This is a genomic window from Ruegeria sp. AB10, from assembly GCF_056542745.1.
On the sequence record NZ_JBQGAI010000004.1, the window covers coordinates 288357 to 346027 of the forward strand.

General features: G+C 59.4%; 45 protein-coding genes and 2 tRNA genes (2 of these 47 cut by a window edge). 19 read left to right on the top strand and 28 right to left on the bottom strand.

Annotated features, from left to right (window positions below; genetic code table 11):
* From ACR0NT_RS10830 to ACR0NT_RS10850, 5 genes are all read left to right on the top strand, one after another.
* On the top strand, nucleotides 1-1241 hold the 3' portion of the coding sequence (locus tag ACR0NT_RS10830; protein WP_170673861.1) for a beta-galactosidase. Its footprint begins 724 nt before the window's first position; only the last 1241 of its 1965 coding nucleotides appear in the window; the start codon falls outside the window, past its left edge; its stop codon occupies nucleotides 1239-1241.
* A gap of 148 nt (nucleotides 1242-1389) precedes the next feature.
* Nucleotides 1390-2514 carry an extracellular solute-binding protein gene (locus tag ACR0NT_RS10835; protein WP_170673858.1) on the top strand — a complete coding sequence of 375 codons (1125 nt, stop codon included), beginning with the start codon at nucleotides 1390-1392 and terminating at the stop codon, nucleotides 2512-2514.
* Nucleotides 2515-2632: 118 nt separating this feature from the next.
* Entirely contained in the window at nucleotides 2633-3745 is a 1113-nt protein-coding gene (locus ACR0NT_RS10840) for an ABC transporter ATP-binding protein (protein ID WP_170673855.1), read from the top strand.
* A 12-nt stretch (nucleotides 3746-3757) separates the two neighbouring features.
* Complete coding sequence (locus tag ACR0NT_RS10845; RefSeq protein ID WP_170446634.1) at nucleotides 3758-4678, top strand: ABC transporter permease; 921 nt, start codon at nucleotides 3758-3760, stop codon at nucleotides 4676-4678.
* Nucleotides 4675-5982 carry an ABC transporter permease gene (locus tag ACR0NT_RS10850; protein ID WP_170446632.1) on the top strand — a complete coding sequence of 436 codons (1308 nt, stop codon included), beginning with the start codon at nucleotides 4675-4677 and terminating at the stop codon, nucleotides 5980-5982. Before ACR0NT_RS10845 ends, ACR0NT_RS10850 begins: the two co-directional genes overlap by 4 nt.
* Nucleotides 5983-6018: 36 nt before the next feature.
* On the opposite strand, the gene ACR0NT_RS10855 is transcribed toward ACR0NT_RS10850, so the two are convergent.
* The 10 genes from ACR0NT_RS10855 to ACR0NT_RS10900 form a co-directional block, all read right to left on the bottom strand.
* A complete protein-coding gene (locus tag ACR0NT_RS10855) occupies nucleotides 6019-7926 on the bottom strand; it encodes a beta-galactosidase (RefSeq protein WP_170673851.1) in 1908 nt (635 codons plus the stop codon).
* Nucleotides 7923-8783: an SMP-30/gluconolactonase/LRE family protein gene (locus ACR0NT_RS10860; RefSeq protein WP_170446628.1), complete on the bottom strand. Its 861-nt coding sequence runs from the start codon at nucleotides 8781-8783 to the stop codon at nucleotides 7923-7925. Before ACR0NT_RS10860 ends, ACR0NT_RS10855 begins: the two co-directional genes overlap by 4 nt.
* Nucleotides 8780-9385, bottom strand: a complete 606-nt coding sequence (locus ACR0NT_RS10865) for a 2-dehydro-3-deoxy-6-phosphogalactonate aldolase (RefSeq protein ID WP_170446626.1) — start codon at nucleotides 9383-9385, stop codon at nucleotides 8780-8782. Before ACR0NT_RS10865 ends, ACR0NT_RS10860 begins: the two co-directional genes overlap by 4 nt.
* On the bottom strand, nucleotides 9382-10275 hold the full coding sequence (locus ACR0NT_RS10870; RefSeq protein WP_170673848.1) for a 2-dehydro-3-deoxygalactonokinase: 894 nt from the start codon (nucleotides 10273-10275) through the stop codon (nucleotides 9382-9384). The genes ACR0NT_RS10865 and ACR0NT_RS10870 overlap by 4 nt, the downstream gene beginning before the upstream one ends.
* A gap of 4 nt (nucleotides 10276-10279) precedes the next feature.
* Complete coding sequence (locus tag ACR0NT_RS10875) at nucleotides 10280-11047, bottom strand: SDR family oxidoreductase (protein WP_170673845.1); 768 nt, start codon at nucleotides 11045-11047, stop codon at nucleotides 10280-10282.
* Nucleotides 11047-12753 (bottom strand): IlvD/Edd family dehydratase, encoded by a 1707-nt coding sequence (locus ACR0NT_RS10880; protein ID WP_170673842.1) that lies wholly within the window; start codon nucleotides 12751-12753, stop codon nucleotides 11047-11049. Before ACR0NT_RS10880 ends, ACR0NT_RS10875 begins: the two co-directional genes overlap by 1 nt.
* Before the next feature lie 58 nt (nucleotides 12754-12811).
* On the bottom strand, nucleotides 12812-14152 hold the full coding sequence (gene melA / locus ACR0NT_RS10885) for an alpha-glucosidase/alpha-galactosidase (protein WP_170673839.1): 1341 nt from the start codon (nucleotides 14150-14152) through the stop codon (nucleotides 12812-12814).
* A gap of 23 nt (nucleotides 14153-14175) precedes the next feature.
* The gene (locus ACR0NT_RS10890) at nucleotides 14176-15024 is read right to left on the bottom strand and encodes a carbohydrate ABC transporter permease (RefSeq protein WP_170673836.1); all 849 of its coding nucleotides are present in this window, start codon (nucleotides 15022-15024) and stop codon (nucleotides 14176-14178) included.
* A gap of 1 nt (nucleotide 15025) precedes the next feature.
* Complete coding sequence (locus ACR0NT_RS10895) at nucleotides 15026-15949, bottom strand: carbohydrate ABC transporter permease (protein WP_170446614.1); 924 nt, start codon at nucleotides 15947-15949, stop codon at nucleotides 15026-15028.
* A 97-nt stretch (nucleotides 15950-16046) separates the two neighbouring features.
* Nucleotides 16047-17306 carry an extracellular solute-binding protein gene (locus ACR0NT_RS10900; protein ID WP_170446612.1) on the bottom strand — a complete coding sequence of 420 codons (1260 nt, stop codon included), beginning with the start codon at nucleotides 17304-17306 and terminating at the stop codon, nucleotides 16047-16049.
* A 149-nt stretch (nucleotides 17307-17455) separates the two neighbouring features.
* Here ACR0NT_RS10900 and ACR0NT_RS10905 point away from each other — a divergent pair, with 149 nt between their 5' ends.
* From ACR0NT_RS10905 to ACR0NT_RS10935, 7 genes are all read left to right on the top strand, one after another.
* Complete coding sequence (locus ACR0NT_RS10905; RefSeq protein ID WP_170446610.1) at nucleotides 17456-18262, top strand: IclR family transcriptional regulator; 807 nt, start codon at nucleotides 17456-17458, stop codon at nucleotides 18260-18262.
* Nucleotides 18259-19317 (top strand): sn-glycerol-3-phosphate ABC transporter ATP-binding protein UgpC, encoded by a 1059-nt coding sequence (locus ACR0NT_RS10910; RefSeq protein ID WP_170446608.1) that lies wholly within the window; start codon nucleotides 18259-18261, stop codon nucleotides 19315-19317. The genes ACR0NT_RS10905 and ACR0NT_RS10910 overlap by 4 nt, the downstream gene beginning before the upstream one ends.
* Nucleotides 19318-19475: 158 nt before the next feature.
* A complete protein-coding gene (locus tag ACR0NT_RS10915) occupies nucleotides 19476-20435 on the top strand; it encodes a dihydrodipicolinate synthase family protein (RefSeq protein ID WP_170446606.1) in 960 nt (319 codons plus the stop codon).
* On the top strand, nucleotides 20426-21358 hold the full coding sequence (locus ACR0NT_RS10920) for a 4-hydroxyproline epimerase (RefSeq protein WP_170446604.1): 933 nt from the start codon (nucleotides 20426-20428) through the stop codon (nucleotides 21356-21358). Before ACR0NT_RS10915 ends, ACR0NT_RS10920 begins: the two co-directional genes overlap by 10 nt.
* A complete protein-coding gene (locus ACR0NT_RS10925; RefSeq protein ID WP_170673833.1) occupies nucleotides 21355-22593 on the top strand; it encodes an NAD(P)/FAD-dependent oxidoreductase in 1239 nt (412 codons plus the stop codon). The genes ACR0NT_RS10920 and ACR0NT_RS10925 overlap by 4 nt, the downstream gene beginning before the upstream one ends.
* 9 nt (nucleotides 22594-22602) lie before the next feature.
* Nucleotides 22603-23628, top strand: a complete 1026-nt coding sequence (locus tag ACR0NT_RS10930; protein WP_170446600.1) for a trans-3-hydroxy-L-proline dehydratase — start codon at nucleotides 22603-22605, stop codon at nucleotides 23626-23628.
* Between the two features lie 689 nt (nucleotides 23629-24317).
* A complete protein-coding gene (locus ACR0NT_RS10935) occupies nucleotides 24318-26531 on the top strand; it encodes an NADP-dependent isocitrate dehydrogenase (protein ID WP_170446598.1) in 2214 nt (737 codons plus the stop codon).
* A gap of 293 nt (nucleotides 26532-26824) precedes the next feature.
* Here ACR0NT_RS10935 and ACR0NT_RS10940 read toward each other — a convergent pair whose 3' ends face one another.
* From ACR0NT_RS10940 to ACR0NT_RS10995, 12 genes are all read right to left on the bottom strand, one after another.
* On the bottom strand, nucleotides 26825-27934 hold the full coding sequence (locus ACR0NT_RS10940) for a transporter substrate-binding domain-containing protein (RefSeq protein WP_170673830.1): 1110 nt from the start codon (nucleotides 27932-27934) through the stop codon (nucleotides 26825-26827).
* Nucleotides 27935-27978: 44 nt separating this feature from the next.
* Nucleotides 27979-29241, bottom strand: coding sequence for a transporter substrate-binding domain-containing protein (locus ACR0NT_RS10945; RefSeq protein WP_170446594.1), 1263 nt, complete (start codon nucleotides 29239-29241; stop codon nucleotides 27979-27981).
* 22 nt (nucleotides 29242-29263) lie between these two features.
* Nucleotides 29264-30049: a PP2C family protein-serine/threonine phosphatase gene (locus tag ACR0NT_RS10950; RefSeq protein WP_170673827.1), complete on the bottom strand. Its 786-nt coding sequence runs from the start codon at nucleotides 30047-30049 to the stop codon at nucleotides 29264-29266.
* Nucleotides 30050-30052: 3 nt separating this feature from the next.
* A complete protein-coding gene (locus ACR0NT_RS10955; RefSeq protein ID WP_480443062.1) occupies nucleotides 30053-31069 on the bottom strand; it encodes an FHA domain-containing protein in 1017 nt (338 codons plus the stop codon).
* A gap of 180 nt (nucleotides 31070-31249) precedes the next feature.
* Nucleotides 31250-33376 carry a serine/threonine protein kinase gene (locus tag ACR0NT_RS10960; RefSeq protein ID WP_170673824.1) on the bottom strand — a complete coding sequence of 709 codons (2127 nt, stop codon included), beginning with the start codon at nucleotides 33374-33376 and terminating at the stop codon, nucleotides 31250-31252.
* 339 nt (nucleotides 33377-33715) lie between these two features.
* The gene (locus tag ACR0NT_RS10965; protein ID WP_170446588.1) at nucleotides 33716-35002 is read right to left on the bottom strand and encodes a dynamin family protein; all 1287 of its coding nucleotides are present in this window, start codon (nucleotides 35000-35002) and stop codon (nucleotides 33716-33718) included.
* Nucleotides 34999-37041 carry a dynamin family protein gene (locus ACR0NT_RS10970; protein ID WP_170446586.1) on the bottom strand — a complete coding sequence of 681 codons (2043 nt, stop codon included), beginning with the start codon at nucleotides 37039-37041 and terminating at the stop codon, nucleotides 34999-35001. Before ACR0NT_RS10970 ends, ACR0NT_RS10965 begins: the two co-directional genes overlap by 4 nt.
* A gap of 67 nt (nucleotides 37042-37108) precedes the next feature.
* Nucleotides 37109-37978 (bottom strand): hypothetical protein, encoded by an 870-nt coding sequence (locus tag ACR0NT_RS10975; protein ID WP_170673822.1) that lies wholly within the window; start codon nucleotides 37976-37978, stop codon nucleotides 37109-37111.
* 23 nt (nucleotides 37979-38001) lie between these two features.
* The gene (locus ACR0NT_RS10980; protein ID WP_170673819.1) at nucleotides 38002-38403 is read right to left on the bottom strand and encodes a hypothetical protein; all 402 of its coding nucleotides are present in this window, start codon (nucleotides 38401-38403) and stop codon (nucleotides 38002-38004) included.
* Nucleotides 38404-38425: 22 nt separating this feature from the next.
* Nucleotides 38426-40156 carry a dynamin family protein gene (locus tag ACR0NT_RS10985; protein ID WP_170673816.1) on the bottom strand — a complete coding sequence of 577 codons (1731 nt, stop codon included), beginning with the start codon at nucleotides 40154-40156 and terminating at the stop codon, nucleotides 38426-38428.
* A gap of 8 nt (nucleotides 40157-40164) precedes the next feature.
* On the bottom strand, nucleotides 40165-42174 hold the full coding sequence (locus ACR0NT_RS10990; protein WP_170673813.1) for a dynamin family protein: 2010 nt from the start codon (nucleotides 42172-42174) through the stop codon (nucleotides 40165-40167).
* A 2-nt stretch (nucleotides 42175-42176) separates the two neighbouring features.
* Nucleotides 42177-42584 carry a hypothetical protein gene (locus ACR0NT_RS10995; RefSeq protein ID WP_480443092.1) on the bottom strand — a complete coding sequence of 136 codons (408 nt, stop codon included), beginning with the start codon at nucleotides 42582-42584 and terminating at the stop codon, nucleotides 42177-42179.
* A gap of 742 nt (nucleotides 42585-43326) precedes the next feature.
* Between ACR0NT_RS10995 and ACR0NT_RS11000 the strand changes: the two genes are divergently transcribed.
* Nucleotides 43327-43411: transfer RNA gene (locus ACR0NT_RS11000), tRNA-Leu, on the top strand.
* Nucleotides 43412-43601: 190 nt separating this feature from the next.
* Nucleotides 43602-43799, top strand: coding sequence for a hypothetical protein (locus tag ACR0NT_RS11005; protein WP_170446574.1), 198 nt, complete (start codon nucleotides 43602-43604; stop codon nucleotides 43797-43799).
* 47 nt (nucleotides 43800-43846) lie between these two features.
* Here ACR0NT_RS11005 and ACR0NT_RS11010 read toward each other — a convergent pair whose 3' ends face one another.
* Nucleotides 43847-44950, bottom strand: coding sequence for a Hint domain-containing protein (locus ACR0NT_RS11010; RefSeq protein WP_170446572.1), 1104 nt, complete (start codon nucleotides 44948-44950; stop codon nucleotides 43847-43849).
* Between the two features lie 171 nt (nucleotides 44951-45121).
* On the bottom strand, nucleotides 45122-45853 hold the full coding sequence (gene betI, locus ACR0NT_RS11015) for a transcriptional regulator BetI (protein ID WP_480443065.1): 732 nt from the start codon (nucleotides 45851-45853) through the stop codon (nucleotides 45122-45124).
* A gap of 96 nt (nucleotides 45854-45949) precedes the next feature.
* On the opposite strand from betI, the gene ACR0NT_RS11020 reads away from it, so the two are divergent.
* From ACR0NT_RS11020 to ACR0NT_RS11030, 3 genes are read left to right on the top strand one after another with little or no spacing between them, the layout of a single operon-like run.
* Nucleotides 45950-46885 carry an ABC transporter substrate-binding protein gene (locus ACR0NT_RS11020; protein WP_170446570.1) on the top strand — a complete coding sequence of 312 codons (936 nt, stop codon included), beginning with the start codon at nucleotides 45950-45952 and terminating at the stop codon, nucleotides 46883-46885.
* Between the two features lie 59 nt (nucleotides 46886-46944).
* The gene (locus ACR0NT_RS11025; RefSeq protein ID WP_170673810.1) at nucleotides 46945-48024 is read left to right on the top strand and encodes a betaine/proline/choline family ABC transporter ATP-binding protein; all 1080 of its coding nucleotides are present in this window, start codon (nucleotides 46945-46947) and stop codon (nucleotides 48022-48024) included.
* Nucleotides 48025-48028: 4 nt separating this feature from the next.
* Complete coding sequence (locus ACR0NT_RS11030) at nucleotides 48029-50092, top strand: ABC transporter permease subunit (RefSeq protein ID WP_170446566.1); 2064 nt, start codon at nucleotides 48029-48031, stop codon at nucleotides 50090-50092.
* A 420-nt stretch (nucleotides 50093-50512) separates the two neighbouring features.
* On the opposite strand, the gene ACR0NT_RS11035 is transcribed toward ACR0NT_RS11030, so the two are convergent.
* Nucleotides 50513-52885 carry a 1-deoxy-D-xylulose-5-phosphate synthase N-terminal domain-containing protein gene (locus ACR0NT_RS11035; RefSeq protein ID WP_170673807.1) on the bottom strand — a complete coding sequence of 791 codons (2373 nt, stop codon included), beginning with the start codon at nucleotides 52883-52885 and terminating at the stop codon, nucleotides 50513-50515.
* A 14-nt stretch (nucleotides 52886-52899) separates the two neighbouring features.
* Nucleotides 52900-54099 carry a methionine gamma-lyase gene (locus ACR0NT_RS11040; RefSeq protein ID WP_170446561.1) on the bottom strand — a complete coding sequence of 400 codons (1200 nt, stop codon included), beginning with the start codon at nucleotides 54097-54099 and terminating at the stop codon, nucleotides 52900-52902.
* 115 nt (nucleotides 54100-54214) lie between these two features.
* Here ACR0NT_RS11040 and ACR0NT_RS11045 point away from each other — a divergent pair, with 115 nt between their 5' ends.
* Nucleotides 54215-54670 carry an Lrp/AsnC family transcriptional regulator gene (locus ACR0NT_RS11045; RefSeq protein WP_170446559.1) on the top strand — a complete coding sequence of 152 codons (456 nt, stop codon included), beginning with the start codon at nucleotides 54215-54217 and terminating at the stop codon, nucleotides 54668-54670.
* Nucleotides 54671-55057: 387 nt separating this feature from the next.
* On the opposite strand, the gene ACR0NT_RS11050 is transcribed toward ACR0NT_RS11045, so the two are convergent.
* Nucleotides 55058-55134: transfer RNA gene (locus ACR0NT_RS11050), tRNA-Pro, on the bottom strand.
* 99 nt (nucleotides 55135-55233) lie between these two features.
* On the bottom strand, nucleotides 55234-56349 hold the full coding sequence (locus ACR0NT_RS11055; RefSeq protein ID WP_170673804.1) for a THUMP domain-containing protein: 1116 nt from the start codon (nucleotides 56347-56349) through the stop codon (nucleotides 55234-55236).
* A gap of 288 nt (nucleotides 56350-56637) precedes the next feature.
* Between ACR0NT_RS11055 and ACR0NT_RS11060 the strand changes: the two genes are divergently transcribed.
* Nucleotides 56638-57671: the 5' portion of a Na(+)-translocating NADH-quinone reductase subunit A gene (locus ACR0NT_RS11060; RefSeq protein WP_170673802.1), read on the top strand. Its footprint extends 310 nt past the window's final position; the window shows 1034 of its 1344 coding nt (coding positions 1-1034); the start codon lies at nucleotides 56638-56640; the stop codon falls past the right edge of the window.

The window sequence follows — 57671 nt, forward strand, 5'->3', positions numbered from 1 at the left end:
TCACCCATAACTTCATGGCTGGCAGCTGGGAGTTTGACCACCACGCCGTGGCTGCTGACCTGGATATCGTGGGTTTCGACAGCTATCCGCTGGGCAATCTGCTGGGCTCGACCCTGTCTGATGAGGAGAAACACAGGTACCTGCGCACGGGCGCGCCGGACTATCAGGGGTTTCACTGCGATCTCTACCGGTCGCAGGGCAGGGGCCGGATGTGGGTTCTGGAACAGCAACCCGGCCCGGTGGATTGGGCAGAGAAAAACCCATCCCCTGCGGATGGCATGGTTCGGCTGTGGACATGGGCCGCCTATGCGCATGGGGCGCAGGCCGTGATGTTTTTCCGCTGGCGGCAGGCCAAGTTCGCGCAAGAACAGTTTCACACCGCCCTGTTGCGCTCGGATGGCAGCCTTGATCAGGCGGCGCTGGAACTTGCGCAGGTGGTTCAGGACCGGGCGGCATTGCCTCCGGCGGCGCGCCAACGGGCGTCGGTGGCCATCCTGCTGGATTACACGTCCATCTGGGCTGCGGATATCCTGCCACATGATGATGCGTTCCCGAATGCTCACGTATTCCGTGAATGGTATTCCGGGCTGCGGTCCCTTAGTGTCGATCTGGATTTTGTCGGGCCAGAGGATGACCTGACCGGCTATGCGCTGATCGTTTTACCACAAAGCATGATTGTCTCGCCGGACCTTGCGAAACGGCTGCGGGACAGTCAGGCAAAGCTGGTGATCGGGGCTCGCGCGGCCAGCAAGACCGCCGACATGCACACGCCGCATAACCTTGCCCCCGGAGATCTTGCCGATCTGGCCGGCGTCCGGGTTCTGAGGGTCGAATCATTGCCCGATCTGGCCCGGGAATCGGTGCGTCTGCAGGACGGCACCCAGCATGAATTCACCGGTTGGCGCGAAATCATCGAGACCAAACATCCGGTAACAGCCCGTTTTTCCAGCGTTTACCGCGATGGCAGCCCGGCGATGGTGCAGTCGGATCGGGCGATGTACCTGGCAATGATTCCGCGCGGGCCATTGTTGCAGGCTGTTCTGGCCGAGGCGCTGAACTGGGCGGGTATCCCCGCAACGGAAGACAACCGGGATATGCGCGTTACGCGCCGGGGTGAGTTGTTTTTCGCCTTCAATTTCAGCGCAACGCTGCAGGTTTTGTCCAGTCCTGAAGATCGTCAATATCTGGTTGGTGGTTCTGAAGTCCCGGCCTATGGTGTCTCAGTCTGGACAGAAACGTGACCTGATCCCGGTTCTGACGGGCGTGATCGCAAACTGGACCTATTAAAACTGGCAACTGTCACTTTTGGACTGACAGCTCTGCATCGAAGGTCTAACCTGCAATTACAAAACAAAAAGAATACAAAGTCCAACAATGGGAGAAACGAAAATGGCTGAACGGAAAACGCTTTCCAGACGCTCTGTCCTGAAAGGCGCAGGTGCTGCGGCGCTGGCGGCACCGCTTTACAGCAAAACTGCGCTGGCGTCTTCGGGTGAAATCAACATTCTGATGTGGTCGGACTACCTGCCGCCCAGCTTCATTCAGGAGTTCGAGACCCTGACCGGGATCAAGGTGAACTATACCGGTATCGGATCGAACGAAGAAATCATCAACAAGATGAAAGCGACCAAGGGTCAAGGTTTCGACATCGTGTCGCCGACCAACAACCGCTCGTTGCAGTGGGAGCCGCTGGAACTGCTGCAACCCTTCGACATGAACAAGGTTCCGATCGATCTGGTGAACCCGGCGATGGCTGCAATCGGTACGGATGCATGGAACTTCGGTGACAGCGGCGTGCACTGGCTGCCCCATATCTGGGGCACCGAGGGTATCGCCTATCGCACCGACCTGTGGCTGCCCGAGGGCGACGCACCGTCTTATGGCGATGTCTGGTCCGAGGAAAACGCTGGCAAGACCATGGGCCGCGCGCATTCGATGATGCTGGGTGCGGGCCTCTATATGGAACGCGCCGGAGAGATGGAGCCGGGCTCGGTCTGGGCTGCGTATGGCGATGAAGAGACCATGCGCAAGGTCTGGGGTCAGATCACCGATTGGTGTATCGAACGCAAGAACCGGATCAAGCTGATCTGGAACGACGCCGACACCCAGAAAAACGGCCTGCTGAATGAAGGCGTTGTCGTTGGCCAGACGTGGGACGGCCCGCCGCTGGCGCTGAAATCGGCGGGTGAGCCGGTGCACTATCAGGCCCCGATCGAGGGTGCGATGGCGTGGGTCGACGGTATGGCAATGCCGACAGGCGCGGCCAATATCGATCAGGTCTATGCCTTCATCGATTTTGCCTTTCAGGCGAAACCGGCCGGTGTGGCGATTGACAGCCACGGGTACAACTCGCCGGTTCTGGGTGCCGATCAGTATTCCGGTGACACCTACAAAAAGAACTTTGCCGAGGCCTATCCGGGTGACTCGCTGGCGAACCTCAACCCGTGGCCGGCCGAAGCGCCATGGTATGCGGAAACCCGTACCGAGTTCGTCAACAAGTTCAAAAGCGCCTGATTGCTTTGAAACGCTGCCCTCCGCCACAGTGCGGGGGGTCATCCATCCGCGCGCCGTTCCGGCGTGACGGACCCTATTTTGGTGCGGTCGGCAGCCGTGCCTGACGGAGATACCAAAAATGAGTGCAGGGGTCGGTGTAGATCTTGAAAACCTGTGGATCCGTTTCGGTGACTTTGTCGCCGTGCGGGACGCCAATGTGAACATCAACGGGGGCGATTTCTTTTCGTTCCTGGGCCCCTCGGGCTGCGGTAAGACGACGATCCTGCGCGCGGTGTCGGGCTTTCTGGACCCAAGCGAGGGCCGGGTTCTGATCGGCGGCAACGACATGCAGGGCATCGGCCCGAACAAGCGTCCGACCGCTCTGATCTTTCAGAACCTGGCGCTGTTCCCGCTGATGAAAGTGTGGGAGAACATCACGTTCTCCATGGAAATCAAAGGCGCCAGCGCCGCTGAACGCCGTAAGCGTGCGGACGAGTTGCTGGACATGATCGCTCTGCCCGGACAGGGCGACAAGCTGCCCAGTGAGCTGTCGGGCGGTCAGCGTCAGCGTGTTGCCATTGCGCGTGCTTTGTGCGCCGAGCCGGATGTGCTGTTGTTGGACGAGCCGCTGTCCGCACTGGACCTCAAGCTGCGTCAGCACATGCGGACCGAGCTGCGGGAAATTCAGCAGCGGGTTGGCATCACCTTCATCTACATCACCCACGACCAGGGCGAAGCCCTGACCATGTCGGACAACATCGCCGTCATGCGAGCCGGAGTGATTGACCAGATTGCGGACGGCAAAACCATCTACAATGACCCGAATACGGCCTTTGCGGCCTCATTCGTGGGCGAAAACAACGTGTTCCGCGGCAGGATCAAGCAGGTCATGGGCGGTGAGGCGTTGATCGAGACCAACCGCTCGGGCGATCTGGTTGCGCGGATTTCGACCGCCAATCAGGGCAAGATGAAAGTGGGCGACGACGCCATGATGTTCATCCGCCCCGAAGCCCTGGCCATCGCGCCCGATGGGGCCTCTGGCGACCACTTTGTCACCGCACGGGTGAACCACGAGGAATTCGAAGGCAACGTCTTCAACATCTTCACTGAAGGCGAGGGCGGTAAAGAGATCAAGGTGTCGATCCCGAACCATGGCCAGTCCTTCAAGGATCACACCGGTCAGAACATCACGCTGGAATACGAGACCCACAACGCGGTTCTGGTTCCGGCGGGTGAACTGGCCGCGGAATAAGGGGACGAACACATGCCCCGCTTTCTGAAAGAGTTTTTCAACCGCAACGGCACCGGCATGGGGCTGGCGATATTGGGTCTGGTCCTGTTCTGGACCATCGGCCTGATCATCCTGCCGCAGCTGTCGATGCTGGATTTCTCATTCCGTCCGAACCTGCCACCGCCTGAGATCGGCGGGCCAAAGGACGTCTACACGCTGGAGAACTATAAATACCTGATTTATGGCCCCGAAGGCGGCAGTCAGGACTATAACGCGGTCGATCTGCGGGTGTTTTTCCGCACGCTGCTCGCGGCGGTCTGCGTGACGATTTTCAACCTGATCCTCTGCTATCCGATCGCCTATTATCTGGGTCAGTCCAAGGGCAGCCATATCCGCATCTTTGCGATCATGCTGATCATCCCCTACTGGATCAACGAAATCCTGCGGGCCTTCGCGCTGCGGATCATCTTTGGTGAGACCGGCGTGCTGAACACCCTGTTCATGGGTTTGGGCATCTGGGACACACCGTTTGACTTCATCCGCAATGACATCGCGCTCTATGCGGGTCTGGGCTATGCCTACATCCTGCTGATGATCTTCCCGATCTATAACGTGATCGAAAGCCTGGACGGCAACCAGATCGAGGCCGCACGTGATCTGGGAGCGCCCTGGTGGCGAATTCACTGGCGGGTGGTTATTCCTTACGCCAAGCCGGGCATCAGCTCGGGCTGTACCATGGTCTTCATGCTATCCGCAGGTGCGTTGGCTGCACCGCAGATTCTGGGCGGGCCGTCCAGCTTGTGGTTCACGCAGCTGATCTATCAGCAGTTCAATGACAACAATGACTGGCCGCAGGGGGCCGCCTACGCCATCGTGCTGCTGGTGACCTGTATCCTGTTCGTGCTGGCGATGATGCGCCTGTTCAAGGTGAACATGGGGGATATCGGGAAATGAACAATTCCTTCCTTCGTGTAAGCATCTGGGTCTATCTGGTCATCTTCTTCCTGTACCTGTTGGGTCCGCTGGTGATCATGTCGGTCACGGCGTTCAACTCTTCGGCTTTCCCGAGGATGACGCCGTGGGAATGCCTGACCTTTCAATGGTTTGGTGAGCTGTTTCAGGATCAGCGTATTCTGAACGGCATCAAGAACTCGCTGATCATTGGTGCCGGGACGGTTGTGTTGTCGGTGGCGATGGGTTTGGCGGGCGCGCTGATGCTGACGCAGATCTGGCCCAAGCTGCGCGCGACATACTATACGGTGATCATCGCGCCGATCCTGATCCCGGGCGTGGTACTGGGTATCTCGACGCTGGTGTTCTGGGACCGGATCAACCGGATGCTGGGGCTGGGCGCGGATAGCTTCCTGTCGAACGGGATTTTCCTGACGGTGATCGGCCAATCCACCTTTATCGCCAGCTATTGCATGTTGGTGCTGGTGGCGCGGCTACAGCGGTATGATATCGCCCTGACCGAGGCGGCGCTGGATCTGGGTGCGACCCATGCGCAAGCATTCCGCAAAATCCTGCTGCCCTTTATGCGCCCGGCGATTGCGTCGGCGGCGGTGCTGGCGTTCCTCGCCTCGTTCGAGAACTACAACACTACCACCTTCACTTTTGGTGAGTATCCGACGCTGACCATCGAACTGGCGCAAAAGGTGCGGTACGGCATCACGCCCTCGATCTCGGCCTTGGCCTTCATCATCGTGGCGCTGACCGTGTTCTTTGCCTTGCTGAACGAGGCCAAGCTGAAACGGCAGGAACTGGTTGCCGCCGCGCGCCGGAATGCCACGGTCGAGGAACTGGCGGGCAAGATCAAACTGCCCAGCTTTTTCTCGGGCAACATGGCCGCGGTTCTGGTGGTTGTATTCGCTGTGGCCACGATCACCGTGATCGGCACTGCGACGGCTTACAACCCGGCGCAATGTATCGCCGACGTGCGAGAGCAAAAGCAACTGGAAGCTCAGCAGCGTATCGATGAACTGCGCAGGCAGCGCGAAGAACAGCGCAGACAGCGTGAGGAAGAACGCAAGCAGCGCTTTGAAGGCGTGTTTGAGCCCGGTGATCTGCAACCCGGATCATCCGAGGAGGAAGCAGAGCCAGACACCGGCACCAACAACTCTGGTTTCGGTAACGTGTTTGCACCGAACACCTTGGGTGGTGACGGTGAAGAGGGCGAACCGGAACCAGAAACGCCGCCTGCCGGCAATGGCGGATTCGGCGGGGCTTTTGACCCAAACAGCTTGCAAAACGATCAGTAAGCTTCACGCCTGACAAAAACCCACACGCCCGAAGAGTTACCGCTCTTCGGGCGTGTGTTTTTTCAGGATCAGCACATCGCAGGCATCAATCTCATGCCCGTTCCATGACACGGGAGCAGAGGTGTAGTTGATCAGGAAAACGTGCTTTTCGGTCTCGCGCCGCCGCAATCCTTCGGGCAGCGGATGCAAGGTCAGCCCGACCTCTTGCGCCGCCAGTGCGATCACCCGGTCCCACAGGGCCTCATCCGGGAAACCGGACAGATACCAGACCCCGTTTTCGCCCTTCAGGGCGGAAGTCCCGTCGGTGTACGTCAGCAGGTTTGGGGCGCTGCCGGACAGGCGATCGACCCAGTGCTGAGCTGCGCCACCGCCAACGACCTCGCGGCGCACGTTCGGGGGCAGGGTTTCGACCAAGTCGACTTCGCAATCCAGTTCACGCAGGCCGGGGCGCGCTTCCGGAATATGAAAATCATGCGTGATGGCGCCGCTGCGGGGACCATAGAGTGTCAACTCGCCCGCGCGCTGTTTTATCTCATCGTCCAACGTGGCTAGGCCGGGCGCTAGGATCAGATTGTACCCTGCCGTGGCTGTTTCGGACGCCGAAAGGATATCCACCGACAACCCGGCCCGTCGCAGAGCCCGATAAGCCGAGAAGACCAGCCGGAAATAGTTGAACCCGGCCCCTTGCGGCTGTGTGGTCCACGCCCAGTCCGACGCGTAATCGAACAGAATTGCCACGTCTGCCTGTGTTTGGGTGACCGCGCCCAGCTTTGCCAGATCATCGGCTGTCTGGCGGGCCTCGGCCAAGGCCGGGGCGGGGGCATTGTTCGGGGTCAGTAGCCCTGCGTGCATCTGTTCCTGCGCAAAGGGGGCCTGGCGCCAGCGGAAGTAGCTGACCACCTCGGCCCCATGCGCCACCGCCTCAAGCGACCAAAGGCGCACCATGCCGGGCAGGGGGGCGGGATTGTACGGGGCCCAGTTCACCGGACCGGGCTGTTGCTCCATCACCCACCAGCGACCGCGTCCAACGGTGCGGTAGAGGTCGTGGTGAAAGGCCTGCATGTCCGGGTCGCCCTGCTGCAGGAACGCGGTTTTGTGTGCCTCGTCGGCCTCAAGCCGGTCCGAAAGAAACCCGATCGGATAGCTGTCCCAAGTAGCGATATCCAGATCCTGACCGACCTTGAAATGGTCGAAATCCAGTATCCGCCCCATATAGTTGTGCAGCAGCGGCGCGTCGGTCAGCGGCCGCAGCACATCAACTTGCGCCTTGTTGAACACCGCCACCTGATCCGAGCTGAAGCGGCGAAAGGCCAGAACATGGGCGGGGTTGGGCTCGGTCACCGTCAGGTTAGGCAGGTCGATCTGATCAAAGCGGTCGTATTCCATCGACCAGAACACATTGCCCCATGCCGCGTTCAGCGCCTCAACCGAGCCATACTGATCCGCCAGCCACCGCCGAAACGCCTGCAAGGCCGGTTGGCTGTAGCTGACCGTGGTCTCGTGGCAGCCATATTCATTGTCGATCTGCCAGGCCGCGATATGCGGGTTGCTCCCGTAGCGGTCCCCCATGATCCGGGCAATCCGCTCACACTCGGCTATGTAGCCCTGATGGCTAAAGCAATAATGCCTGCGCGAACCGAACTTGCGCGGCTGCCCCCGAGCATCCACGGCCAGCATGTCAGGGTGTTTGTCCAACATCCAACGTGGTGGCGTTGCCGTTGGCGTGCCCAGCACCACCTTCAATCCCGCAGCCCCCAGCACCTCGATCGCACGGTCCAGCCAGTCGAATTGCAGATCGCCCGGCGTGGGCTCCATCCGGCTCCAGGCAAATTCGCCGATCCGAACCCAGCTCAGACCGGTTTCCACCATGCGGGCGGCATCCTCGGCCCACATCTCTTCGGGCCAGTGTTCGGGGTAGTAGCAGACGCCAAGTTCGGGCTTCATAGAAGGACTCTGTGTTCGGCCTGCCCCTTGCCCGCGCCAGGGGCGGCAAAGGTCATACCGTTGGTTGGGTGTTTGGCCAAAGTCTCTGCATCCAGCCCCTCGCGTGCGGTGGTGCAGAACAAGGTTGTCAGGTCTTCGCCGCCGAATGCGGGGCAGGAAGTATGCGCGGCCTCGAAGACGACCGCCGTCAGGACCTCGCCCGCAGGGGTATAGGCGGCCACGCGGCTTGCGCCCCATTGGGCGATCCAGATGTTGCCGTCGATGTCAACGACCGCCCCATCCGGGTTCAGCCCATCGATGCGGAAGTCCAGAAAAACCGAGCTTTCGCCCTCGGGCCAGCCGGTTTCCGGGTTCAAAGGCCAGCGCATGACCTGTTTCGTGACCGTATCCGCGTAATAGGCGCAGGAGCGATCCGGAGCGAAACAGATCGCATTCGAGATCGTGACGTTTGGCACCAGTTGCCGCAATTCGCCCCGCCAGTACCGATAGATCGCACCTGCGCCGGGTTCGGCATTTTTGCCCATCGTTCCGATCCAGAACCCGCCCCAGGGGTCTGCACGCCCGTCGTTCGAGCGGGTGATCGGGTTGTCCGCCTCAAGTGGGGAGATCAGTTCTTTCTGCCCGGTCGTCAGGCTGAATCGCCAAAGCCCGGTTTCAGAGGCGATCAACAGCGTGTCCCGGTCGACCCAGCCTGCAGCCGAGACATGTTCGCCGAACTGCCAGCTATGTTGTTCGCCGTTTTCCCGCGTCATCAGGCGTTTGCCGACGATATCAAACCAGAAAAGCTGTTGCCGCTCGGGGTGCCAAAGCGGCCCCTCGCCCAGTTCGCAGGGGCGATCGTCGTAGACGGTGTTCATCCGACGGCCTCATCATAGGCGGCCACGATCCGTGCGGCGAGGTCTGCGACCTCAGAGATGGCCATGCCGGGTTTGAACAGTGCCGATCCGATACCGAACCCGTCCGCGCTAGCCTTGATCCACTGGTCGAAATTCTCGGGCCCCGCGCCGCCGACAGCATAGACAAGCGTTCCTTTCGGCAGCACCGCGCGCAAGGCGGACAGCCCCGCCGGACCGGCCAGCGCGCCGGGGAACAGTTTCAGGCCGGAGGCCCCGGCCTTGAGGGCCGCAAATGCTTCGGTCGGGGTGAAGATGCCCGGCCAGCTTTCCAGACCCAGCCGGTGGGTGTGCGAGATGACATCCGGGTCGCAATTCGGCGACACGATCAGCCTGCCGCCGACCTTGGCCACCGCGTCCACCTGATCCGTGGTCAGAACGGTGCCTGCGCCGATCAGGGCGCGGTCACCGAATTCCGCGGCCAGAATACTAATCGACTCCAGCGGATTGGGTGAGTTCAACGGCACTTCGATTTTGTCGATCCCGGCGTTGATCAGGGCGTGACCGGTGGCGGCGGCATCAGACGGGTGCAGACCGCGCAGAATGGCGATGATGGGGCGGCTCATGCGGTTTGCCTCGTCAGGTTGCGGGCCTGTAGCAGGCCAGCCAATGTGCACTGCGTGCTGTTGGCGGTTTCGACAAACGCGCCCTGCTGTTGCAGGGCCTTGGTGTAGATGCCGGACAAACCCTCGGCCCCGATGATCGCCAGTTGCTGGCCCAGCCAATAGGGGCGAGTCGCGGCCAGTTCCGCGCCGATCAGAAAGCCTGAAAGTTGTGCCCGTATGATACCGCCATCCTGACCCTGCAACAGATCAGCGGCGCGCAGGCCAAATAGCCGCGCAGCCAGTTGTTCGGGTTTGGACAGGGTATCTGCGGCAGCCTCGGCAAAGGCAGCGTCGTCCCACCCCTGACCAACCGAGTGTTTCAGTACTGATTGACCAGCCAGCAGGTCGAACATCTCACCGGTCATGAAGGTGCGGAAACTGACGACCTCTCCGGCGCTGACCTGCACCCATTTGGTGTGGGTGCCGGGCAGACATATCACACCGTCCCAGTTTTGATGCGAGGCCAGAAAGCCCGCGATCTGGGTTTCCTCTCCGCGCATGACATCCGGCGGTGCGGTCTGTTTCAGACCGGGCACCACGAAGGCGCGGATGCGGGGATCGGTCCCGGGCACACGGAACGGGGCAACCGGCGTGGGTTCACATGGAACAGCCGAGTAGGGGGCCTCGACCCAGCCTTGGCGCGCGCCCACCATGCCGCAGGCGATCACTTCAATCGGAGCGCTGCCCAGCCAGCCTTCGATCAGTTCGAACAGTGCGGGTTGAAACCCGTCCTTGTCCACCCGCGCCATGCCTTTGTCCGACTGCGCCTGATCCAGCACGGTATCGCCCTGCATCGCCCAGGCCCGCAGATGGGACGTACCCCAATCGACAGCAATCCATTCTGTATTCATGGCTTTACCCCGTTACGACGACGCCGCCATCGACGGCCATGCATTGCCCGGTCATCGCGCGGCTGGCGTCTGAGGCCAGGAACAAGGTCGGTGCGATCATGTCTTCGGGCGTCAGATGTTCTTTCAGGCACTGGCGATCCATATGGGCGGCCAGATCCTCGGGCGTGGCCCACATGTCCAGCTGTTTTTGGGTCAGAACCCAACCGGGGGCCAGCGCATTGACGCGAATGTTCTGCGGCCCCAACTCGCGGGCCAGAGACCGCGTCATCCCGGTGATTCCGGCATTCGAAGTGGTGTAAATCGGATAGCCCGCATTGCCCATCATATAGCTGATCGAACTGAAATTGACGATCGCCCCGCCTTTGCCCTGCATCTGCCGGGCGGCCTCCTGACAGGCGAAGTAATAGGCCTTTAGGTTCACTTCGACCATCCAGTCCCAGAATTCGGTCGTGGTTTCCTCAAGCGAGTGACGTTTGTCGTTGGCGGCGTTGTTGATCAGTACCTTCAGGGAGCCATGCGCCTCGGCTGCCTTTTGCATTGTGGCGTGCAGCAGTTCAGTATCCGTCATGTCGCCCTGCATGAACAGCGGCGCGCGGCCGTGTTTGTCGCGCATCTGCTCGACAAACTCGCTGGCGTCCGAGCGGCCGATGAAAGCGACATTGGCGCCTTGGGCCAGGAATCCATCCGCCAGCGCAGCACCTACGCCCGAGCCTCCGCCGGTGATATAGACCGAAGCCCCGTTGAGATCGTGGAAAGTGGCTGGTTGATCCATCAGTGGCTCTCTCTGGTCACAAGGCGGGTGTCTTTGCCGACAAGAAAATCAAGGTCGGCGCCCTGATCGGCCTGCAGCACGTGGTCGATATAGAGTTTCGCGTAACCCCGCGTGTAGTGCGGGTCGTCCGGTTGCCACCCGATGCGGCGAGCGTCCAGTTCCTTTTCATTCACCAGCAAATCCAGCTCGCCCTTGCTGGCCGACACGCGGATGCGATCACCAGTTTTGACCAGCGCCAGCGTGCCGCCCGCCTGTGCCTCGGGGCTGACATGCAGGATGACGGTGCCATAGGCGGTGCCGGACATACGCGCGTCCGAGATGCGGATCATGTCACGCACACCATCCTTCACCAGCTTGGCCGGGATCGGCATATTGCCGACCTCGGGCATGCCGGGATAGCCCTTGGGGCCGCAGCCTTTGAGCACCAGAATGGTCTCGGGCGTGACCGGAAGGTCATCGCGGTCGATATTGGCCTTCAGGTCTTCGATGTTCTCAAAAACATACGCCTCGGCCTCGGTTTCCAGCAGAGCGTCCGTCGCCGCCGAGGGCTTCACGATGGCACCGTTGGGCGCAAGGTTGCCGCGCAGAACGCGTAGCCCGGCGGCTGGTTTCACCGGATCGTTGAAGGGGCGAATGACGTCGGTGTTGAAACACTCGGCCCCTTCGTAATGGGCCGAGATATCCTTGTTCAGCACGGTTTTTGCCGGGCGCAGGAAGGGTTTGAGTTCGTTCAGCACAACCGGCACGCCGCCTGCGTAGCAGAAATCTTCCATCAGGTATTTGCCCGAGGGCATACAGTTGACGAGTAGCGGGATTTCGGACCCGATTTCAAAATCCTTCAGCGTCAGGTCCACGCCGACGCGACCCGCCAACGCCAGAAGATGCACGACCGCATTGGTCGATCCTCCAACGGCTGCATTGGCGAGGATGGCATTCTCGAACGCTTCCTTGGTCAGAATATCCGAGGGTTTGAGGTCCTCGTCCACCATCTCGACAATCCGTTTGCCGGTCAGATGCGCCAGCGCCATCCGGCGCGCATCGACGGCGGGCAGGGCGGCGTTGGTGGGCAGGGACATGCCCATTGCCTCGACCAGCGAGGCCATGGTGCTGGCGGTCCCCATGGTCATGCAAACACCCGCGCTTCGGGACATGCCGGATTCGGCGTTCATGAAATCCTGCAGGGTCATTTCTCCGGCCCGCACGGCTTCGGAGAATTTCCACACATCCGTGCCCGAGCCGATATCCTTGCCGCGGAATTTGCCGTTCAGCATCGGGCCGGAGCTGACAACGATGGATGGCAGATCGACCGAGGCTGCGCCCATCAGCTGCCCTGGCGTGGTCTTGTCACAGCCGCCCAGCAGAACCACGCCGTCGATGCCATAGGCGCGGATCGATTCCTCGACATCCATGGCCAGAAGGTTGCGGAACAGCATGGCGGTGGGCTTCATCTGGGTCTCGCCCAGCGACATGACGGGGAATTCCACCGGGAAGCCGCCGGCCTCCCACACACCGCGTTTGACGCCCTCGGCCAGATCGCGCAGGCCCGAGTTGCAGGGGGTGAGTTCCGACCATGTGTTGCAGATGCCAATAATGGGGCGTCCGTCAAAGGCGTGATCGGGAAAGCCCTGGTTCTTCATCCACGAGCGGTGGATGAAGCCGTCTTTGTCGAGCTTTCCATACCAGTGTTGTGAGCGGCGTTTTTTCATTTCTGGCTGTGCTTTTCGTGGCTGGGGTTGCAATTGAGTATTTGAAAAAAGATGAAGATCAGGCGGCGCGGGCAGGTTGGCACCAGCCAGGCAGCCAGTCCGAATGTGCGGTGAGAAGGTCTGTCACCAGATTGCGGATTTGGCGTAGATCCAGTTCGGCGGCGGTGTGTGGGTCCATCATGGCGGCGTGATAGATGTATTCCGGGTTCTGGTCGACCAGCGCCTGAACGGTCAGTTCCTGCACGTTGATCTGGCTACGCATCAAGGCCACCAGTTGCGGCGGGATATTGGTGACGACCGAGGGCTGTACGCCGTTGCTGTCCACCAGGCAGGGGGTTTCAACCGCTGCGCCCAAGGGCAATTGCGGTATCTGCCCTGTATTCGGCAGGTTGCCATAGGCCACGTAGGGCGCGTCGGTCACGATGGCGTTCATCAGATCGGCGGCAAATTCGTGACTGCGAGTGACGTCGATATCGCGCCCGTCGGTCAGGGTCTTGGCCTGTTCTTTCCAACTGGCGACCTGTTCGATGCAGCGGGTGGGGTATTCATCCAGCGGGATCGAGAACTGCTCGATCAGATCCTGCCGTCCGTCCTTGATGAACCAGGGGACATATTCCGCCAGATGTTCCGAGCTTTCGGTGCAGAAATAACCCAGATGGTCCATGACCTCATAGCGGACTTTGTTGGGACAGCGTGGCATCAGCAGAGGGGCTTTGGGAAGCTGGCCGCTGGCGTATCCCTGTCGCAGTGCGGGGTAGAGGTCGTGGCCCTGATGTTCAAGCCGCAGAAAGAACGCAACGTGGTTGACGCCTGCGACTTTGTAACGGATGTCGCCCTTGGGCAGGTCAAGGTCATGCGCCAGTTCCTCGACCGTGTTCTGGACCGAGTGGCACAGGCCCACATGTTTCAGCGTAGGGAACTGCTCGGCCAGCGCCCAGGTGTTGATCGCCATCGGGTTGACATATTGCAGCAGGGTCGCATTCGGGCAGAGCTGCATCATGTCTTGCGCGACATCCCACAGAACCGGAACCGTGCGCAGGCCGCGCATTATGCCTCCGATCCCCAACGTATCGGCGATGGTCTGGCGCAGGCCGTACTGTTTGGGGATTTCGAAATCAGTGACCGTGCAAGGTTGATAGCCACCGACCTGAAAGGCAGTAATGACGAAATCAGCCCCGTCCAGCGCTGCGCGGCGGTCGGTATGGGTGGACACGATCGCGCCCGTTCCAACCGAGCGGATCATGGCGCGGGCCACGGTCTCGCTTTCGGCAAGACGCTCGGGGTCGATATCCATCAAGGCGAAATGGCTGTCGGCCAGAGCGGGGGTCAGCAGAGCGTCGCCCACGATGTTCTGCATGAAGATCGTGGAGCCTGCTCCGATAAAGGTGATCTTTGTCATTGAGGCAAACCTTTGGTTTGACGTTATTTTACGGCACCGAGGGTCAGGCCCGCGATGAAGTGTTTCTGCATCAGGAAGAACATGGCCACCGGCGGCAACGCAGCGACGATGGAACCGGCGCTCATAAACTGATAGGCAGCGCGGAACTGGGCGTTGAAGCTGGTGATACCTGCGGTGACAGGTTGGCTTTCAGCGCCTTGGGTCAGGACCACGGCCCAGAAATAGTCGTTCCAGATGAAGGTGAAGATCAGAACGCTGAGCGCGGCGATGGCCGGTTTCATCAGCGGCAGCACGACGTACCAGAAGATGCGCCATTCGCTGATGCCCTCGACGCGGGCGGCCTCTATCAGTTCAAAAGGCAGCGCGCGGATGAAGTTGCGCATGAACAGCGTGCAGAACCCGGTCTGGAAGGCGATGTGGAACAGAACCAGACCTGTTTTGGTGTTGTAGAGGCCAAGCTGCAGGGTCAGGTCGCGCACCGGCACCATCAGGATCTGGAACGGCACGAAGTTGCCTGCCACGAACATGAAGAAGATCCAGAGGTTCGATTTGAACTTATAGATGCCAAGCGCGAAGCCGGTCATGCAGCTGAGCGCGACCGCTCCGATCACCGTGGGGATGGTGATCAGAAATGAGTTCAGCAGATACCGCGGCATGTCCGAGTTGAAGAACACCTGGCCGTAGTTGAACGCGCCCTCAAAGCTGGACGGCAGTCCCCAGTAGTTGGCGTTGGTGAAGTCTGCTGCCGGTTTGACCGAGAATAGCGCGACTGCAAGTAGCGGACCCAGCCACAGCAGCAAGGCCAGCGGCAACATGGCCTGATAGCTGATTTGCGCCGCACGGGGTTGTTTTTCGATGGGTTTGGGAAACATCTCAGTGCCCCCTTTCTTCGCGATACATCGACCAGAGGAAATAAGCGATGAAGCAGAGCATGATCAGGAACAGAACCACCGCGATGGCGGCGCCGTAGCCCATGCGGAAACCGTATTCGGACAGCGCGACTTCGAACATGTAATAGGCCAGCACGCGGGATGAGCCGAACGGGCCACCTTGGGTCATGATCGAGATCAGGTCGAAACTGCGCAGCGCGCCGATGATGGTCACGACAAAGGCGATGAACGTGGCAGGGCGCAGTTGCGGCAGGATGATGTGCCACAGCATCCGCGCGCCTTTGGCACCGTCCAGACGTCCGGCCTCGATCTGTTCGGGGTCCACCGCGTTCAGGCCGGTGAGGTAGAGGATCATGCAATAGGCTGTCTGCGGCCAGAGGCCTGCGAAGATGATGCCATAGGTGACGAAACGCTCGTCGCCGAGGACATTCAGCGGACCCATGCCGAACAGGCCGAGGAATTCGTTCAGCAGGCCGAAGGTCGGGTCGTAGAACCAGGTGAAGACAAGGCCGACAACGACCTGAGAAATAACGAAGGGGAAGAAAAACAGTGATTTATAGAGGCGAATCCCCCAGACCGTCTGGTTCAGGAAAAGTGCGATGAAGAGGCCCGCCGGGATCGCGGCGAGGTAGAGGATCAGCCAGATCAGGTTGTTTTTCAGTGAGATGTAGAATGCATCCCGGTCCACCCATTCCCAATAGAGATCTTCGTAGTTGCGGACGCCGACATATTCGGCCGCGCCCAGCCCATCCCATTCGTAGAGCGACAGGTTGAAGGACTGGAACACCGGAATGATCACATAGACCATGAAGAACAGCAGACCGGGGGCCAGAAACAGCCAGGGCGCGATACGCTGTTGGTTGCGGTGGAACCAGCTTTCGTGTTCGGGGGCTTCGACGGCTGACATACGGACACTCGGGGTTCAGGTAAAAGGGGTAAGACGGGTTATCACCCACCTTACGCAGAATGAGGTGCAGGCCGGGCTTGTGCCCGGCCTGACCGGTTTAGTTCTCGTAGATGCGCTGACGGGCGCGCTCGAGTTTGGACAGGATGCGATCCAGATTGTCGGGCTTGACCATGAACTCCTGGAAACCCTCCATCGACACTTTGGCCATTTCGGCGGGCGCGTCGCGGTCCCAGAACTGGGCGACGCCGCCGGGGCTGTTGGACGACAGCATTTCAAAACCCTGTTGCAGGAACTTGTCATCATCCACCGCAGATTGCGCATTCACGGGTAGTTGGCCGAGGCCATCGCCTGCGTTGGCCGCTGTCTGAACATCTGCGGACACAACAAATTTCAGAAATTCACGTGCTGCTTCTTTATTTTTTGCGCCAGACGGAATGTGGAACGTGTCGGTTGGCGCGTCCTCGGATTTTGGAACGCCGGGTGTGATTTCAACGAACTGGTAAAAGTCTATCTGATCCTCGGTCAAACCTGCGTCGCGCAACGACGGCACGATAAAGTTCCCAAGCAGATAGGCGGCAGCATCACCTTTGACCATGAAGGGAAGTGACTCTTGCCAGCTATACGTCTGGTGGTTGTCGATGAACGCACCCATGTCGATCAGCTGCTTCCAGTTGGCGAAGGTTTGTTTGACACGGTCGTCTTCCCAGCTAATCTCGCCGTTCGCAAGTTGCTGGTGGAACTCGAACCCGTTGGTGCGCATATTCAAGTAGTCGAACCAGCCGCCTGCGGTCCACAGGAATTTGGTGCCGATCGTGTAACAGGCACGTCCAGAATCGACAATCTTCTGGCAGTTGGCCAGCTCTTCCTCCCACGTGGTGGGTTCGCTCAGGCCCAACTCGTCGAAGATGTCTTTGCGGTAGTACACGCCCCACTGGTAGTATGTGTAGGGAACCCCCCATTGCTTGCCGTCGATGGTCATCGCGCCTTTGGTCGAAGCGAGGTTGTCGGCAATCGCGGGGTCGGTCCACAGATCGGAAACATCCTCGAACAAGCCGGCTTCTACGTATGGTTTCATGCGATTGGCAGCATACCAGTTCGCCACGTCGGGCGGATTGGCTCCGAGGAAGTTACGAATCTGAGTTTTGTACGCCTCGCGATCAATGATTGTGAGTTCGACAGTAAGATTTGGGTGCAGGTCATCGAACTGCTGGGCCAAGTTTTCCATAACAGCCCTAGGCGCAGGGTCGTGCATGTCCGAAAAAATGACGAGCTCGCCGGTCAGCTCGGCCGCAACAGGCGCGGCAAGTGCCACACTGGCCGCCAGCGCCGCCGCTGTGCGCTTGAACATGGAATGCATGGTTTCCTCCCTTAGCTTCCATTTGTAGTTTTTAAGTTCCAAATAATGGAACTATGTTTTACATATTGAAAACTACACATCGACTCGGTTAGTCTTGTCAAGACCCTCGTGCGGAAAGCGGCGGGTCAATGGGAGGAGAACAGGCACACGTGGCTGGTGACGGAACAATAGGAAAAGCATGTGACGTGCTGGACCAGGTGGCGGCTTTTGCCCGCCCGGTCCGATTCGCCGAATTGCTGGAAAGCAGCGATTTTCCAAAGGCGACGCTTTATCGGTTTCTACAGACGCTGACCAATCAGGGGATGCTGTCTTATGATCCCGAGCGGCAGACATACGCACCGGGATTGCGGCTGGTGCGGTTGGCTCACGCGGCGTGGACACAAAGCTCGCTGGCGCCGATTGCGCGGCCGTTTCTGGATGCGCTCAGCCGAGAGACCGGGGAAACGGTGCATCTGGCGCAGCTTGATTCCAGCCAGGTGCTGTATGTTGACAAGCGTAACGCTGCCCAGCCCATCGAGATGTACTCGCAGGCCGGAAAGGTTGGCCCGGCCTACTGCACAGGAGTGGGCAAGGCGATGATGGCGTTTCTGGATGAGGCGGCGCTGGATCGCGCCGTATCGCAGCAAAGCTACCACCGGTTTACCGACAAGACCCTGACGTCCGAAGCGGCGTTGCGGGCCGACCTCGAACTGATCCGCAGTCGCGGCTATGCCATCGATGACGAGGAACATGAACCCGGTATCATCTGTATTGCCTGTCCGATCCTGACCTCGGGCGGGCGGATGCTGGGGGCGATTTCCGTAACAGGATCGACCGAGCGGATGAATTTTGAACAATTGGAAACCTGGGTGCCCCGAGTTCGCCGTGTGGCCGAACAGATCGGAGCCGAAGCACAGGCGTGGCGGTTCCCCGAGACCCGCCCAAGCGCCGATACAGACAGGATGCAAGCGACATGACAGGTGTGACTCTGAGCCAGGCAATCAAGCGTTATGGTGAAACGCAGGTGATTCACGGCGTTGATCTCGATATCGAGGATGGTGAGTTCTGCGTCTTCGTTGGCCCTTCGGGGTGCGGCAAGTCTACCTTGCTGCGGATGATTGCCGGGCTTGAAGAGACCACCGAAGGGCAGATTCATATCGGCGCGCGTGACGTGACTCATATGGACCCGGCCAAGCGTGGCGTGGCGATGGTTTTCCAGACCTATGCGCTGTACCCGCATATGACGGTGGCTGAAAACATGGGCTTTGGTCTGCGCATGAACGGTGTCGCAAAGTCCGAGATCGATCAGAAAGTGCAGCAAGCGTCGAATATCCTGAAGCTGGATCAGTATCTCAAGCGCAAACCCAAGGCACTGTCCGGGGGCCAGCGTCAGCGTGTGGCTATCGGACGGGCGATTGTCAGGGGGCCTGAGGTGTTTCTGTTCGACGAACCTCTGTCCAACCTCGACGCTGAACTGCGCGTCGAGATGCGGGTTGAGATCGCGCGGCTGCACAATGAAATAGGTGCCACGATGATCTATGTGACCCATGATCAGGTCGAGGCGATGACCATGGCCGACAAGATCGTGGTGCTGCGGGATGGCCGGATTGAGCAGGTCGGTGCGCCGATGGATTTGTATCGCGATCCGGACAACCGGTTCGTGGCGGGGTTCATCGGCTCTCCGGCGATGAATTTCCTTAAATGCGACTATGCGGACGGCAAGGTTTCGCATCCGGCGCTTGGTGCACCGCTGGAAGTGGCGGCCAACGTGCCGGCAGGGCAGAGCAAAGTCACGCTGGGTATCCGGCCGGAACACATTGAGATCGACCGCACGGGTGACACCTGCACCGTTGATCTGACCGAGGCGCTTGGTGGGGTCAGCTATTCGTATCTGCTGACGCCGAACGGTGATAAGCTGATCGTCGAAGAACGCGAAGATCAACGCAGCAAGCAGGGCGAGCGGATCGGTCTTGTCATTCGCCCGGACCGCACAATGCTGTTCGATCCCGAAACCGGCCAGCGGTTCCGGTAGCCATCACGCAGCACCCCAAATCGAACGCGCCGATCCTGCGATTTGGCGCGTTTTTTTGTGGCATTATTTATTATGGATTTTGTATCCAATATCCGTTATGCGAAATCAAAGGGCTCGTTCCGCCCGCCGTGACTCCGCATTTTCAAAGGATAGATCCGATGTCGACCAATGTTTTCACCGGCACCATGCCTGCGCTCATGACCCCCTGCAAGACGGACCGTACCCCGGATTTTGACGCGTTGGTGCGCAAGGGGAAACAGATGATCGACGCGGGCATGTCGGCGGTTGTCTATTGCGGATCGATGGGCGACTGGCCGCTGCTGACGGATGAGCAGCGCATGGAAGGCGTCGAACGCTTGGTCGCTGCCGGGTTGCCCGTTGTGGTCGGCACCGGGGCCATCAACACCAAATCCGCCGTGGCCCACGCGGCACATGCACAGAAGGTCGGCGCGGTCGGCCTGATGGTGATCCCGCGGGTGCTGTCGCGCGGTACGTCTCCGGCGGCACAAAAGAACCATTTCAAGGCGATCCTGTCCGCCGCGCCGGATGTCCCTGCAATCATCTACAACAGCCCGTATTACGGTTTCGCCACCCGCGCCGATCTGTTCTTTGCCCTGCGGGCCGAGCATTCCAACCTGATCGGCTTCAAGGAGTTCGGCGGCAAGGACGACCTGCGCTATGCGGCCGAAAACATCACCGGCCAGGACGATCAGGTGACCCTGATGGTGGGCGTGGACACCGAGGTTTACCACGGCTTCGTCAATTGCGGTGCAACCGGGTCGATCACCGGCATCGGCACGGCCCTGCCGCACGAGGCTCTGTTGCTGGCCACCCTGTCCCAAAAGGCAGCGCAAGGCCATGCCGAGGCGCGTCAGCGGGCGCTGGAACTGACCGAGGCGATCCAGGTGCTTTCCAGCTTTGACGAAGGCCCCGATCTGGTGCTGTATTACAAGCATCTTCTGGTGATGAACGGCGAACAGGAATACCGTCTGCACTTCAATGAAACCGATGAGCTGACCGACGCACAGCGCAACTATTGCGAACAGCAATACGACCTGTTCCGCACATGGTTCGCCGATTGGTCAAAACAGGGTGGAGTGATCGCTGAATGCATGTGATCGACAGCCATACCGGGGGTGAGCCGACACGGGTCATCCTCGACGGCGCGCCGGATCTGGGCTCTGGCCCCTTGGCCGAACGCGCCCGCAGGCTGGCGACCGAACATGAAGGGTTTTATCGGTCGATCATGTTGGAGCCCCGCGGCCAACCCGCCATGGTCGGCGCGCTGTTGGTCGAGCCGGTTGAACCGTCCTGCGTGACCGGTGTGATCTATTTCGACGTGGACGCCGTGCTGGGCATGTGCGGCCACGGCACCATTGGCCTGACAGTGACACTGGTGCATCTGGGGCGGATTGGAGTTGGTCGGCACAAGATCGAAACCCCCGCCGGGGTCGTGACGGTTGATCTGCACGATGCCAATACCGTCACCGTCACGAATATCGAAAGCCGCCGGGTCCACAAGGATGTGACATTGGATGTACCGGGCTATGGTGCGATAACCGGGGATGTTGCCTATGGTGGCAATTGGTTTTTCATCGTCGACCCCAGCCCAATCCCAGTCGAAACCCGCAATATCCAGCAGTTGACCGATATGACAGTTGCGATCCGCAAGACCTCGATCGCGCAGGGCATCGGAGGAGAGCAGGGCGAGCCGATCGACCACGTGATCTTTCAGGATGCGTCTTCTGACCCGAAGGTCCACAGCCGCAACTTTGTGCTGTGCCCGGACGATAACTACGACCGTTCGCCCTGTGGAACCGGCAGCTCAGCGCGGCTGGCCTGTCTGGCTGCGGACGGTGCGCTGTCGCCCGGTGAGGAAATCATCCAGCACAGCGTCATCGGCAGCGCCTATCGGCTGTCCTATCAACCGGGGCCGAACGGAGGGGTCATCCCCTCGATCACCGGGCAGGCGCATATCATGGCCGAGGCAACGCTGATTTTTGATGCAAGCGATCCGTTCAAGAAGGGCATTGAGCTATGACCAAGCAGGTCGTTGTGATCGGTGCCGGTATCATCGGCATCACAACGGCGCTGGAATTGCAGCGCCGGGGCCATTCCGTTCTGGTGCTGGATCGCGAAGGCGTCGCCGCGCAGGCCTCGGCTGGCAACGCGGGCGCCTTTGCCTTTTCCGAGGTGGAACCGCTTGCAACCCCCGGCATCATGAAAAAAGCGCCGAAATGGCTGCTGGACCCGTTGGGGCCGCTGTCCATTCCGCCCGCCTATGCGGTTAAGATCGCGCCGTGGATGTACCGGTTCTGGCGCGCCAGCCGTCCAGGCCGTTACAAAGACCTTCTGCGCGCCCAGGCCAGTTTGATGGAACTGGCCAGCGCAGCCCTGACCCGGCTGCTCGCATCGGTGGACGGCGAGGCGATGATGCAGCGCGATGGCCAGATGCAGCTTTACGAAAGCGAGGCTGAGTATCGCGCCAGCCTGCCTACGTGGGAGCTGCGCCGCCAGCATGGGATTGAATTTGACCTGTTGGAAAGCCTCGAAGCGATTGCCGAGAGACAACCCGGTCTCAGTCCCCTGTTCACCCATGCCGGTTTCACGCCCAACTGGATCAACACCGTCGACCCGAAGAAATGGGTCGAGCATCTGGCGAAAACGTTTCAGGACCGGGGTGGCCGGATCGATCGTGAGGAAATCCGCACACTGACTCCCATCGGCAGCGGCGTACGGATCACATTGGCAGAACGTGAGATTGAGGCGGGCAAGGTCGTGCTGTGCGCCGGTGCGTGGTCTCATCACCTTGCGCGGACACTCGGCGATCACATCCCGCTGGAAACCGAACGCGGCTATAACACGACCCTCCCTGAAGGCGCGTTTGACCTGCGAATGCACCTGACATTCTCGCGCCACGGTTTTGTGGCCAGCCGGATCAATGGCGGCGTCCGGATCGGCGGCGCGGTTGAGCTGGGGGGTCTGGAAATCCCCCCGAATTTCAAACGGGCTGATACGCTGTTGCAGAAAGCCACGCAGTTTCTGCCCGGCCTGAATACGGCAGGCGGCAAGCAATGGATGGGGTTTCGTCCGTCGCTGCCCGATAGCCTGCCGGTGATTGGGGCCTCGCCACAGGCAAGGGATGTGATCTATGCATTCGGCCACGGCCATCTGGGCCTGACCCAATCGGCAGGAACCGCGGAACTGGTTGGCGCTTTGATTGACGATCAACCGGCCCAGATTTCTCTGACCCCCTTCTCGGCGTCACGTTTTTGAGGACAGGTCATGCGCAGCATCAAAACCATTCACGTGATCTCGGCCCATGCCGAAGGTGAGGTGGGCGATGTCATCGTCGGGGGTGTTCAACCACCACCCGGCGCGACCATTTGGGAACAACGCGCCTTCATCGCGCAGGACCAGACCCTGCGAAACTTCGTGCTGAACGAGCCGCGCGGCGGCGTGTTCCGGCACGTCAACCTGCTGGTGCCGCCGAAACACCCCGAGGCCGACGCTGCCTTTATCATCATGGAGCCCGAAGACACGCCACCCATGTCCGGCTCAAACGCGATCTGCGTGTCCACCGTTTTGCTGGATGGCGGCATCATTCCGATGCAAGAGCCCGAGACGCGGATGACGCTTGAGGCTCCGGGCGGGTTGGTGAAGGTCCGCGCCGAATGCCGAAACGGCAAGGCCGAGCGCATTTTCGTGCAGAACCTGCCCAGCTTTGTCGATAAGATATCGGTCCCGCTGGAGGTCCCGGGCCTCGGCACCCTGACCGTGGACACGGCCTATGGTGGGGACAGTTTCGTGGTGGTCGATGCAGCGGCACTGAGGTTCGAGATCGTCGAGGCCGAAGCCCGCGACATTGCCCGCATGGGCGTGGCCATCACCAACGCGGCCAATGATCAACTTGGCTTTACCCACCCCGAGAACCCTGATTGGGATCACATCTCCTTCTGTGCCTTCTGCGGGCCGCTGGATAAAACCGAAACCGGCCTGACCGGCAAATCCGCGGTCGCCATACAGCCGGGCAAGGTTGACCGGTCCCCCACTGGCACGGCGGTCTCGGCCCGGATGGCCCTGATGGCCGCGAAACGGCAAATGACGGTTGGTCAGACTTTCGAGGCGGTGTCGATCATCGGATCGCGCTTTACCGGACGTATTGTCGAGCAAGCCCAAGTCGGCGACCGCCCAGCCATCATCCCCGAAATCAGCGGCAGAGGCTGGATCACCGGCACGCACCAACACATGCTCGACCCGGACGACCCCTGGCCCGGCGGGTATCGGTTGAGCGACACGTGGGGTGTCTGAACAAGCCAGAGGCAAACTCGACCCCGCCAGTGAAGCTTTCACGCTTGCATTGAGTCACCTTAAAAACAGGGATGAAGCCAAAGGCATTGAATATGCCAGGAAATTTGCTGAACTGTATTTTTCCTGGCAGCCAATACTCTAACAATGGTATCAGTCTGCGATGAGCTGGGAGGTATTGGGACGGAGTGATCAATGGGTTGTTCGTGCGATGAACTATGCTGTGATTGGCCGAAGGGATCTGGCCAAAGCTGTGGTAGATGATTTTCTGCGAGACACCGGGGAAAACGGTCGCACGGTTTTTTTGGGCACTGGTCCAAAAGGCAGGTGTTCCGGTTCCAGAGGAAGCTCAGGCAGGTTCACGCGCGCAGCTTGACGGCACCATACTGCGTTATCTGGACCATGTTGAGGATATGGGCGGATTCAGTGATTTCGGCTTGGAGAACAAAGACTGACCGCCATGCTGGGGCTGCCGCGCCCAAATTCTTGGAAAACAGATACTACCTGTTACCCCGTGTCAATTTGCGCCCCCACTAGAGGATTGATCCGAAACGCATCCTGTTTTAAGGGAGGCCCTGTCAAATCAGAGTCACCCTTGGGGCGGTAGGATTCTCGCGCCCCATCCGCAGCCACGAAGACGTGGCACACTCTTGGATCGCACGCCCCGAAAGGCTTAAAAAAGGTAAAAGAATATGGCAGAAAAATCGAACTTCGATATATTGTATACCATTGTAGACGAAGCGCCCGAGCTGGCCAGCGCGTCGTTCCTGCCCATAATTCGCAAGTTCGCTGGCGCCGCGGGTGTCAGCGTTGGCACCAAGGATATTTCGCTGGCGGGCCGTATTCTGGCGACCTTTCCGGAAAACCTGACCGAGGCACAGCGTATCACTGACGATCTGGCCGCACTGGGTGAGCTGGTGAAAACGCCCGAGGCCAACGTGATCAAGCTGCCGAACATCTCGGCCTCGATCCCGCAGCTGGTGGCCGCGATCGAAGAGCTGCAGGCGCAGGGTTACGATATCCCGAACTATCCGGAAGACCCGGCAAACGACGCCGAAAAAGCGATCCGCGCGCGTTACGATGCCATCAAAGGCTCGGCCGTGAACCCGGTTCTGCGCGAAGGCAACAGCGACCGCCGCGCGGCAAAGGCCGTTAAAAACTACGCTCAGAACAACCCGCACTCGATGGGCGAGTGGTCCGCAGACAGCAAAACCAAAGTCTCGTCCATGTCGGGCGATGATTTCTACGCAAATGAGAAATCGGCCACCATCACTGCGGCGCAGGCTGGTGATGCAAGGATCGAATTCGTCGGCAAAGACGGCAGCGTGACAGTTCTGAAAGACGGTTGGACGCTGGACGAAGGCACCGTGGCGGACGCGACCTTCATGTCGGTCAAAGCCCTGTCTTCTTTCCTAGCCGAGGCCATCGAAGACACCAAGGAAGACGGCACCATGTTCTCGCTTCACATGAAAGCGACCATGATGAAAGTGTCCGACCCGATCATCTTTGGCTATGCGGTCAAAGCCTGGCTGGCCCCGGTGTTCGAGAAATTCGGCTCCGAGTTGGACGCGCTGGGTGTGAACCCGAACTCGGGCCTGGGTGACCTGCTGGACCGCGTCAAGGACAATGCCGAGATCGTGGCCGCCATCGACGCGCTGAAAGGCGACCGTCCGTCGATGTATATGGTCGACAGCGACAAGGGCATCACCAACCTGCACGTGCCGTCGGACGTAATCATCGACGCCTCGATGCCCGCCGTGATCCGCGCGGGCGGCAAGGGCTGGGATGAGACCGGTGCCAAGGGTGACACCAACTGTGTGATCCCCGACCGCTGCTATGCCGGTGTCTATGACGAGACGGTCAACTTCTTCAAAGCCAATGGCGCGCTGAACCCGGCCACCGCCGGTGCCGTCGCCAACGTTGGTCTGATGGCGCAGAAGGCCGAGGAATACGGCTCGCACCCGACCACGTTCCAGGCGCCTGCCGACGGGACTATCCGTGTCGTTCTGGCCAATGGCGAGACATTGCTCAGCCATGACGTTGAAAAGGGTGATATCTGGCGGTCCTGTACCGTCAAGAAAGCGCCGATCGAGAACTGGATTCAACTGGCGATGGACCGCCAGCGCCTGACCGGGTCCGAGGCGATCTTCTGGCTGGACGCAAACCGCGCCCACGACGCCGAGCTGATCAAATACGTCAAACCGGCGCTTGAGGCTGCAGGTGTGGCCGACAAGTTCCAGATCATGGCGCCGCGTGAAGCAACCCGTCAATCACTCGAGACCATCACGGCAGGCAAGGACAGCATTGCCATCACCGGCAATGTTCTGCGGGACTATCTGACCGACCTGTTCCCGATCCTGGAACTGGGCACCTCGGCCAAGATGCTGTCCATCGTCAAACTGATGAATGGCGGCGGTCTGTTCGAAACCGGTGCGGGTGGTTCGGCCCCGAAACACGTGCAGCAGCTGGTCGAAGAAAGCCACCTGCGTTGGGACTCGATGGGTGAGTTCTGTGCGCTGGGTGAATCGCTGAACTTTTTGGCCGACAGCAAGGGCAACGCCAAGGCCGGTGTTCTGGGTGCCGCGGCCGAGGCCGCAACGCAGGGCATTCTGGACAACAACAAATCGCCCAGCCGCAAGGTAGGCCAGCCCGACAACCGCGACAGCCACTACTGGTTTGCACGTTACTGGGCGGAAGCTCTGGCGGCACAATCCGACGATGCGGACCTGGCGGCCGAATTCGCGCCCATCGCCAAGGAACTGGCCGATAAGGAAGAGCAGATCCTGGGTGAACTGGCCGCCGCACAAGGCGCGCCTGCTGATCTGGGCGGGTACTATCACACCGATCCCGCCAAGACCGCAGCAGTCATGCGCCCCAGCGCGACTCTGAACGCGATCATTGGCTGATCCGTCAAGGCCACGCCGAAAGGCGTGGCTTTTTGCATTTCAGATCAGCGTGTTGAATAGAAAAAGGGGCTGACCCCCAAAGTCAGCCCCTTTTTGAGTGAGTGGGGAGGCTGAGCCTCACCGGTGTTGTTAAATCCAGATTACCATTTTTGAAGTTCCGGAAAATTGGGGGATTCCCGTAATTTCAGTCGATGGACGAAAAAAATGGGCGGATTTGCACGGTTATACGTGCTGCGTCACAAAAAGGGGCCGGTCCTGAGACCAGCCCCTTAGTTGTCAGCTGAACCGAGGGATCAGTTCGACGCTGCCATCAGTTTCTCGTTATGCTCGCGCAGCGTGTCCGAAACGATGGCGTACCATTCGCCGGATTCCCGCATCTCGTTCAGGCCTTTGTTCAGCATCGCCAGATATTGTTTTCCGAACGGATTGCTGCGGTGGCTGATGAAGCGCAGTGAGGACAGCGAAGTCACAAACGGATTTTCCACCAGATCGTTCGAGGTGAGGCCCATTTCCACCATTGTGTCGGAGAACAGCTGAACCTCGAAGGTTGCAACATCAGCGGTGCCGGTCAGAACAGCGTCAAGGCATTCACGCGCAGTGATCGGCTGCATCAGGGTCATGGTGTCGCCGTTGTGGAGCCCTTCTTGTTCGAGGTCGTGGATGAACCATCCATCCATACGGCAGATCGTTGCGCCTTCCAATTGAGTGAACGTGGTGGCGTTTGCGTATTCGCTTTCGGGCAGGGTGTAGAAACCCACAACGATGTCATAGACGGGTACGGATGCGTCGAACTGGGTGCAGCGCACTTCGGTTTCCCATGACCACTCATAGGTGCGGTTGGTGCAGTCCGGCATGTTCCACGCCATCGAAACGTCAAACGCGCCCAACGGCAGCAGCGTTTCCAGGTGCGAGTTCCAGTCGTCCACGAAGCTGATCGAATAGTCGCGCGCGTTGCCACCGCGCTGCAGCGCTGTTGTGCCCAGACGGGTGATCGCGCCGCCGCCATTCAGCGATTCATCGGCGAACGGAGCCCAGCCATTGCCGGTCACCAGCTTGATCGGCGGCTCGTAAACGCTCGACCGCTTGACGCTGGCGGCGCGTGCTTCCTCGGCCGCGATGATTTCCTGTGCGGACTGGCCATTCGGCAGGCTGCCGTCTTCACAGGGCAGGGCCAGCACAAGACCGGGGGCCAGGGCGTTCGGGTTGGTGATGACGTTGCGGTTTGCGTTGAAGATCGGCTGGTAGTTCGAGGTGCCATAGGCCGCGATTGCGATGGTGGCCATCGTATCGCCGTCTTCGACGGTATAGTTCGTACAGGCTTCCTGCGCGGCAGCGGCTCCGGCGCTAAGGGCAGTGACGGCGGTGGCCGATATCACGACTTTCTTCAGGTTGAATTCTAACATGTCCACTTCCTCCAGACATTTTTGTTGTCAGGCCGGTTTGGGCCTTAGCCATTTTCCATTTGATGACGCAGAGCGGTTGAAACGATGTCTCGCCACTCTCCAGATTGCTGCATGATCGCCAGACCCTGGTTGAGCGTCTCAAGGATCGCTTCCCCATCCGGATTGTCTTTGTGGGTCATGACGTTAAGCGACTTGATCGCCGCCAGGTTGGGGTTTTCGATGATGCGGTGTTCGTATCCCAGCCGCCCGATTGCCTCGACCGCCAGATGGGCCTCGATCGCCACGATATCGGCCGTGCCGTCCATGACCGCGTGAAAGCAGTCATCCGGCGAAACGGGGCGCATCAGAGTGATCGCGGGTTCGTAAAGACCCACGGCGTCCATATGCGACAGCGACCAGCCCTCGGGGCGGCAGATCGTGGTGCCTGCAAAATCGGCGTAGGTCAGGGTCTGTTCATAGCCCGAGCCATCCCGGGCAAAGAACGTGTCCACAACCTCGTAGAACGGGTTCGAGAAGTTGTAGGTTTCACAGCGTTCGCGGTCTTTTTCGGACAGTGCTGCGGCCTCTTCGCATTTCGGGCGCGACCAGGGGAAAGTGGCGTCAAAGGCCAGTGTCGGCATCAGCAGGTCCAGATGCGAGGACCAGTCATTGACGAACTGGATCTTGTAGTTCTGTTCGGGCGCGGCGCGCAGCATCGCGGTTTCCACCAGATTGGTGTAGAGGCCGCGATGGGGCAGACCTTCGTCGGTGAAGGGCGCATAGTTGCCACCAGTGATCAGCAGCAATTGGCGATCCCGGATCTTCGGACGTTCACCTTCATCCGCGTTGCGGATCAGGGCGGCCCCTTCGGCACGGGCGGCTTCGATTTCCTTTTTGGCCTCGGCCCTGGCTGCGATCACGGCGTCTTCGCTGGCCTTTCTGGCTTCGGCTTCGGCCTCGGCAACCCGGGCTTCAGCGTCGGCGATGGCTTTTTCGGCGCGTTTTTCCGCAGCCTTGACCAGCTCTGCTGCCATTTCGGCGGCCATTGCTTCGGCTTCTGTCTGCGGCGCTGCCGGCGCGCGTCCGATCTCTTCGAGACAGGGCAGGGTCAGCACATCACCCACCCGGATGACGTTCGGGTTGTTGCCGATCACATCGCGGTTGGCGTCAAAGATGATGCGGAAATCTTCGGTCGAATATACTTCGATGGCCAGCTCGCGCAGGCTGTCGCCGCGCTGGATTTCATAGGTCGAGCATGCCTCTTGCGCCGAGGCGGTACCGGCCGCGGCAGCAAGTGCCAGGCTGGATATGAACAGATGGGGTTTCATGGGTCCTGTAGCTTTGCCTTGGTTAGTTTCTTGTAAGTTTCACAACGCCGATCGAGGTATTGTCCTGATCCGGATCGCCTTTGCCCCGGAGGGCCTGCCACAGCGCGTCGGCGATATCCTGCGCCCAGGCCTGTGCGTTGCTCTGAACGATGGTCTGAATTTCGGCGTCGCTGAGGTATTGCAGCCCGTCACTGCCCAGGATCAATACGTCTGATGCGGTCAGTTCCAGCGGTTCTTCGGGGCAGTCGACCTTGGGGATCGCGGCCCCCATGACAACCGAAGTCAGCTGGTTGCGGTCGGGATGCACCTGTGCTTCGGCCTCGGTCAGTTTGCCCTGTGTCACCTGTGCGTCGATCACCGGCGCCATCGAGTGATCTTCGTTGATCTGGCGCAGAACCCCGTCGCGGAACAGGTACAGCGGGCTGTCACCGATCGAGATCCAGAACGCGCGGCGACCAAGCAACAGCAGCCCCAGCAGGGTCGACCCCATGTTGAACTTGCCGCCTTTGCCTTCGCAATGGGCCGCGATCGCTGCGTTGGCCTGCATCGCCGCCAGCGGCAATGCATCGACCGCAGCGGCCTCGGACAGGGGGGTATTTTCAAGTTCGGCGTCCAGGGATTCACGCCAGGCTGCGATCACAAGATCCGAAGCAACCTCGCCCGCCGCATGGCCGCCCATACCGTCTGCAATCACGACATAGCCTGCATCCGCTGCATCGAACATGCGCGCGGCAATCGCGTCTTCCTGCGTTTCGCGCTGACCCTGATCCAGGATCAGCGCAATATCATATGCCGGTTGCGCCAGCATCTATCAGGCATCCCGCCAGTCAAAGCCGTCGTCACAGAAGGCGGCAAAACGGATTGAGGTTTCGCTGATGCGGATCAGGTCACCGCTGGACAGCGCAACGGTGCTGAGAACCGGTTTGCCGTTCAGGCGCACCAGATTGGCCTTGCCACCGTGACCCAGGTAGCATTTGCGATCCTCGGGGTCATAGGCGATCACCGCATGGTTGCTGCGCGAGATACCCGTGTCGCCAAAGTCCAGCTGAATGGCCTGATCATCGTTGCGGCCAATCTGCATCAGACCCTCGGTCAGCGTGATGCATGCGCCCCGGCCCGGACCGGCGGTGACAACCAGCCAGCCAACCGGGAAGGTCTCTTGCGCGGTCTCGGTCTTGGCGACCGGTTCGGTGCTCTCGATCAGGTCCTGAACATGTGTGTCCGCGCGCTCGAACCCCAGGAAGGTGGTCTTGACGCGACCGCGACGGTCTTCGGCAGGGGCAGGGTCTGTGACTGGCTGTTGCGGCTCGGGCTGCGCTTCGGGTGCGGGCTCGGCCTGTGCCACAGGTTCGGGTTCCACGGTTTCAACGACCACCTCGACAACCGCTTCGTCCTGAGCGGGCGATTCCACCGCAGCGTCTTCCTCGGTGGCGACGTGCAGGGTCACGACAGGCTCTTCCGGTTCGGGCTGCGCTTCGGGGGCCTCGAAAATATTGTCGTGATCTTCGGCGACGACTTCGGTCAGAACAACCTCGTCTTCTGCGTCGTCGGTTACATCTTCCGAAAACTCGGGCATCTCCTCTTCGGGGATCAGGTCATCACTGTCCTCGAAACTCTCGGACGACATGTTGCTGCCGCCCAGGGCCGCGCGCAGCGCGTTGAAATCGGCAATCGGCTGGGGCTTTTCAGCCTCGGGCGCGGCGGCGTCTTCGGCCTCGGTCTCGGTGATTTCGGTTTCGGCTTCCTTGGCTTTGCCAGCACCTTCGAGAAGCCGGCTGAGAGGGCTTTTGTACTTAAACATGATGTCGATACCTTTGCTGTCTTTCACAGAACCTGCGTCCTGCGGGGCTGCTATTCACCTCTGCGCGCATCGGCACAACGGCACTTATGATGCGGAAATCAAACCAACTTTTATCTTCCGCGGCGGGCCGGTCCCCGTCAGGGTGGCGGATTTCCAGGCACCACCCTCAGCTTTCACATAGCGGCAGATCACTTGCGACCGGTCAGATTACTCCTGCGTCAACGGCATCACGGCATCCGTCGGGGCACCATCGCGCATCACGGTCAGGCGGGCCTCGGATTGTTTTTCCGCAACCAAAGCGTTCAGCATGGCATCCAGGCTTTCCTGGTCGTCGAGGCTCGTCCCGGTTTGCGCTTCCGAGATCAGAACATCGCCCCGCTTCAGACCACCGGTCGCACCGGCAGGCATGGAGGTGACAAGAGTTGTCCAGCTCTGACCATCCTCATTGCGAACGGTAAAGCCGTAGCCGTTTTCCAGCCCGACAACGCGGATGGCGGGCAGCGCCAGCAATCCGTTCTGAGCAAGCGTTTTGCCCAGCGGGCGGTAGCGGGCCGTCACACGGATATAGCCGTCGGGATCAATTGCCAGATCGTCCAGCACCTGTGCCGCAAAGCTGGTGTTTTCGCGGATGGGTTCACCGTTCAGGGTGTAGATCGCATCGCCGCGTTTGACCCAGTCACCGATCACCGACATGTCCTGCGCCGGATTAACACCGGTTACGGCGATGATGCTGCCGGTCGATGCACGACGTCTGGAGGTCTGGAACGGAATTTCGACATCCCAATGCGAGAATGCAACCTGCGTCTCGGCCGGCGGGGCTGATGCAGTCGGGGCCGGTGAGGTTGGCAGAGTTTCGGCTGTCCGGGCCTGTTCCGGATCAGCCGATTGGTCCTGTGTCTGCTCGACAGGCGCCTGAGTTGGTTCTGCCTTAACCGGTGCCGGATCAGCCTGTTCCGGCGTGTTTTCGGTAGCGGCGACCTGCTCGACAGGTTCTTGCGTTACTGCCACCTGTTCTTCTGTTTCCGGGACTGCAGGTGCTGATGCAACTGCAACATCCTGTGCCGGTTCGTTCGTTTCGCCGGACATCAGGAAATAACCGCCCGCCGCCAGGCCAACGGCGATGACAGCTGCGCCGGCAATCAGTTTGCCGCTGCCACCCGATCCGCTTTTGACCACGGTATCGACCGCAACAGCGGCCTCTTCTTTAGGCGTGAACTTGGCGAGTTCATCTTCGTTCTTGTCTTCATTGCCCAGGGCAAGATCGGCATTTCCGGCCAACAGGGCAGTGACCACGGCTTCGGCGTTTTCGCTTTCGGCCTTGATCCGGGCCTTTTCGGCCTCTTCATCCTTGCGGTCCATGCCCACGATGACCGAGACCGGGCGATAGTCGAACGTATCGAACATGACGCTGGGGCCGCGGAACATGCGCAGCCAGTCCAGCGCGCTTTGCAGGCGGTCGGTGACGTGCACCTCCATCGCCTTGTCGATCGCCTCAAGGAACCCTTCGGGATAGCCTTTGAACTGTCCGGCCAGCGGGGCGTAAGGGTCTTGCTGACCGTTGTTGAAGGCGTTCAGGCGGGTCTGACCGTCAATCGGACGCTCGCCGCTGATGGCGTGATACAGCGTTGCGGCCAGCACATAGAGGTCGCTGCTCGGGCCCTGTTCGGCACCGCGTACGTAGAACTCATGCGGCGAATATCCGTCTTTGATCACGCGCAGGGTCAACAGCGCAGCGGATTGGTTCGCGGCCTGTTCGCGCGCGGCACCAAAGTCGATCAGAACCGGATCGCCGTTTTCATCGATCAGGATGTTGTCGGGCGAGATATCCCGGTGCAGCATTCCGCTCTGGTGGATGAAAGAAACTGCCGACAGCATCTTTTCGGTGACCTGAACGATGAACTCGGGGCCGGTTTTGTTGTCGGTGTTTTCGACATAGTCCAGCAGGTCGCAGCCCTTGATGAAATCCATCGCGATATAGGCGGTATTGTTGTCCTCGAACACCTGATGGACGTCGACGATATTCGGGTGGACCAGACGCGCGTGGTTGCGCGCCTCTTGAATGAACAGATCGATGATCGCGCGCAGATCGTCCTTGTGGTCGGGATCGGTGGCCTCAACCAGATCGCCATTGCGGTGGCACAGCGCCCCTGGGAAGCACTCTTTGATCACCACCTCGCGGTCCAGGCTGTTGCGGGCCAGATAGGTGATTCCGAAACCGCCATTGCTGAGGAAACGCAGGATTTCGTACTGTCCGCGCAGCAGCTTGGCGCCGGGTTGAAGTCCTTCGATTTTCGGTTCGTCGTGCGATGCACCGACCGCCTGGTTGTGGCTCATTTCTTTCCGCCCGTTCTGATCGTTTTGCGGTTTTCTTAACTGGGCCAATTCGCCCCTGAACTCGCAACCAAACACAACCGCAGGACACTTGAGACGGTTAGACGTTTCAATTTTGACTTTATTGGGGCCGCCTGATGGCTTCACTATGGATCGTTTTTATGGAATGACTATATATTGTGTTTTTATCCTGCGCGGCATCTAAATATTGAAAAACGCTCTGCACAAAATACAGAGGGAACGACTCTTTGTCTCTGCTTGGTCAACGGAGTCGATACGTTCGAGCCCCGATTCCACGGGACTCGAATCGCAGCGTCGCGGCGCAATCTTAACGAGAAATTGTCAGGTTCCGGTTTTCGGCTGAACCGAATCCACCCGGCTGCCCGCCCAGGCAAGGTTGTCACTGAGCTGCGCCAGAATGCTGATCGCATCTTTCAGGGGGGCGTCGCCGCTTTCGAATTGCAGCAGCAACAGCAGGTCCGTGGCCTTTTCGAATTCGCCCGGTATCCAGTCGGCCTTGGGGTCGATTTCTCCGCCTTGCTCAAGACGTTCGGCAAAATCCTCGACGATTTCCTGACACGAGTGCAGGAAGGCCGAAGGTTCGATATCTGACGATTCACGCAGATCTTCGTAGATACTGGCAATCGCGGCCAGCCAATCTTCGAGGATCGGATTTTCCAGCGGCGGCAAGGCGGATTCCAGCGCGGCATGCATGGACGCGGTATCCGGCTGCTGCAGTTCGACTTCGGGTCCAGTCACTGTCTCCAGAAACGGCAGGAAGTCCTGCTTCAGATCGGTGCGCGCGGCTTCCAGATCGGCCAGGCGGCGGTCGGATGCGACCTGCAGGACCTGTTCGGCCAGATTCTGGCCGCCGCAGGTTTCCCAAAGGGTGAAATCCGGCTCGGGCTCTTGCGCCATGGCGCGCACAGCCACCGGAGTGCCGATCGGCACGACCGTGCGGAACAGGTCTCCCTTTTCCTTGTTGAGTCGCGAAACAACCCGGTCCAGCGCATCGCGAACCGGTGGCAGGTCGGCATGGGTGACGGCCAGCAGGCTGTTGGTGCGCAGCTCCTGCGGGACCTGTGACCAGAGATGCCGTTCGGTTTCGCGCCAGGCATTGGTGCCGTTGGTGCACCAGATCGCGCAATCCACGAATTTCAGCAGATCGAGCGTTTCCTTGTAAGTATCATCCAGCGCCCCGGTTCCGGGCAGGTCGAACAGTGAGATTTCCTGCAGGGCAGGGGTGTTCAGCCCGACTGAGATGAAATCGGGCGCATCAGCCGCGGCTTTTTCCAGCGCGATGCCGGAATAGGTCTTGGGTTCTTTGTCCCACCAGCCGACGGTGGTTTCTGGTGTGTCGGAATAGGCGACGATCACCAATGGCAGTTTCAGGTGCTGCGGGCCGGTCGGCAGGATGTCCGCCCCGGCCAGCATGTTGGCGAGGCTGGATTTGCCAGCCCCGAATTCCCCGGCGAAACCGATATTGACCGCGTTGGACAGCCGTCCGGCATGGGCCAGGGCGCGCTCACGCATCTCGTCCAGCGCCGTATCGGCCGGCAGGTTTTCGGTCGCGGTCAGAAAGCGCTCAAGTTGTCTAACTTCCTGTTCGGTTCCGGGAAATTCGATCATTCCGCAGCCTCTGTTAATCGTTTGTCTAGTTCATCCGGGCCAAAGACGGCGCCCAGCTCTTCGGTGATGCGCTGCGCGTGGTCAAAGGCCTCTTGTGCCTGTGCGCGCTCATTGGTTTCGCCGCTTCCGGCCCGATGTTCAAGGTGCCCGGCGAGCAGGGCCAAATAGTGATCCAGAACAGTGTTCAGACGTTCCAGCAGATCGCTGCGCGCGGTGTCCACCAAATCGTCGCCGATCATCTCGAATTCCTGCACGATCATGCGTTCGGCCCGGCTCACAACGCTCTTGCGTGAGATCAGGCGCGACAGCCAGGTGACCCGCAGTTCCACCGTTATGCCGCGGGTCAGCGCCGTGGTGTCGGGGCGGAACCAGCGCACGGCGCTGGTGTTCATCCGGTTGTCGGTCGGGTCCTGCCAACCGGGAAGGGCGCGCAGGGCCGCGTTGCTTTGCATATCGACCGTATACAGCTCGCTCAGCATGCGTTGGCGCACGACCTGCGTGGCGCCTTGAACAAGCTCGCGCATACGGTCGCGCAGCGGGGTGAAGTTCAGTTCGGTTTCGCCGCCTTTGGCCAGCAACGGAGAATCCCCGTTTGGACCCCGCACCACGGCCGATACGGACTCGGCCACGGTGTCGTCCATGACGCCGCGCAAATTGGCCAGAATATCGTCCATGTCGTTGACGATTCCGCCCATCTTTTCGGCAACAAGCGCGCGCAGATCCGCCAGGGTCTTGTCATTCTCGTAATTGTTTTCGGCGGTGGGCGTGGATTCGTCCTCGATTGCGCGCAGATGTGCCCTGCTGCGCTCGACCTCGCCTTGCGCGAAAGTGTTGAGATGTTGCCATGCCATCCGCAGCTGTTCGTTGCGCGGGCCCTCGGTCAGGGCGCTGGTCACGTGGCGGCGCAGGTCCGGCAAACCCGAGGCGATCATTGCGGCAAAGCGCAGCACACCCTCGCGGCTGATCGGGCCAGGGCCCTGTTTGATCTCTTCCACCCCGTCCAGATATTGCTTCATCTGTGCCGGGTGCGCCCGCAACCAGGCCAGGACTTCGTCGTGATTGATACCGGTTTCGTCACCGGTCAGGGCGTAATGCGCCCATTGTGCGCTGCCCATCAACACGTCGATATCCGAGTTTCCAAGGGCTTTTTCCAGGCCGTCCATGACATCGGCCCGGACTTTGCCGGCATCTTCGGGACCACCGCCCAGCTCATCGACGCGGTTGATGAAGACCACGATCTGACCCAGTTCCAGCGCCTGCATCAGGCGGAACAGTTTCAGGTCGGCCCGCGACAGGGCCTGATGCGCCGACAGAACCACCACAAAGAAATCGGATTCCTTGAGGTACTGGCGCGAGATCTCTTCGCGGATCAGCAGCGGGTCGTTGACGCCCGGCGTGTCGGTCACCGTCAGCGGATACGGGAAATGGCCGATGTCGAAATAGACCTCGGCCTTGCGGGTGATGTCGCTATAAAGGCCACGATCCGAACCCGGATCGTGCTCGCCTGCTTCGGTGGGATCATCCCCGGCACAGACATAGCGCGCCAGATCGTCCGAGGTCAGCTTGTCAAGGTCGTGATGCTGCCCCAGCAGATGTTTGTAGCTTTCGCCCAGACGCAGCTTGGCGCGGGTTTTCATCGCCTCGACCTGCTCTTCGATCATCTCGCGCTTATAGCTGTCCTCGTCATCGGGGAACATGTTGCGCAGCTCTTCGCCCTCGGCGATCAGCGCCTGCCACTGGCGGTTGTCGAAGAAATGGAACTCGGCCCCCGAGGTCCGCCCCGAGGGGTGGCCGAAATGCATGTCGGTGATCACCGTTGTCCAGGGGTTCACGTCCGACGGCAGGTATTCGGCCTGACCTGTGAATCCATTGATCAGACGGGACTTGCCCGCCTTGATCTGCCCGACAAAGGCGATCGAAGGCTTCAGGTTCGTCAGGTCGCTGACGATGCGTGAGATGAACTGGCGGGTCTCATCATTCGAGGCGCCGTTCATGTCTGCGGCAATACGGATTAACTCGCGACGATTGTTTTCACTCATAAACCTTACCCTGGTAACCTGTAATCACGGATCGAATTCATCGAAAAATTGAACGAAAGGGGCGCAATCATCCATCCGGCCTTTTCAGTGTGGCCCACAGATTGACAACGGCGCCCAGCTTGCGTGCCTCGTGTACGGCGATGGCAAAACTCTTACCATCGTTCAGAACGGCCAGCCCGGCGCCCTTGCCGCCAGAGGGCCGCATGACAATCAACTGCGGGTGGTCCATCACGTTGGCCGAGTCGCCATCCCAACCCGCAAGGTCGCGGGCGAACCGGGCCAGCAGATCGGAATTCGGGTACAGCGGTTCCCCTTCGTCACAGGTGCCGTCCATGCGCGACGACGCCCCGTCTGCGCCTTGGGCCAGAACCCGGCCCTGGGCAAACCGTTCCGAACCGTCATAGAACCGCTGCGCCAGAGAGTCGGTGGGTTCTTCTGCCGCTTCTTCCTTGGGGGGGGCGGAGTCCTCGGGTTCGTCCGGGACGATGGAAATGACCGGATCCGCAGGCAGTTTGATTTTCCCGCAAGCGCTTTCAAGCTCGCTGTAGGTGATGCCTACATCGTCGGCCTCAAGCGCATTGTCGGGCTGTAGCGAAATCATCTCCAACGGTGCAGGGGCCGCCGCAATGTCGGTCACAAGCTGTGCCAGCTTGGCGGCCAGTTCCTCGCGGGGTTCGGTTTCGAAATCCGGAGCGATGCCGGACTGAACCCGGAACACATCGGTGATCCGGGAACTGTTGACCTCGATGGCGAGGCAATCGCCATTGGCGGCAGTGAATTCCAAACGGCGCGGCAGGATCGTGCCGCGAATGGTGTCCAATACCTTATCGCGCCGACCCCGGGCCGTCTCCCCGGGAACCGTGACCGCCGGGTTCAGGCGCGCCACAGACAAGCGCCCGATGTCGTCGAGCATCTCGAGTATGTTCGTATCCACCATGCCGTGACCCCCTCTGGTCCCGTCTAAACTGCGGCCGCGACCGGCCCCAGGCTGAGATGCGATTTTGTCAGCGCCAACCCGACATTGGCGCTGCTGCGACAGATGTAGCAGACCACATGATCGGGATATTCCCGGGTCCGCAGAAAGATATTCAGCCGATCATCCGAAAACACCGCGATTTCCCCAAATCCCGAATTGTCGACCTCTTCGGCGCCAGCTTCGCGCAGCAATTCCTCAAAGGCTTTGACACCGCGACCCTGAAACAGGTTAGCCACGGCAAGGGCGAGACTGTCCAGAACGTCGGCGCTGTCTTGGTCCTGGGTGTTGGTCCCAAGCAACATCCCGGTTTCCATATCGACATACCCGGCTGCAATACAGTCGGGTATGGTTTCCATCGCGGTGTTCAGTGCGGCTTCGATCGTCATCGCTTGCTACCTGAGGTTCTGGTCATAACACACGGAATTCTGCCCCGCCGTTTTTCGCTGCATTCGGCACCGGGCGAACCGCCCCCTTGGCATAGCGCGCGAAATGCTCGGCTGCGATCTGGTCGAATTCCTCAAGGAACGCCCCGAACACTCTGGTCATGCCTTCGACATCGTCCGGCAAATCCTCACCGGCGGTGATGTCGCGCCACATCGAGGCCGCGCTGAGCGGTGCGTCGGTCGGAACGTTCACCAAGATTTCCTGGCTTTCATCCGTGTCGTCCGACGAGGCGGGCTCGTCGCTGGCGGAGCCATTGGACATGGGCACAACCTGCATGTTCACGAGGCCGCTGGATTCCGGTTCCGGTTCGTATTCATCCTGAGCGCCACTCGACTGTTCAGACAGCAAGGCGGCGATCGAGGATACCGAAACTTCGGCGCGTTGGTCTTCCGGCTCTGCGAGCGGTTCCTGATCCTGTTCGGGCGTGTCTGCCAGCTTGCCTTCCAGCGACGCCATGAACGGGTCGGAGTCTGCAGCGGCAGGTTCTTCCAATGCCTCAACTGGTTCTGTTGTCAGGTTGACACCGTCGTCGTCCATTTCATCATCGTCCAGCAGGTCGAAATGATCTTCGCCTGTCGACTCGTCCGTGTAGTCCGCCAGATTCAGACTGTTGCTTTCCGTATCCCGGAAAAAGGCGCGCAGATCGTCGCCTTCGGCCTCTGGTTGCGGTTCTGACACCGGCGTTTCGGTGCCCATCTCGGCGCGCAGACGCTCGGCCTCTGCCGCGTCAATGCGTTCGTCGCGGTCGGTTTCCTCAGAGCGACGCTCGACGCGGGTCGGGCGGACGGGGAAGCTGGTGACGACCTCGTCTTCCCGGGGGGTCTCGGGAACGGGGTTGACCAGTTTCAGGGGGGCCGGTTCTTCGGCCTGCTCCACCATGCGTTTCGGGCGGATCGGCTGCACGGGTGCGCCCCCGGCCAGACCGTTGTCGATCTGATAGCGCGTCAACATATCGGCGCGGTTGTCCATGATCTGTTCGGTGATCTGCAGGAAGCTGTCGACCATTTTGCCGCCGCCGCTGCGCGCCCACTGTTCCGCATCACCGCTCTTGTCCCGGGCAATGATGGCATCACGGGCCGAGAACAGGATCGACCGGTTGAATAGGTGGCCCGCTTCGCGGTTGACCCGGCGCAGCACCTTTTGCCGATCTTTCGGACCCAGCACGTCGGCCCGGGTCACCAGCAGCAGAGAGTTATGCTGCAACCGTTCCGGCAGAGATACCCATGTCGCACGTTCGGTCTCGCGCCAGGCCTGGGTCGCATGGGTGCACCACAGAACCCCGTTGGCCTGTCCAACCGCACGGCGCCAGACGTCGTTTGAGATCTTCGGATCAGAGATACCGGGGGTGTCGATCAGGTCCACCGCTTCCAGAATGTCGGCCTCAAGGAAAATGCGCACGAATTGGGCATCGTTGACACCGACAGATTCCAGCTGATCCAGAGTAATGTTCTCGCGGGTCCCATCGGGGCGCTGCACATAGGCCGATTTCTTGCCCCAGCTGAACCAGACGGGTGGCAGCTGCGTGGCCGTTACCTGCGTCGGCAGCGCCTGGGAGCGCAGCAGAAAGTTCATCAGCGTCGATTTCCCGGCACTGAACTCTCCCATCAGCGCAAAGATCGGTTTGCGCCGGGACCATTGCTCGATGCGTTCCCAAGCCTTAGGAGAGACGAAGCGGGTTTGTGTATCTTTTGCCATGTCGCTACTTATGCTGCCTCGTTACTAAGATCTTTCAGGATGTCGCCCAGGATATCGTCGCGCGATTTCTTGGGGGTCATGCCCGCCATCAGAGCCGCCTGGCCCGGATCCTGCTCGGCCGAGGCCGAAATGTTCAGCAGGGTCTCTTTCTGCTCGCGCAGGAAGTCGGACAGGCCCGCCCGAACGTTTTCCAGAACGGCTGCGATCTGGTTTTCCTCAAGGTCCTTGGTGATCGAGTTCGCCTCGGACGCGATCAGGCGCGTGTAGTCCGCGGCATAGGCCTCGAACCCTTTGCGGCGTTGCCACCAGCGGCGCCACCAGGTGCTTTGCAAGTCCAGCGCGATGGTGCGACCGATGCCCAATGGCGGCGGCACACGGGGCACGATGGGGGCCTCGATGCTGAACTCACCCAGATGGTTGCCCAGCAGCTTTTGATACAGCGCTTCGACATCCGCCGCAGCAGCGCTGTAGAGCGCCCCGGCGTCTTTGCGCATTGCACGGGCAAAGCTGAAATAGGCGGCCTTTTGCAGGGTACGCAGACCCGCCGGGTCATACTGCCAGGTGCCTTGCTCGCCATTCTGTTCCAGATGCGAAATCAACGAGTCCGTGGCCCGTTTGACAAAATTCTTCTCGGCCGAATTCAAACGATCCAACACCTTGTCACGCAGAGAGGTGGCCAGTTCGGCGGCCTTCTTTTCATATTCTTCTGTCACCTTGGCGATGGCCTCTTCTGGCGAAACACCGTCGAGATCGCGCACCACGCCCTGACCGTCGGACAGGTTCTTGGCCACCGCGGTTGCCCGAATCTGGCTGGCAATGTTGCGGGCCCGGTGACGGACGCGGTCCAGCAGGCGATTGCCCGCCCCTTCGGCGATACGCTCATTCATGGCCAGCAGCAGGTCGGGCAGGCCCGACAGTGCCCAGATCTTGTCGAGCGAGGGCGCCTGATCGCCAAACCCGGCGGCCAGATAGAAGGTGTTCAGGGCCTGACGGGATTCTTCCGACAGGATATCGGGGTTCCCGGTCAGGGCTGCCTCGGCCCAGAGTGCGCTGCCGAACACGACGCTGGTATTGGTGTCGATATTGTTCTGCTTGAGCGTGTCCTGAATCCGGTCACGAATCTCGGGCACCTGGTTCACCGGATCGGACAGCTCGTCAATCCGATTCACAAACAGGATGATCTGGCGGTTTTCGAACTGCGCGATGATTCGCATCAGCGCCATGTCCATGGTGGTCAGCGCCTGGCTCGCCGCCAGCACCACAACGCAAACTTCGGACCCGCGCAGACTGCGCAGGGTGATCTGTTCACGCACCATGAAGGTATCGTTGACGCCGGGCGTGTCACACAGCTTCAGCGAGATCGGATATTGCGGAATGTCCATGAACAATTCCGCCGACTTGGTGACATCGGCAAAGCGCCCGGTTTTCGGGTTGATATCCGGGTCGTCTTCGTCGCCCAGGCAGACATAGCGCTGGATCAGTTCGTCGTCGAAATAGTCGTACTGGTGGCTTTGCCCAAGGATCAGGTCAAAATGCTGGCCCAGCCGCGCTTCGGACTTGGCCTTCATCTCACCGATCTGACGGCGGATGTCTTCCATCTCGTCATCGGCACCGGCGCGATTGGCCAACTCGCCCAGACGGCCACCGCCGACCATCAGGTTGTCCCATTCTTCCTGTTCGAAAAAGGTGAACTTGGCCTTTTTGTCGCCTTCGGTGCGGGTGTTGATGTTCAGCGTGGTCACCACCGAGGTCCACGGGTTCACATCCGAAGGCAACAGGGCAGGACGCCCGGCCAGAATGTTCACGATCGAGGATTTGCCAGCCTTGACCTGTCCGACCAACGTCACGCTGGCCGTGAAGTTCTCCATGCGAGTCTTGAGCGTCGCAAGCCGCGCCGAGGACCGCGCATCCGCCACCTCTGTCAGCTGGTCGATCTGCGTGGTCAGCGCCGTCATCGCCGAGGTCATCGGCGTCAGTGCTTCATTCCCTACGGACAGAAGGTGGTCGTTACGGGCCATGCTCAGCCTCCGGTTCCAGTAGCGGCGATGTGGGGTTGCACCTGACCGTCAGCAGAGCTGGTCAGGATATCGATCCGGGCGATCAGGTTCAGCGCATTGCCCAGAATCGCAGCCTCGGCGCCCGGCGAAATTTCTTCGTAGGCGCCGGAATCGGCAAGCACTTCGATCGAGCTGAACTGTTCACTGTTTTCCAGCAGGGCCAAACGGCGCCCGGTCGGAAAGCCTTGGGATTTGGATTTCGGCAGTGGCATCCGGGAATTGGCGAGCAGATAGTGGCCCCCCGAATGCGTGCGTAAAGAAACGCCAAAGCCCGTGTTCGGGTGGTCCTGATTCAAGGACTTCAGTTCACCAAGGAAACTTTCACGTGCAAGACCAACAGCGTCTTGCTCAGCAGCAGCAGAGTTCATCATATTGGTCACGGCTAAGACCCCTGTGTTCGAGTTGAGCAAAAAACTCTTACGGCGCCCGAAGGCAGGAAAGACTCATTAATTCCCGCTCTCCATAAATTACTGGCAAGGCGGTGTTATTTTGACGCGAATAAGATATTTTGGCGTTTGAAATGTGGCGCAAATATGGTCTGAGCCCTGCGGCGGCTTTCAACCCATGGTCGCAAGATCAGAGTTCCGACAATTCACGACCGCGAGTGATGAGTGATTGATCTGCGTTTCTGAGGCGCGGTTTTGATCGAAAGCTGTGTTGTAATGCTATGAATAGTAAGCAAAAATACCAAGCTTGTAAGAATTGCGCTGAGCCGAAGGGGTGGGCTCTCTGATGTGCGGAGCGTAAAAGGCAGTTTCGGCGTTTTTTTTCGAAGCAGCACGTTACTCAACGTAGGCGCGTTTAACGTGTAGTGGGTTTTTCCATGGCGTGCCGGGCGGAAAAATCATGCGCTAGGCGGCGTATTCCGAGCATGACACCCTAGCGCCAAAATGCTGGCGGACACGGTTCAGGCAGAATCGGGGGCAAGGGCACTGGTCAAAAATTCGACTGCGATTCCGGGGCTTGATGCTGCGGGTCAGTCGCCACCAATACGTCAGGTTCGATTGCTATGGGGCCGCGCTCAATAATCTTGCGCGCAAGTGAATTTCCCTCTCGCACTCGACCACAGGCTTTGTTATTGAGCACGTCATTCCGGCACTCAGGGCCGGTACTGCGGGTGTGGCGAAATTGGTAGACGCACCAGATTTAGGTTCTGGCGCCGCAAGGCGTGGGGGTTCAAGTCCCTCCACCCGCACCACTATGATTTTCAGCGAAAAAACTGATATTGAAACGGATGCAGGCTTGGCGCTCTCCGGGTTTTCTGTCTGGTCACGGCTCTCTCCGTTCTTTGCCGCCATCCGGCTGCGCATCGGCAAGAACTTGGTAAATAGGGGGAAAAATCCGGAAACTCGGCTATACTCCTAGTCATCAGTAGACAGGAGATTGCCATGCTTTACCCACTTGCAACGCTTGAGGCCGACAAGCTCAACGCGGTTCAGGCGCTTGAACAGGAAATCGGACGCCCGGTTGTCGCGCTTGCCGCAGTTGACGCCGATACGGCCAACCTGCCGAAAGAAGACCTGAAAAAGCTGCAGGCCCTGGAAGATAAGCTTGACGTCGTTCTTGTCGCAATGCGGCCAAGCTAGGGGGTCCGAAGAACCTGAACGCTTGCGGCCCAAATCGTTGCGGTGCCTTAGGCGGCCTCGACCAATGTGTCAGGTTTCTTGGCCGCCGGTTGTGTGACCAACAGGGACGCCTCAAATGATTTGAGAACCGGGCGGGCTGACTCATAGCCTTGCCCCGAGGCGAGATCGAGTTCCGGGAACATGGTCTGAATCTCGGCGATGCTGTCATCATCAAGTGAGGCCATGCCCGTTTTTCCCAAAAAGAGGCTTTCAGACGCGACGCCATTGGCCCAGACGATCTGATGCTCGTCAAAAAGCAAATGGAAATACTCGACTTCTCCACCTTCCCGCACGGATACCCCGTCGCCGTCAACCAGATGAGTGGCGGCGGCGAAAACCTGTGGGCAGGCGAATTGCAACTCGACCTCGGCCCCCTGTAACAGGATGCGATGCTGCGGGCTGACTTCCAGCGTCTCTTGCGCGCCAAGAACGCCCGCCCGAATCCTGACCGGCGCAAATTTCCCAATGGCGGCCATGGTGCGACGACCAATCCAGCGGATCGGTTGCGCGCCATTATCCATGGTCAGCACCAGATCTCCGGCTTGCAGGTTTTCGATTGCTCGCGGCCCGTCGGGGCAGGCGATCATCGCGCCCCGTGCAAAACACAGTGGATTGGAATCGACCCTTATCCCGGTCAGCGAATATCCGGTGTTGAAACCGTTCGCATAAATCGGCGACACCAGTTGAATCGACTGGATCGCGCTTTCCTCGATCGCGTCCTGGTCAGCGTTTTCCTCGAATTCCGGTGCCCAATAGGTGTTGCCGTTGGTGTCCTGAAAAACAACGGCCGTTATGTTGGCGGTGGTGCCGTCGTTATATGTGATGACCGCGTTGAAAATCATCGAGGCGTCAAAGGTCTGGGGAGGGCCTCCATCGATGCTGAACTGATCGTTCGAGTTATTGTTGTTCAGATCATAGGTGTTCGCGTCTCCGCCGCCGAAACCCGCACCCGCCTCGGCAAAGGTCTGCCTGCTGTCATAGAGCGGATCGCCAGCAGAGCCATAGGTGCCAAGGGCCGCATTAACATTACCGGTCGCAAGGGTTTGGTTGCCTTCGACAGTATCCCAGATCGGCAGGGATCCGAGAGAGAAAACGGTAAAACTGGTCGCCATTTTTTACTCTTGAAACAGAAAAATCGTACGGCGTGCACTTAGCCGTCAAGTTCCGGGAATTTCAAGTTTAAATTAGAATATAGGCACTTGGCAGGGCAAAAGACCCCGCGCGATTAGCAATCGCGGCGCCTGATCACGGGCGAAACTGCCGCAACCCCTTGCTGTCTTTCCTCAAATTTTGAACAGGATTCCGCTGACTTGCGCAATTTTTTCACGCGCCGCCTGCAGGTTCGCGCTGTCGACCGCCGTATCACGAAACAACCGGTTCAGTGCAAACTCCATATGAGACACGGCGTCGGCCGGGGAAATCGGTTTTGCCTGCAAGGCGGTCCGCATCCATATCCCGTCGATCAGCGTTGTCAGGTTAAAGGCAATCTGTTCGGCCAAGGCCGGTTCAACCATATGGCGCAAGGCGCTCATCAGGTTGCTGCGCATTCGGGAATGGATGGTATTTTGTATGCGTAGATATTGGGCGTTCTGCGGCACCTCTGCGCATAAACAGACCCAGGCGTGGCAGAATTCGGGCTGAAAAAGCGGCGGCGCGAAATTGCCGTAAAAGATCGCGTATAGCCGCTCGGCCGGTGTGTCGCTATGGGCAAATAACGCAGTTACACAGCGGCGGGCTTTGGCGTTGGCTTCGCGCAAAACAGCCTCGAACAAGGCTTCTTTTCCTGGGAAATAGTGCTGCACCACGCCTTTGGAGACACCTGCTTCTTTGGCAACCTTGTCAAAAGTCGTCCCCGCGATTCCATGAGTTTTGAGAATTTCAAACGCCGCCTCGGTCAATTGCTTGCGACGCATGTTCTTGATGGTCTGCTTTCTCATGTTAGGATCGCTTTCATGCTCAGCGTAATGGATACGAAAGTACCATTCGGGAAGGTGAAAAACAAACGCAGTTGACATAAAATGATCCAATGCATCAAATTACCTGCAGCTGTACTGTTTTTCGATGCGGGCACAAAAGGCCGAAAACGGCCAACGCACCAACGGAGGTTAACCATGAAATTCTCACGCAAACTGAGGCCTGCTTTGCTGGCTTCCGCTACGCTTATGTTGACGCAGGGCGCGGCGCTTGCTGATCCGATCAAGATTGCCGTCAACGAATGGACGGGCCAGCACATCTCGGCCCATTTCGCGGGCGCACTGTTCGAAGAGCTGGGCCACGAGGTCGTATACGTTACCGCCGGTGCCGTGCCGCAGCTGGCTGCGATTGCCGAAGGCAGCCTGCATTATCAGCCCGAACTGTGGACCAATAACGTGGGCGACATCTACCCCAAGGCTGTCGAAGCCGGGGACATCATTGTTGTCGGCGGGCTGGGGCTCGAGCCGCAGGAAGGTTGGATTTACCCCCCGTACATGGCCGATCTCTGCCCGGGTCTGCCCGCCTATGAGGCGCTTTATGACTGCGCGCAGGCCTTTGCCGCCGCAGACACCTTCCCCGATGGCCGTCTGATCACCTATCCGGCGGACTGGGGGACCCGTTCAGCCGATCTGGTCAAACTGATCGACCTGCCGTTCAAGCCGGTACCCGGTGGCTCGGAGGGCGCGATGCTGGCCGAACTCAAAAGTGCCGTTGCCGCAGAGCAGCCGATTCTGATGATGATGTGGCAACCGCATTGGGTATTCGCGGATACCGAGGTTGAATGGGTCGAATGGGACACGCCGCACGGCACCTGCGACGAGGCCAGCCAGAAACGCGGTGAGGCCTGTGGCTTTCAGCAGGCGACCGTCGACAAGATCGTCGCCAAGGATTTCGCCTCGACCTATCCGGATGCGATGAAGATGGTCGAACTGATGAGCATGACCAACGATGTGCAAAACGCCCTGATCCTGGAAGTGGATCAGAACGGGCGCGAAGTGAAAGAGGTCGTGGCCGAATGGATGGGTGCAAACCAGGACGTCTGGCAGCCCTGGGTTGAAGCCGCAAAGCAATAAACACCAACGCTTCCGGTGGAGCGCCATATGCGTGCTCCACCTTTTTCAAGGCTGCCGAAATGACTACACCCTCCCCGACCACCACCCCGAAACTGTCCTGCAAGCATGTCTGGAAGCTCTACGGCAAAGGGGCGGACCAGCATCTGGGCAACGTCGATGTTGCCGGGCAGGGGCCCGACGAAGCCAAGGCGATAGCGCAACGTATTCGGGACAATGGTGGTATCGTTGCTTCGACCGACGTCAGTTTTGACGTCATGCCGGGCGAGATTTTCGTGATCATGGGGCTGTCGGGCTCGGGCAAGTCCACCATCGTGCGCTGCCTGTCCCGTCTGGTCGAACCCACCGCCGGAGAGATTCTGCTGGATGGAGAGGACCTGCTGAAAGTGTCCTCGAAGGAATTGATCGACATTCGACGTCACAAGATGGGGATGGTGTTCCAGAGCTTTGGCCTGATGCCGCATCTGAACGTTCTGGAGAACGTGGCCTTTCCGCTGAAACTGCAGGGTCTGGATGACAAGGAACGCCTGGAGAGGGCCGAGCGGGTGATCTCGCTGGTCGGTCTGGAGGGGCGGGAAAGCAGCTTCCCCAGCCAATTGTCCGGTGGACAGCAACAGCGTGTCGGTATTGCTCGGTCGCTGGCGGTGGAGCCCGAGGTCTGGTTCCTTGATGAGCCCTTCAGTGCGCTGGACCCTTTGATCCGCCGCCAGATGCAGGACGAATTCCTGCGGCTGCAGCAAGAACTGCACAAATCCATCGTCTTCATCACCCATGATTTCCTTGAGGCGCTGCGCATTGCCGACCGGATGGCGATCATGAAGGACGGCGCGATCGTGCAGATCGGACGTCCGGTGGATCTGATCCTGAACCCGGTCGATGATTATGTCCGCGAATTCACCAATGATGTCCCGTGGGAGCTGATCCTGACCGCAGGCGATGTGGCCTCGGACAACAGCCCGCCCGCGGGGATCAAAGAGGTTCCGGCTTCGACCAACGTGGCCGACCTGCTGCCCTATCTGGCCTCGCATGACACCGGTGTCGCGGTGCGTCGGGACGACAACGCGCTGGTGCACATGACCAGCCAGAACGTGATTGCCGCTTTGGCCAGCGGTGTCTCGGACGCCTCTGCGGTCAAGGACTGACACTATGGACGCAGCTTCGAACAGATCGCTGGTGGTCTGGCTTGCGGTCACGATTCTGGTGGCGGTTTGCGTTGTTTTTGCCAAAAACCTCGGACCGCTGGTGACCTATCCCGACGCTCTGGTCCTGCCGGTGACCGATCCGATGAACACCGCGATGCGGTGGTTCGTTGTAACCTTCGGGTGGTTCTTCAAGGCCATTTCGTGGCTTTTGGACTGGCCGATCCTGCTGGCCAAGACGGTTCTGCACGCTGTGCCCTGGGCGGCCTGGTTTGTTCTGTGGGTTTTTCTGGCCTTGCGCGCCGGGGGCAAAGGGCTGGCGATCTTCACCGCGGCCAGCCTGCTTTACATGGTGACGTTCGGGTTCTGGACCCAGTCGATGAACTCTTTCGCTCTGGTGTGTGTATCGATCCCGATGGCGGTTGTTTTGGGGTTTGCGCTGGGAACATGGGGGTTCATGTCTGAGCGGGCCTGCCGGATCATCATGCCCATTTTGGACCTGATGCAGACAGTGCCCGCCTTTGCATACCTGCTGCCGATCCTCTTGCTGTTCGGCTTTGGCACAACGGTCGGTCTGGTCGCCTCGATCCTGTTTGCCTTCCCTCCGATGGTGCGCAACACCATCGTCGGCCTGCGCGGTGTCCCGGATGAGGTGATCGAGTCCGGCCTGATGAGCGGTGCCACCCCGTCGCAACTGTTCTGGCGCGTGCGGGTGCCAACGGCGCAGCGGCAAGTTCTGCTGGGCGTAAACCAGACAACGATGGCGTCCCTGTCGATGGTCATCATCGCCTCGATCATCGGGGGCACCAACGATATCGGTTGGGAAGTGCTGTCGACCATGCGCAAGGCCCAATTCGGAGAAAGCCTGCTGGCCGGGATCGTGATTGCGCTGATGGCGATGGTGCTGGACCGGATCACCTGGGGATTTGCGGTGCAATCCAATTCGACTCAGCGCAAGGCGTCAGGGTGGATCACATGCGCCGTTCTGTTTGGAGCGGCCTGGCTGCTGGCTCTGGTCCTTTCGCCGCTCAAGGACTGGCCCGAGGCATGGGTCCTGAACCCGGCCCCGGCAATGAACGCGGGTCTGGAATGGGTGTTTGTCGAATTCCGCACTGTGCTTGAGGCGATCAAGCGGGCGGCGCTGTTCTACCTGATGCTGCCGATCAAAATTGGTCTGGCTCAGGCCGTCAGCCCGTTCACCTGGGGCTTTGCCATGACCCCGGCGGTGACTGTTGGCTATGCGTTGATTGTTGCGGCGGTGGCAGGCTATCTGGCCATCAAGGGGCGGTTGCTGCCGGCGCTTTGGGTCATCCTGTTCGCTCTGGTTCTGTATTCCGGGTTGACCGGTCTGGCCTGGATTGCACTCTGCGCAATCATCATCGCTTTGGCCTGGCAGGCTGGTGGCACGAACCTCGCCCTGTGGGCGCTGGCCGGGGTCGCTTTCCTGTTGCTGACCGGGATATGGGAACCGTCGGTCGTTTCGCTCTATCTCTGTGGGGTCGGGGTGCTGCTGTCTTTCCTGTTCGGCAGCGCAATCGGCATCTGGGCGTCCGAGAATGACACCGTCTCGCGCATGGTGCGGCCTGTCATCGACACGCTGCAGACCATGCCTCTGTTCGTGATCCTCATCCCCTTTGTGATGGTGTTCAAGATCGGTGAGTTCACCGCTCTTCTGGCCATCATCGTTTATGCGATCGTCCCCGCGATCCGATACACCGAGCACGGTCTGCGCAATCTGCCCCATGACGTGATCGAGGCCGCGACGGCCATCGGGACAACCCCCCAACAATCACTGTGGCAGGTAAAGCTGCCGCTGGCGGTGCCGTCGATCATGCTGGGGCTGAACCAGACGATCATGTTCGGTATTTCGATGCTGGTGATCACCGCATTGGTGGGCACGGATGATCTGGGCCAGCAGATTTACATCGGACTTGGGGACGGTGACTTTGGGGTTGGCATGACTGCCGGGATCGGTATGGCCATCATCGCCATGATTGCCGACCGCATCACGCAAGGCTTCAGCCAGCAGATTCAGGCCCGCCACGGTGTGAAACTGGACAACACCATCTGACAACAAGGTAACGCCACGGCTTATCTCGCTACTTCACAGGAAACGCCGGAAAGAGTTTGCCGGTCCGATAGTCCTGACGCGCTAAAGAAAGCCGTCGGGATTATGGACTGGGAGGTTTGAGGTGGGGTTGCGGTGTTCGGCTTCAATGGGTGGGAACGAAATGAGCGCGCGGGCGATTTTAACGTTGCGAAGATCAATGCGTTCAAAAACCCAAAAACAACAAAGGCGCCCTCGAGCGCCTTGTTTTATTGGTCGGAGTGAGAGGATTCGAACCTCCGCCCCATGCCTCCCGAAGATCGGTGCTGGCAGCCAAGTTATTGGTTTTCGTCTATGGAGCATTGTCTACATACCCCTGTAGCTGCTTTGGTCTAAGTTCAGAGCTGGTTTGATCTCTGTTTTCTCTACCCAAATCCAACCCACTTATGCACGGTGAAGAGTCCGGCCATGGGTCAGGCCATTCACTTTCTCCAGAATAGCATCTGCATCGATGCAGTGGTGGCGATATAGATCGCCGATTGTTCCGGTCTGACCAAAATGCTCAACGCCCATTGGAATAGTCTGATGTCCAAGCACTGCCCCGAGCCAGGAGAGAGTTGCAGGATGACCATCGATAACGGTGACGAGCTTACAGTGGGGTGGAAGGTCGGACATCAGGGTTTCGATGTGGGAGCGTGCCGCTTGGTTACCGCGAGAACGCGCTCGTTGGGCGGCAGTCCATCCGGCATTCAGGCGATCTGCGGACGTCACGGCCAAAACACCTATGTCGCGACGGCCCTCGCCAATCATACCAGCGGCTTTGATTGCCTCTGGCGCGACGGCGCCTTGATAGGCGATTACAACTTCGCAATTGGGCCCCGGTTTTCGCAACCAATAGGCCCCATCAATGGCACCTTGGCGGAACTCATCGTCGACACGTTTTCCCGGCTGTTCAATCGGGTTGGTGGTCAGGCGCAGATAGACGGACCCTCCGGTTTCATCGCGAAGCCATGTGCGCTCGTCAGGCTGCCCTTCGCCGTCGCGCTGAATGTAATCAAAGGCCCACTCCATGATCACCGCTAGCTCGTCGGCAAAGGCGGGTTCAAAAGCGGCCAGCCCGTCCTGGCTCATCCCGATCAGCGGTGTTCCAACGGATTGGTGTGCTCCACCTTCGGGGGCCAGTGTAACGCCCGAAGGTGTGCCAACCAGCATGAAGCGCGCGTCCTGATAACAGGCGTAATTCAGCGCATCGAGGCCGCGGCTGACAAATGGATCATAGACGGTGCCAATTGGGATCAGCCGCTTGCCGAACAGGGAATGGGACAGACCCGCTGCGCCCAGAAGCAGCATGAGGTTCATTTCGGCGATACCAAGCTCGATATGCTGTCCTTCCGGCGTAAACACCCATTTCGCCGTCGAAGGGATCCGGTGTTCTATGAAGGCGTCGGATTGTTCGGAACGGGCAAACAGTTTGCGCCGGTTCACCCAAGGACCAAGGCTTGTCGTGCCTGTCACATCTGGCGAGGTCGTCACTATGCGCTCGGCCAATGGGCTGGCGCCTTTTGACAGATCGTCAAGGATCTTGCCGAACGCCATCTGGGTCGAGGTTTCGCGACTGGTGTCGATCTCGATTGGCGGCACATCCAGCTTGTCATCAAAATAGCGGCGCGGACCTTTGGCAAAAAACGGGGTGCTGGCCAGAAAATCCTTGAGGGCGTCTGGGTCCTGCACTGTCGCGAGCGGCTCCCATTCTTCACCTTTCGAGACGCCCATATGTGACTGCCACGCGGCAAACTGGCTATTGTTCATCAGCCCGCCATGATTGTCCTTGTGGCCGGCAATGGGGGTGCCCCATCCTTTGACGGTGTAGGCCAGGAAGCACGTTGGGCGATCATGATCGATGGCGGCAAATGTCTGGGCCATTGTCTCGACGCAGTTGCCACCCAGGTTCTCCATCAGGGCCGCAAGTTCAGCGTCCGTGCGCCGTTCGATCAGGGCGGTCACGTCTCCCTGATCCCCCAGGTCGTCCAAGAGACGCTGACGCCAGTTCGCGCCACCCATGAACGTCAAAGCGGAGTAGTCCTGGTTGGGACAGGCGTCGATCCAGTCACGCAGGCGGTTGCCGCCGGGCTCTTCAAAGGCCGCGCGTTGCAGAACCCCATATTTAACACGCACGACATCCCACCCGAACGCATCAAAGATTTTCTCGATCCGTTCGAACAGCCCTTCCCGGACGATACCATCCAGTGACTGTCGGTTGTAATCGATGATCCACCAAGTGTTGCGCAGGTCGTTCTTCCAGCCTTCCTGCAACGCCTCATAAACGTTGCCTTCGTCCAGTTCGGCATCGCCCACCAGGGCCACCATACGCCCCATTGGGGCGTCGGAGCCCCAGCTCTTAGCCTTGATGTAATCCTGAATGATCGAGGCAAACGAGGTGATCGCGACACCCAGACCCACTGACCCGGTCGAAAAATCAACATCGTCAATATCCTTGGTCCGGCTGGGATAGCTTTGCACACCCCCAAATCCGCGGAAGTTCTCCATCTTCTCGCGCGTTTGATTGCCCATGAGATACTGCATCGCATGAAAAACCGGCGAGGCATGGGGCTTGACTGCAACCCGGTCTTCTGGACGCAAGGCCGAGAAATAGAGCGCAGTCATGATCGATACCATCGAAGCAGACGAAGCCTGATGGCCACCGATCTTGATCCCATCCACCTTTGGCCGAACATGGTTGGCATGGTGGATCATCCAATGCGACAACCACAGCAGGCGCTGTTCGACGATCTTCAGTTGGGTGGGATCAATGTGCATGACTGTCTCCGGGTTCAGGCGGCGCTGCGGGCAGGGTAGGGCAAGGCTTGCTCCAGGTCTGCAAGGATATCTTCGACATCCTCCAGCCCGACGGACAGACGGATCAGGCCATCGCTGATCCCATGCTCGGCCCGCTCTTCCGGGGTATACGTCGAATGCGTCATGGATGCTGGGTGTTGAATCAGAGTTTCCGCGTCGCCCAAAGACACCGCGCGCTGGATCATGTTCAGGCGGTTCATGAATTCAATCCCACCGGACAGGCCGGACTTGATTTCAAACGCTATCATGGCGCCGGGTTGGGACATCTGGCGCTGCGCGACATCGTGCTGGGCGAAACTCTCAAGCCCGGGGAAATAAACCTCGCCGACGGCGGGATGTGCTTCGAGGAAATCTGCGACGACCTTGGCAGACGCACAGTGGCGATCCAGACGCAGGTTCAGTGTCTTCAGACCACGCAGGATCAGCATCGCGTTGAAAGGGGCCATTACCGCACCGGTCATGTCCTTCATCCCAACAAGGCGGATCTCAGCAATCTGTTCGGCCGACCCGACAACCAGACCGGCAACCACATCGCCATGCCCACCGAGGTATTTGGTGGCGGAGTGCAGAACGATATCTGCCCCGTGTTCAATCGGGCGGGTCAGATACGGGCTGGCATAGGTGTTGTCGACGACAACCGTTGCGCCGACCGAATGCGCGATCTCGGCGCTCGCTGCGATGTCCACCAAGCGCATGTTCGGATTGGCCGGAGTTTCGAAATAGACAACGCGGGTTTTGTCAGAAACGGCCGCTTTCAGGTTCTCGGGGTCTGTCATGTCGACATGTGTGATCGTGACTCCCCATTTCGCCAAACCGTGACGCATGAACGCGAAGGTGCAGCCATAGAGCGTTTTGTCCACGATGACTTCGTCCCCCGGCGACAGCAGGGTCCATAGAACAGCCGTGATCGCCCCCATGCCGCTTGAGAGAGCCAGTCCAGCCTCGGCTCCTTCAAGCACGGCAATGCGTTGTTCAAGAAGGTCGCATGTGGGGTTTGAAATACGGCTGTAGATATGACCTTCACGTTCGCCCGCGAACATCTCTCCGCCAGCCTCTGCGGTTTCGAAAGTAAATGTGGACGTCAAATGCAGGGGTGGCGTCAGCGCACCGTCATTTTCCAGAGGGTTGTAAGCGTGGTGAATGGCGCGGGTGGCAAATCCGGTTGAACGAGTCATTGCAAGCTCCTGATACATGTTGGAGCCAGATTGCGCCTTTACTTTGGGCTAATGGTTGCGAATTATACCAACTTGAACGGCAATATTGGCATATTCTGCCAAGCAAGAGGGTGAAATGGACGCCAAGGACAGGCAAATCATTCGAGCGCTGCAGCGGGACGGGCGCATGACGAACCAGAATCTTGCCGACGAAGTGAACTTGTCCCCCTCGCCGTGTTTGCGCCGGGTCAAAAACCTCGAAGCCAACGGAGTGATAAAGGGATACAGCGCCGACGTTGACGCTGCCGCGTATGGGATGGCCATTACTGTCTTCGTGCGTATCCGGTTGGAGCGGCACAATGAAACGGACGTTCAGAACTTTGAAAAGCGTGTTCGGATGATCGATGAAGTTCTTGAATGCCACGTGCTGACTGGGGCAATGGACTACCAATTGCGGGTTTTGGTATCGGACCTCGAGGCCTATGAGGAATTTATTCGTCACCGAATTCATCCGATCGGCGGGATAGCCTCGATCGATACCAGCTTTGTCTATGGAACGGTAAAAAAGACCGCCGTTTTTCCGCCCGGATAGATGAACCGAGTTAGAATGAGCGGTTCCCAACTGGCTAAACACTTTGACAGAATGATTTTTTCCCGTGGCAATTTCCCATTGTCAGCATCGCTTTAGAGAAGACGTGCAGCACGTGCTGCGTCGCTTTTGAGAAGATTGCGATGACTAGGAAACCATACGAAAACGCAAGGTTGGCAAAATACGTCGAGCGTCGGGGTGCTAGCGCTGAAATCGACAAAGAGCCAGGCCGAGATTGCAGCATAGGTCAGGCACGTTAACCAGAACATGATCACGATGATCAAACCGGGTCTGGTGCGCTGAATCGGACATGTTACCGCAAACCACTACGCGTAACGAAAACAGGGAAATTTTGAGAGGCGAGAAATCAGCGAAAGTGTCTGATTTTATTGGTCGGAGTGAGAGGATTCGAACCTCCGACCCCTGCCTCCCGAAGACAGTGCTCTACCAGGCTGAGCTACACTCCGACCGTGGCGGGTGATCTATACCCGGGGATTTGGATGTGCAAGAGGGTTTTTGACGTCCCGCGCAGGAATTCCAGGCGGGCGGGCGACACGGATTTCCCGTCAGGGCAAGGGATCGGTTCGGTATAGCCGGATTTTCGTGCCGCCATGATCTACCACGGGTCCCGGGGCCAGCAAAGGCAGCCGTGTTGCGCGGGCGAGCGGCTGGTTGCTGGTCACTATCCCAACACGCCAGCCGCTGAATCGTGACATCAGAACTTTGCCCAGACTGCCGTACAGAGAGCGCAGGCGCTTTTCGTCTCCGATTCTGGCGCCATAGGGCGGGTTGACGATGACCAAACCTGCAGGACCCGCCGGAGGTTTGATGTCACTGACCGACTTGCACTGAAACCGGGTGTGTGCGGCAACTCCGGCCCGGTCGGCGTTGGTGGTGGCCGCGTCCGCGGCGCCGGCGTTTCGGTCTGAGCCATGAAACACCATGTCCGTTTCCGATCGCGGGTCGCTCTGTTGCATTGCGGCCCAGGCTTTCGAATCGAACCCGTGCAGGTCTTCGAAAGCAAAATGGCGGGACCGGCCGGGGTTCAGCCCCAAAGCAATCTCGGCCGCTTCGATGACAAATGTGCCCGAACCGCACATCGGGTCCAGAACGGGTTCCGACCCGTCAAAGCCGCATTCACGCAGAAACATCGCCGCCATTGTTTCGCGCATCGGAGCCTTGGCCACTGCCGGTTTATGGCCGCGTTTGTGCAATGGCTCGCCCGAGGTGTCGACGGACAAGGTACAGATGTCCTTTTCGATGCGCAGCAAGACGCGCAGGTCCGCATCAGATGAAATCGGTACCCCCAGCGTTTCCGAGATCGCCCGCTCGATCCTCTGGCGGGCGGCGCCTGCGTGATAGATACGCGACTTGCGGCTGGTGGCTTCGACCTTGACCGGAACGTCAGGGCGCAGGATATCGGACCACGGAAACTTGCGCGCCCGCTTGTCGAGCTGCGCTAGATGAACCGCGGGAAAGCTGCCCAATCGGACAAGAACCTTGTTGGCCCCGCGCAGACACAGGTTCGCGCGCCAGACTTCGGCCCAGTCACCACGGCAGCTGACCCCGCCGGGCACGATTTTGGCCGCTGCGAATCCCTTCTCGACGGTCTCGGCGTGCAATGGCGCCTCAAGCCCCGGGGTGGCCACCAGAAAAATCTCAAGATCGCTCGTCTGTTCCATTGGATTTGCTTACACTGGAAGCTTTCCGGGTGCGACACGCAAATTGAGCTGCGACAAAACGTAAATCTTCCGCGGAAAGTGCCATTCAAAGTGCAGTTTTGACGGTAACAGGTTTGCTTTTAGCATCATCCCCGCGTAAAGGGGCCACAATCAGAATTACGCCCGCGGAATTCGGACGCATTTCGACGCTTTTGCGACGACGGTCTGGAAATCCCGCGTTATTGTCTGACCCTGAAAAGGTGTCGGCATGGCTGGCGCAGGTAAAGAGGCTTGGAAGACAGTAGCGACATGCAAACTTTCAAACTGAAAAAAGGGTTGGAGTTGCCGGTGCAGGGCGCACCGGAACAAACCATCCATCCGGGACCAGAATTCACATCTGTTGGAGTGTTGGGGGGCGACTACCTTGGCCTGAAACCGCGTATGCTGGTTCAGGAAGGTGACACGGTTCAGCGCGGTACACCGCTGTTCTGTCACAAGGATGTGCCTCAGGCGATGATGGTGGCTCCGCTTAGCGGCAAAGTCGTGGCGATCAATCGCGGCGCCCGCCGCGTGCTGCAGAGCGTCGTGATCGAGGTTTCGGACCCGAACGACACAGGTGTTGATTTCTCGGGTGTCGGCAGCGGTGACAGCGCCGAAGGTGTGGCCGATAAGCTGTGCGCCGCAGGCCTGTGGACGGCTTTCCGCACGCGCCCCTATTCCAAGATGCCTGTGCCGGGCACCTCTCCGGCAGCGATTTTCGTTACCGCGATGGATAGCGAACCGCTTGCGGCCGACGCCGCCGTGATCATTGCCGATGCGGGTGAAGCGTTTGCTGCGGGCCTGGGTGTGATTTCCAAGCTGACCGAGGGCAAAACCTATCTGTGCCACAAGGACAGTGATTCCATTCCGGGTGCGGATGTGGCGGGTGTCGAGGCCGCGGCCTTCTCCGGCCCGCACCCCGCAGGTCTGGCAGGCACGCATATTCACTTCCTCGAGCCGCTGGCAGGCGACAAGCAGGTCTGGACCATCGGCTATCAGGACGTGATCGCGATTGGCCGGCTGTTCCAAACCGGGCATCTGGACCCCAACGTTGTGATCGCTCTGAGTGGTCCGGGCGCGCGGCAACCGCGTCTGATCCGCACCGTGATGGGCGCCTCGACCGATGACCTGACCCGCGATGAGGTTGATGTGGACGGCACCGCCCGGATCATCTCGGGCTCGATCCTGTCCGGAACGCAGGCCGACGGTCCGACCGCTTATCTGGGGCGCTTCGCTCGTCAGATTTCGATCATTCGTGAAGACCACGACCAGCACACTATGGGCTGGATTCTTCCGATGCCGTC

Bases quoted from the DNA above. Each gene is read 5' to 3' on its own strand.
- ACR0NT_RS10895 (WP_170446614.1), bottom strand. From the start codon at position 15,949: ATGTCAGCCGTCGAAGCCCCCGAACACGAAAGCTGGTTCCACCGCAAC.
- ACR0NT_RS11020 (WP_170446570.1), top strand. From the start codon at position 45,950: ATGAAATTCTCACGCAAACTGAGGCCTGCTTTGCTGGCTTCCGCTACG.
- ACR0NT_RS11040 (WP_170446561.1), bottom strand. From the start codon at position 54,099: ATGACTCGTTCAACCGGATTTGCCACCCGCGCCATTCACCACGCTTAC.
- ACR0NT_RS10880 (WP_170673842.1), bottom strand. From the start codon at position 12,753: ATGAAAAAACGCCGCTCACAACACTGGTATGGAAAGCTCGACAAAGAC.
- ACR0NT_RS11030 (WP_170446566.1), top strand. From the start codon at position 48,029: ATGGACGCAGCTTCGAACAGATCGCTGGTGGTCTGGCTTGCGGTCACG.
- ACR0NT_RS10850 (WP_170446632.1), top strand. From the start codon at position 4,675: ATGAACAATTCCTTCCTTCGTGTAAGCATCTGGGTCTATCTGGTCATC.
- ACR0NT_RS11045 (WP_170446559.1), top strand. From the start codon at position 54,215: ATGGACGCCAAGGACAGGCAAATCATTCGAGCGCTGCAGCGGGACGGG.
- ACR0NT_RS10875 (WP_170673845.1), bottom strand. From the start codon at position 11,047: ATGGATCAACCAGCCACTTTCCACGATCTCAACGGGGCTTCGGTCTAT.
- ACR0NT_RS10965 (WP_170446588.1), bottom strand. From the start codon at position 35,002: ATGATCGAATTTCCCGGAACCGAACAGGAAGTTAGACAACTTGAGCGC.
- ACR0NT_RS10990 (WP_170673813.1), bottom strand. From the start codon at position 42,174: ATGGCCCGTAACGACCACCTTCTGTCCGTAGGGAATGAAGCACTGACG.
- ACR0NT_RS10970 (WP_170446586.1), bottom strand. From the start codon at position 37,041: ATGAGTGAAAACAATCGTCGCGAGTTAATCCGTATTGCCGCAGACATG.
- ACR0NT_RS10925 (WP_170673833.1), top strand. From the start codon at position 21,355: ATGACCAAGCAGGTCGTTGTGATCGGTGCCGGTATCATCGGCATCACA.
- ACR0NT_RS11010 (WP_170446572.1), bottom strand. From the start codon at position 44,950: ATGGCGACCAGTTTTACCGTTTTCTCTCTCGGATCCCTGCCGATCTGG.
- ACR0NT_RS10930 (WP_170446600.1), top strand. From the start codon at position 22,603: ATGCGCAGCATCAAAACCATTCACGTGATCTCGGCCCATGCCGAAGGT.
- ACR0NT_RS10950 (WP_170673827.1), bottom strand. From the start codon at position 30,049: ATGCTGGCGCAACCGGCATATGATATTGCGCTGATCCTGGATCAGGGT.
- ACR0NT_RS10870 (WP_170673848.1), bottom strand. From the start codon at position 10,275: ATGAATACAGAATGGATTGCTGTCGATTGGGGTACGTCCCATCTGCGG.
- ACR0NT_RS10975 (WP_170673822.1), bottom strand. From the start codon at position 37,978: ATGGTGGATACGAACATACTCGAGATGCTCGACGACATCGGGCGCTTG.
- ACR0NT_RS10900 (WP_170446612.1), bottom strand. From the start codon at position 17,306: ATGCATTCCATGTTCAAGCGCACAGCGGCGGCGCTGGCGGCCAGTGTG.
- ACR0NT_RS10910 (WP_170446608.1), top strand. From the start codon at position 18,259: ATGACAGGTGTGACTCTGAGCCAGGCAATCAAGCGTTATGGTGAAACG.
- ACR0NT_RS10945 (WP_170446594.1), bottom strand. From the start codon at position 29,241: ATGAAACCCCATCTGTTCATATCCAGCCTGGCACTTGCTGCCGCGGCC.
- ACR0NT_RS11035 (WP_170673807.1), bottom strand. From the start codon at position 52,885: ATGCACATTGATCCCACCCAACTGAAGATCGTCGAACAGCGCCTGCTG.
- ACR0NT_RS10835 (WP_170673858.1), top strand. From the start codon at position 1,390: ATGGCTGAACGGAAAACGCTTTCCAGACGCTCTGTCCTGAAAGGCGCA.
- ACR0NT_RS10920 (WP_170446604.1), top strand. From the start codon at position 20,426: ATGCATGTGATCGACAGCCATACCGGGGGTGAGCCGACACGGGTCATC.
- ACR0NT_RS10840 (WP_170673855.1), top strand. From the start codon at position 2,633: ATGAGTGCAGGGGTCGGTGTAGATCTTGAAAACCTGTGGATCCGTTTC.
- ACR0NT_RS10985 (WP_170673816.1), bottom strand. From the start codon at position 40,156: ATGGCAAAAGATACACAAACCCGCTTCGTCTCTCCTAAGGCTTGGGAA.
- ACR0NT_RS10960 (WP_170673824.1), bottom strand. From the start codon at position 33,376: ATGAGCCACAACCAGGCGGTCGGTGCATCGCACGACGAACCGAAAATC.
- ACR0NT_RS11005 (WP_170446574.1), top strand. From the start codon at position 43,602: ATGCTTTACCCACTTGCAACGCTTGAGGCCGACAAGCTCAACGCGGTT.
- ACR0NT_RS10860 (WP_170446628.1), bottom strand. From the start codon at position 8,783: ATGAACACCGTCTACGACGATCGCCCCTGCGAACTGGGCGAGGGGCCG.
- ACR0NT_RS10915 (WP_170446606.1), top strand. From the start codon at position 19,476: ATGTCGACCAATGTTTTCACCGGCACCATGCCTGCGCTCATGACCCCC.
- ACR0NT_RS10995 (WP_480443092.1), bottom strand. From the start codon at position 42,584: ATGATGAACTCTGCTGCTGCTGAGCAAGACGCTGTTGGTCTTGCACGT.
- betI (WP_480443065.1), bottom strand. From the start codon at position 45,853: ATGTCAACTGCGTTTGTTTTTCACCTTCCCGAATGGTACTTTCGTATC.
- ACR0NT_RS10935 (WP_170446598.1), top strand. From the start codon at position 24,318: ATGGCAGAAAAATCGAACTTCGATATATTGTATACCATTGTAGACGAA.
- ACR0NT_RS11025 (WP_170673810.1), top strand. From the start codon at position 46,945: ATGACTACACCCTCCCCGACCACCACCCCGAAACTGTCCTGCAAGCAT.
- ACR0NT_RS11055 (WP_170673804.1), bottom strand. From the start codon at position 56,349: ATGGAACAGACGAGCGATCTTGAGATTTTTCTGGTGGCCACCCCGGGG.
- ACR0NT_RS10940 (WP_170673830.1), bottom strand. From the start codon at position 27,934: ATGTTAGAATTCAACCTGAAGAAAGTCGTGATATCGGCCACCGCCGTC.
- ACR0NT_RS10845 (WP_170446634.1), top strand. From the start codon at position 3,758: ATGCCCCGCTTTCTGAAAGAGTTTTTCAACCGCAACGGCACCGGCATG.
- melA (WP_170673839.1), bottom strand. From the start codon at position 14,152: ATGACAAAGATCACCTTTATCGGAGCAGGCTCCACGATCTTCATGCAG.
- ACR0NT_RS10865 (WP_170446626.1), bottom strand. From the start codon at position 9,385: ATGAGCCGCCCCATCATCGCCATTCTGCGCGGTCTGCACCCGTCTGAT.
- ACR0NT_RS10890 (WP_170673836.1), bottom strand. From the start codon at position 15,024: ATGTTTCCCAAACCCATCGAAAAACAACCCCGTGCGGCGCAAATCAGC.
- ACR0NT_RS10855 (WP_170673851.1), bottom strand. From the start codon at position 7,926: ATGAAGCCCGAACTTGGCGTCTGCTACTACCCCGAACACTGGCCCGAA.
- ACR0NT_RS10980 (WP_170673819.1), bottom strand. From the start codon at position 38,403: ATGACGATCGAAGCCGCACTGAACACCGCGATGGAAACCATACCCGAC.